The sequence below is a fragment of the Mycobacterium sp. SMC-4 genome, from assembly GCF_050205565.1.
Lineage (GTDB): Bacteria > Actinomycetota > Actinomycetes > Mycobacteriales > Mycobacteriaceae > Mycobacterium.
On sequence record NZ_JBNMQU010000004.1, the window covers coordinates 283,187 to 339,235 of the forward strand.

Annotated in this window: 55 protein-coding genes, 1 tRNA gene and 1 pseudogene (2 of these 57 only partly in view); 33 read left to right on the forward strand and 24 right to left on the reverse strand. The window is 67.7% G+C overall.

The window, feature by feature from the left end; all coding sequences use genetic code 11:
• The 4 genes in view from ACQI46_RS10090 to ACQI46_RS10105 are tightly spaced (at most 45 nt apart) and all read left to right on the forward strand, a layout consistent with a single transcriptional unit that may run on beyond the window.
• Positions 1-292: the 3' end of a GntR family transcriptional regulator gene (locus ACQI46_RS10090; RefSeq protein ID WP_427093841.1), read on the forward strand. It extends 491 nt beyond the left edge of the window; only the last 292 of its 783 coding nucleotides appear in the window; its start codon lies off the left edge, out of view; the stop codon is at positions 290-292.
• A complete protein-coding gene (locus tag ACQI46_RS10095) occupies positions 289-1,161 on the forward strand; it encodes an ABC transporter permease (protein WP_427093842.1) in 873 nt (290 codons plus the stop codon). Before ACQI46_RS10090 ends, ACQI46_RS10095 begins: the two co-directional genes overlap by 4 nt.
• 45 nt (positions 1,162-1,206) lie before the next feature.
• A complete protein-coding gene (locus tag ACQI46_RS10100) occupies positions 1,207-2,412 on the forward strand; it encodes an MFS transporter (protein ID WP_427093843.1) in 1,206 nt (401 codons plus the stop codon).
• A gap of 33 nt (positions 2,413-2,445) precedes the next feature.
• Positions 2,446-4,521, forward strand: a complete 2,076-nt coding sequence (locus ACQI46_RS10105; protein ID WP_427093844.1) for a RecQ family ATP-dependent DNA helicase — start codon at positions 2,446-2,448, stop codon at positions 4,519-4,521.
• A 15-nt stretch (positions 4,522-4,536) separates the two neighbouring features.
• Here ACQI46_RS10105 and ACQI46_RS10110 read toward each other — a convergent pair whose 3' ends face one another.
• A complete protein-coding gene (locus ACQI46_RS10110; protein WP_427093845.1) occupies positions 4,537-5,451 on the reverse strand; it encodes an IclR family transcriptional regulator in 915 nt (304 codons plus the stop codon).
• Between the two features lie 88 nt (positions 5,452-5,539).
• Here ACQI46_RS10110 and ACQI46_RS10115 point away from each other — a divergent pair, with 88 nt between their 5' ends.
• From ACQI46_RS10115 to ACQI46_RS10125, 3 genes are read left to right on the forward strand one after another with little or no spacing between them, the layout of a single operon-like run.
• Positions 5,540-6,667 carry a hypothetical protein gene (locus ACQI46_RS10115; protein WP_427093846.1) on the forward strand — a complete coding sequence of 376 codons (1,128 nt, stop codon included), beginning with the start codon at positions 5,540-5,542 and terminating at the stop codon, positions 6,665-6,667.
• A gap of 1 nt (position 6,668) precedes the next feature.
• Positions 6,669-7,469 (forward strand): SDR family oxidoreductase, encoded by an 801-nt coding sequence (locus ACQI46_RS10120; RefSeq protein WP_427093847.1) that lies wholly within the window; start codon positions 6,669-6,671, stop codon positions 7,467-7,469.
• Positions 7,469-8,611, forward strand: a complete 1,143-nt coding sequence (locus ACQI46_RS10125; RefSeq protein WP_427093848.1) for a sulfotransferase family protein — start codon at positions 7,469-7,471, stop codon at positions 8,609-8,611. Before ACQI46_RS10120 ends, ACQI46_RS10125 begins: the two co-directional genes overlap by 1 nt.
• Here ACQI46_RS10125 and ACQI46_RS10130 read toward each other — a convergent pair.
• The 3 genes from ACQI46_RS10130 to ACQI46_RS10140 all read right to left on the reverse strand — a co-directional run bounded on the left by ACQI46_RS10130 (position 8,598) and on the right by ACQI46_RS10140 (position 10,868).
• Complete coding sequence (locus ACQI46_RS10130) at positions 8,598-9,182, reverse strand: dihydrofolate reductase family protein (RefSeq protein WP_427093849.1); 585 nt, start codon at positions 9,180-9,182, stop codon at positions 8,598-8,600. The two genes, ACQI46_RS10125 and ACQI46_RS10130, sit on opposite strands and share 14 nt — an antisense overlap.
• Positions 9,183-9,258: 76 nt before the next feature.
• A complete protein-coding gene (locus tag ACQI46_RS10135) occupies positions 9,259-9,714 on the reverse strand; it encodes a hypothetical protein (RefSeq protein ID WP_427093850.1) in 456 nt (151 codons plus the stop codon).
• Between the two features lie 11 nt (positions 9,715-9,725).
• Complete coding sequence (locus ACQI46_RS10140) at positions 9,726-10,868, reverse strand: Rieske 2Fe-2S domain-containing protein (RefSeq protein ID WP_427093851.1); 1,143 nt, start codon at positions 10,866-10,868, stop codon at positions 9,726-9,728.
• Positions 10,869-11,104: 236 nt separating this feature from the next.
• Here ACQI46_RS10140 and ACQI46_RS10145 point away from each other — a divergent pair, with 236 nt between their 5' ends.
• Entirely contained in the window at positions 11,105-12,241 is a 1,137-nt protein-coding gene (locus ACQI46_RS10145; RefSeq protein ID WP_427093931.1) for an MFS transporter, read from the forward strand.
• A gap of 5 nt (positions 12,242-12,246) precedes the next feature.
• Positions 12,247-12,834 (forward strand): TetR/AcrR family transcriptional regulator C-terminal ligand-binding domain-containing protein, encoded by a 588-nt coding sequence (locus tag ACQI46_RS10150; protein ID WP_427093852.1) that lies wholly within the window; start codon positions 12,247-12,249, stop codon positions 12,832-12,834.
• A gap of 82 nt (positions 12,835-12,916) precedes the next feature.
• Here the strand turns inward: ACQI46_RS10150 and ACQI46_RS10155 are convergent, their stop codons facing one another.
• From ACQI46_RS10155 to ACQI46_RS10165, 3 genes are read right to left on the reverse strand one after another with little or no spacing between them, the layout of a single operon-like run.
• A complete protein-coding gene (locus tag ACQI46_RS10155; RefSeq protein WP_427093853.1) occupies positions 12,917-14,089 on the reverse strand; it encodes a thiolase domain-containing protein in 1,173 nt (390 codons plus the stop codon).
• A gap of 2 nt (positions 14,090-14,091) precedes the next feature.
• On the reverse strand, positions 14,092-15,147 hold the full coding sequence (locus tag ACQI46_RS10160) for a thiolase domain-containing protein (protein WP_427093854.1): 1,056 nt from the start codon (positions 15,145-15,147) through the stop codon (positions 14,092-14,094).
• Between the two features lie 15 nt (positions 15,148-15,162).
• Complete coding sequence (locus ACQI46_RS10165) at positions 15,163-16,155, reverse strand: Zn-ribbon domain-containing OB-fold protein (RefSeq protein WP_427093855.1); 993 nt, start codon at positions 16,153-16,155, stop codon at positions 15,163-15,165.
• A gap of 70 nt (positions 16,156-16,225) precedes the next feature.
• Between ACQI46_RS10165 and ACQI46_RS10170 the strand changes: the two genes are divergently transcribed.
• From ACQI46_RS10170 to ACQI46_RS10185, 4 genes and pseudogenes are all read left to right on the forward strand, one after another.
• The gene (locus ACQI46_RS10170) at positions 16,226-17,269 is read left to right on the forward strand and encodes an LLM class F420-dependent oxidoreductase (protein ID WP_427093856.1); all 1,044 of its coding nucleotides are present in this window, start codon (positions 16,226-16,228) and stop codon (positions 17,267-17,269) included.
• Positions 17,270-17,365: 96 nt separating this feature from the next.
• Positions 17,366-18,061, forward strand: coding sequence for an acetoacetate decarboxylase family protein (locus tag ACQI46_RS10175; protein WP_427093932.1), 696 nt, complete (start codon positions 17,366-17,368; stop codon positions 18,059-18,061).
• On the forward strand, positions 18,058-19,299 hold the full coding sequence (locus ACQI46_RS10180; RefSeq protein WP_427093857.1) for a cytochrome P450: 1,242 nt from the start codon (positions 18,058-18,060) through the stop codon (positions 19,297-19,299). The genes ACQI46_RS10175 and ACQI46_RS10180 overlap by 4 nt, the downstream gene beginning before the upstream one ends.
• A gap of 135 nt (positions 19,300-19,434) precedes the next feature.
• Positions 19,435-19,575, forward strand: a pseudogene (locus tag ACQI46_RS10185) (hypothetical protein); the annotation flags it as partial.
• A gap of 92 nt (positions 19,576-19,667) precedes the next feature.
• On the opposite strand, the gene ACQI46_RS10190 reads toward ACQI46_RS10185, so the two are convergent.
• The gene (locus ACQI46_RS10190; RefSeq protein WP_427093858.1) at positions 19,668-20,474 is read right to left on the reverse strand and encodes a crotonase/enoyl-CoA hydratase family protein; all 807 of its coding nucleotides are present in this window, start codon (positions 20,472-20,474) and stop codon (positions 19,668-19,670) included.
• Between the two features lie 70 nt (positions 20,475-20,544).
• Between ACQI46_RS10190 and ACQI46_RS10195 the strand changes: the two genes are divergently transcribed.
• Together ACQI46_RS10195 and ACQI46_RS10200 are read left to right on the forward strand one after the other, a co-directional pair.
• Positions 20,545-22,197 (forward strand): acyl-CoA synthetase, encoded by a 1,653-nt coding sequence (locus ACQI46_RS10195; RefSeq protein WP_427093859.1) that lies wholly within the window; start codon positions 20,545-20,547, stop codon positions 22,195-22,197.
• The gene (locus ACQI46_RS10200) at positions 22,197-23,318 is read left to right on the forward strand and encodes an NAD(P)H-dependent flavin oxidoreductase (protein ID WP_427093860.1); all 1,122 of its coding nucleotides are present in this window, start codon (positions 22,197-22,199) and stop codon (positions 23,316-23,318) included. The genes ACQI46_RS10195 and ACQI46_RS10200 overlap by 1 nt, the downstream gene beginning before the upstream one ends.
• A 79-nt stretch (positions 23,319-23,397) precedes the next feature.
• On the opposite strand, the gene fadD17 is transcribed toward ACQI46_RS10200, so the two are convergent.
• Genes fadD17 through ACQI46_RS10215 form a run of 3 tightly spaced genes read right to left on the reverse strand, consistent with a single transcriptional unit; the run spans position 23,398 to position 27,203 of the window.
• Complete coding sequence (gene fadD17 / locus ACQI46_RS10205; protein ID WP_427093861.1) at positions 23,398-24,900, reverse strand: long-chain-fatty-acid--CoA ligase FadD17; 1,503 nt, start codon at positions 24,898-24,900, stop codon at positions 23,398-23,400.
• 7 nt (positions 24,901-24,907) lie between these two features.
• Complete coding sequence (locus ACQI46_RS10210) at positions 24,908-26,008, reverse strand: acyl-CoA dehydrogenase family protein (RefSeq protein ID WP_427093862.1); 1,101 nt, start codon at positions 26,006-26,008, stop codon at positions 24,908-24,910.
• 16 nt (positions 26,009-26,024) lie between these two features.
• A complete protein-coding gene (locus tag ACQI46_RS10215) occupies positions 26,025-27,203 on the reverse strand; it encodes an acyl-CoA dehydrogenase family protein (protein WP_427093863.1) in 1,179 nt (392 codons plus the stop codon).
• A 168-nt stretch (positions 27,204-27,371) separates the two neighbouring features.
• Here ACQI46_RS10215 and ACQI46_RS10220 point away from each other — a divergent pair, with 168 nt between their 5' ends.
• From ACQI46_RS10220 to ACQI46_RS10275, 12 genes are all read left to right on the forward strand, one after another.
• The gene (locus ACQI46_RS10220) at positions 27,372-27,563 is read left to right on the forward strand and encodes a ferredoxin (RefSeq protein WP_427093864.1); all 192 of its coding nucleotides are present in this window, start codon (positions 27,372-27,374) and stop codon (positions 27,561-27,563) included.
• Positions 27,564-27,576: 13 nt separating this feature from the next.
• A complete protein-coding gene (locus tag ACQI46_RS10225) occupies positions 27,577-28,485 on the forward strand; it encodes a 3-oxoacyl-ACP reductase (RefSeq protein ID WP_427093865.1) in 909 nt (302 codons plus the stop codon).
• Between the two features lie 260 nt (positions 28,486-28,745).
• Positions 28,746-29,510: an MlaE family ABC transporter permease gene (locus ACQI46_RS10230; protein WP_427093866.1), complete on the forward strand. Its 765-nt coding sequence runs from the start codon at positions 28,746-28,748 to the stop codon at positions 29,508-29,510.
• Positions 29,507-30,349, forward strand: a complete 843-nt coding sequence (locus ACQI46_RS10235; RefSeq protein ID WP_427093867.1) for an MlaE family ABC transporter permease — start codon at positions 29,507-29,509, stop codon at positions 30,347-30,349. The genes ACQI46_RS10230 and ACQI46_RS10235 overlap by 4 nt, the downstream gene beginning before the upstream one ends.
• Before the next feature lie 24 nt (positions 30,350-30,373).
• On the forward strand, positions 30,374-31,576 hold the full coding sequence (locus tag ACQI46_RS10240; RefSeq protein ID WP_427093868.1) for an MCE family protein: 1,203 nt from the start codon (positions 30,374-30,376) through the stop codon (positions 31,574-31,576).
• Positions 31,576-32,613: an MCE family protein gene (locus ACQI46_RS10245; protein ID WP_427093869.1), complete on the forward strand. Its 1,038-nt coding sequence runs from the start codon at positions 31,576-31,578 to the stop codon at positions 32,611-32,613. Before ACQI46_RS10240 ends, ACQI46_RS10245 begins: the two co-directional genes overlap by 1 nt.
• Positions 32,606-33,664 (forward strand): virulence factor Mce family protein, encoded by a 1,059-nt coding sequence (locus tag ACQI46_RS10250; RefSeq protein WP_427093870.1) that lies wholly within the window; start codon positions 32,606-32,608, stop codon positions 33,662-33,664. Before ACQI46_RS10245 ends, ACQI46_RS10250 begins: the two co-directional genes overlap by 8 nt.
• Positions 33,661-35,040 carry an MCE family protein gene (locus ACQI46_RS10255; RefSeq protein WP_427093871.1) on the forward strand — a complete coding sequence of 460 codons (1,380 nt, stop codon included), beginning with the start codon at positions 33,661-33,663 and terminating at the stop codon, positions 35,038-35,040. The genes ACQI46_RS10250 and ACQI46_RS10255 overlap by 4 nt, the downstream gene beginning before the upstream one ends.
• Positions 35,037-36,218: an MCE family protein gene (locus tag ACQI46_RS10260; RefSeq protein ID WP_427093872.1), complete on the forward strand. Its 1,182-nt coding sequence runs from the start codon at positions 35,037-35,039 to the stop codon at positions 36,216-36,218. The genes ACQI46_RS10255 and ACQI46_RS10260 overlap by 4 nt, the downstream gene beginning before the upstream one ends.
• On the forward strand, positions 36,215-37,906 hold the full coding sequence (locus ACQI46_RS10265) for an MCE family protein (protein ID WP_427093873.1): 1,692 nt from the start codon (positions 36,215-36,217) through the stop codon (positions 37,904-37,906). Before ACQI46_RS10260 ends, ACQI46_RS10265 begins: the two co-directional genes overlap by 4 nt.
• Entirely contained in the window at positions 37,906-38,604 is a 699-nt protein-coding gene (locus ACQI46_RS10270) for a mammalian cell entry protein (protein ID WP_427093874.1), read from the forward strand. Before ACQI46_RS10265 ends, ACQI46_RS10270 begins: the two co-directional genes overlap by 1 nt.
• The gene (locus ACQI46_RS10275) at positions 38,604-39,098 is read left to right on the forward strand and encodes a mammalian cell entry protein (RefSeq protein ID WP_427093875.1); all 495 of its coding nucleotides are present in this window, start codon (positions 38,604-38,606) and stop codon (positions 39,096-39,098) included. Before ACQI46_RS10270 ends, ACQI46_RS10275 begins: the two co-directional genes overlap by 1 nt.
• A gap of 1 nt (position 39,099) precedes the next feature.
• On the opposite strand, the gene ACQI46_RS10280 is transcribed toward ACQI46_RS10275, so the two are convergent.
• The gene (locus ACQI46_RS10280) at positions 39,100-40,572 is read right to left on the reverse strand and encodes an alpha,alpha-trehalose-phosphate synthase (UDP-forming) (protein ID WP_427093876.1); all 1,473 of its coding nucleotides are present in this window, start codon (positions 40,570-40,572) and stop codon (positions 39,100-39,102) included.
• Complete coding sequence (locus ACQI46_RS10285) at positions 40,572-40,736, reverse strand: hypothetical protein (protein WP_098003178.1); 165 nt, start codon at positions 40,734-40,736, stop codon at positions 40,572-40,574. The genes ACQI46_RS10280 and ACQI46_RS10285 overlap by 1 nt, the downstream gene beginning before the upstream one ends.
• 78 nt (positions 40,737-40,814) lie before the next feature.
• Here ACQI46_RS10285 and ACQI46_RS10290 point away from each other — a divergent pair, with 78 nt between their 5' ends.
• Both ACQI46_RS10290 and ACQI46_RS10295 read left to right on the forward strand, forming a co-directional pair.
• The gene (locus tag ACQI46_RS10290; protein ID WP_427093877.1) at positions 40,815-41,711 is read left to right on the forward strand and encodes an enoyl-CoA hydratase; all 897 of its coding nucleotides are present in this window, start codon (positions 40,815-40,817) and stop codon (positions 41,709-41,711) included.
• Positions 41,712-41,757: 46 nt separating this feature from the next.
• Positions 41,758-42,600 carry an SDR family oxidoreductase gene (locus tag ACQI46_RS10295; RefSeq protein WP_427093878.1) on the forward strand — a complete coding sequence of 281 codons (843 nt, stop codon included), beginning with the start codon at positions 41,758-41,760 and terminating at the stop codon, positions 42,598-42,600.
• 73 nt (positions 42,601-42,673) lie between these two features.
• Here the strand turns inward: ACQI46_RS10295 and ACQI46_RS10300 are convergent, their stop codons facing one another.
• From ACQI46_RS10300 to ACQI46_RS10340, 9 genes are all read right to left on the reverse strand, one after another.
• Entirely contained in the window at positions 42,674-43,564 is an 891-nt protein-coding gene (locus tag ACQI46_RS10300) for an NAD(P)-dependent oxidoreductase (RefSeq protein WP_427093879.1), read from the reverse strand.
• Positions 43,561-44,043: a (2Fe-2S)-binding protein gene (locus ACQI46_RS10305; protein WP_427093880.1), complete on the reverse strand. Its 483-nt coding sequence runs from the start codon at positions 44,041-44,043 to the stop codon at positions 43,561-43,563. The genes ACQI46_RS10300 and ACQI46_RS10305 overlap by 4 nt, the downstream gene beginning before the upstream one ends.
• A gap of 2 nt (positions 44,044-44,045) precedes the next feature.
• Positions 44,046-44,957: an FAD binding domain-containing protein gene (locus ACQI46_RS10310; protein ID WP_427093881.1), complete on the reverse strand. Its 912-nt coding sequence runs from the start codon at positions 44,955-44,957 to the stop codon at positions 44,046-44,048.
• On the reverse strand, positions 44,954-45,646 hold the full coding sequence (locus ACQI46_RS10315; RefSeq protein WP_427093882.1) for an SRPBCC family protein: 693 nt from the start codon (positions 45,644-45,646) through the stop codon (positions 44,954-44,956). Before ACQI46_RS10315 ends, ACQI46_RS10310 begins: the two co-directional genes overlap by 4 nt.
• A 10-nt stretch (positions 45,647-45,656) precedes the next feature.
• Positions 45,657-47,954: a xanthine dehydrogenase family protein molybdopterin-binding subunit gene (locus ACQI46_RS10320; protein WP_427093933.1), complete on the reverse strand. Its 2,298-nt coding sequence runs from the start codon at positions 47,952-47,954 to the stop codon at positions 45,657-45,659.
• Between the two features lie 134 nt (positions 47,955-48,088).
• On the reverse strand, positions 48,089-49,210 hold the full coding sequence (locus ACQI46_RS10325; protein WP_427093883.1) for an XdhC family protein: 1,122 nt from the start codon (positions 49,208-49,210) through the stop codon (positions 48,089-48,091).
• 41 nt (positions 49,211-49,251) lie between these two features.
• Positions 49,252-51,291, reverse strand: a complete 2,040-nt coding sequence (locus tag ACQI46_RS10330; RefSeq protein ID WP_427093884.1) for a DUF4185 domain-containing protein — start codon at positions 51,289-51,291, stop codon at positions 49,252-49,254.
• A 177-nt stretch (positions 51,292-51,468) separates the two neighbouring features.
• Positions 51,469-51,825, reverse strand: a complete 357-nt coding sequence (locus tag ACQI46_RS10335; RefSeq protein WP_427093885.1) for a hypothetical protein — start codon at positions 51,823-51,825, stop codon at positions 51,469-51,471.
• 27 nt (positions 51,826-51,852) lie between these two features.
• Positions 51,853-51,927, reverse strand: a tRNA-Thr gene (locus ACQI46_RS10340).
• A 123-nt stretch (positions 51,928-52,050) separates the two neighbouring features.
• On the opposite strand from ACQI46_RS10340, the gene ACQI46_RS10345 reads away from it, so the two are divergent.
• Positions 52,051-52,458 (forward strand): HNH endonuclease, encoded by a 408-nt coding sequence (locus ACQI46_RS10345; protein ID WP_427093886.1) that lies wholly within the window; start codon positions 52,051-52,053, stop codon positions 52,456-52,458.
• A gap of 9 nt (positions 52,459-52,467) precedes the next feature.
• On the opposite strand, the gene ACQI46_RS10350 is transcribed toward ACQI46_RS10345, so the two are convergent.
• Positions 52,468-53,196: a hypothetical protein gene (locus tag ACQI46_RS10350; RefSeq protein WP_427093887.1), complete on the reverse strand. Its 729-nt coding sequence runs from the start codon at positions 53,194-53,196 to the stop codon at positions 52,468-52,470.
• Positions 53,197-53,289: 93 nt separating this feature from the next.
• Between ACQI46_RS10350 and ACQI46_RS10355 the strand changes: the two genes are divergently transcribed.
• Both ACQI46_RS10355 and ACQI46_RS10360 read left to right on the forward strand, forming a co-directional pair.
• On the forward strand, positions 53,290-54,003 hold the full coding sequence (locus ACQI46_RS10355; RefSeq protein WP_427093888.1) for a response regulator transcription factor: 714 nt from the start codon (positions 53,290-53,292) through the stop codon (positions 54,001-54,003).
• 14 nt (positions 54,004-54,017) lie between these two features.
• Positions 54,018-55,442 (forward strand): sensor histidine kinase, encoded by a 1,425-nt coding sequence (locus ACQI46_RS10360; RefSeq protein WP_427093934.1) that lies wholly within the window; start codon positions 54,018-54,020, stop codon positions 55,440-55,442.
• Here ACQI46_RS10360 and ACQI46_RS10365 read toward each other — a convergent pair.
• A complete protein-coding gene (locus tag ACQI46_RS10365) occupies positions 55,425-55,829 on the reverse strand; it encodes an HIT family protein (protein ID WP_427093889.1) in 405 nt (134 codons plus the stop codon). The genes ACQI46_RS10360 and ACQI46_RS10365 overlap by 18 nt on opposite strands.
• Before the next feature lie 77 nt (positions 55,830-55,906).
• On the opposite strand from ACQI46_RS10365, the gene ACQI46_RS10370 reads away from it, so the two are divergent.
• Positions 55,907-56,049, forward strand: the 5' portion of a protein-coding gene (locus ACQI46_RS10370) for a long-chain-fatty-acid--CoA ligase (protein ID WP_427093890.1). Its footprint extends 1,501 nt past the window's final position; only the first 143 of its 1,644 coding nucleotides appear in the window; its start codon is at positions 55,907-55,909; its stop codon lies beyond the right edge, outside the window.

Consider the following 56,049-nt stretch of genomic DNA (forward strand, 5'->3'; position numbering starts at 1 on the left):
CGTCGACTACTCCCTGGTAAGGCCCAACGGAGATCGCCTGGCCATCTTCTACGAGCGGTTCGGGGTGGAATTCGGTTGGGCCGAGGACAGTCTCGAGGCTGTGCCGTGTGAGCTGCGAACAAGCACGCTGCTGCAGATCGCCCCGGGCGCGCCGATTCTGCTCTTGGAGACCCGCATGTTCGACGTCGACGGTCGCGTGCGTGAGCTGCGATTCCGTTACACCCGCGGAGACCGGGTCGCCTACCGAATCGATCAACGGGAGACCGGCCAGGGAAGGAACACCGGCGAATGACGACCGCCAGGACCGCAGACACCGCAACCCCGTCGCACGATGCGGTGGTGGCGCAACTGGCCGAACTCGCCGGCCTCGAGCGTGATCGGACCCGGTGGGAGCAGCGGTCTCAGCGTCGGCTGCGTCGCGGTGCCGTGGTCGGGATCGGTGTGTGCTTTCTCGCGCTGTGGCAGTGGGCCACCGACACCAACGTCATCCACGACTTCATCGCACCGTCTCCGACGGAGATCGCCGCGTATCTCCCGGACCTGGTCATGAGCTCGTATTTCCTCGAGAACCTCTGGGTCACACTGCAGGAACTTCTTCTCGGGTTCGCAATCGGCGTCGTCTCAGGTTTTCTCCTCGGGGTGCTGGTCTCCGTCTCGCCGATGGCGCGGGCCGGCCTGGTGCCCTACATTCTGGCGTTGAACGCCCCGCCCGGGATCGTGTTCGCGCCGCTGTTCCTGATCTGGTTCGGTTTCGGGATGTCGTCGAAGATCGCGATGGCGGTCTCCGGTGCGTTCTTCCCGATCTTCATCAACACCGTTGCCGGCCTGGCGGAGTCGAGGAACATGGACGCGGACAAGTTGATGCGCTCGCTGACGGCCAACCGACGTCAGACCTTTTTCAAGGTGCAGCTGCCCAACGCCCTGCCGCTGATCTTCGCCGGCATCAAACTGTGCTGGATCTCTGCGGCCATCGGGGTCGTGGTGGCCGAGTTCATCGGTGCGCAGGCCGGTATCGGTTTCATGGTCCAATCATTCAATTTCCAGCTCGACATCACCGGCGTCTACTCCCTGATCATCCTGCTGTCGGTGTCGACCGCTGCGGTGTACTGGCTGCTCGAATTCGCCGAACGCAAGTGGTTCAACTGGGGACACCTGTCCTGAGCGCCGCAGCAGTTCACGCTTCGTCGAAGGGACGGACCGACACCGATGGCGGTCGATGACGGCAAGCAGGTGCGTCCTCTGGGGCGGCTGGCCATTCCGGTGTACGTGCCGGCCGGTATCTACTCCATCGGCGTCGGTGCGATCACCCCGATCGTCGCGGTCGCCGCGCACGAGATGGGCGCCAACCTCGCCGTCGCCGGACTGATCGCCGGTCTGCCGACGGTAGGAACACTGCTGGCCGACATTCCGGCGGGCGCGCTGGTCGCGCGCCTCGGTGAGCGGGCGTCGATGATCCTGGCGGCGGTGCTGACGGTGACGGCCGGCATCGTGGTCCTCGTGACGGGCAACCTCGTCGTGCTGGGGGTGGCGTGCTTCCTGCAGGGTGTGTCGTCCGCGACGTTCGAGCTGGCCCGACACGCGCTGCTCACCCACCTGGTGCCGCGGTCCCACCGCGGGCGTGCACTGGGCGCGTTGGCCGGCATGTCCCGGCTGGGCATCACCGTCGGACCGTTCCTGACGGTTGCGCTCATCGACCGTTTCGGGGTCCTCTCGGCGTACTGGGTACAGGTCGCCGCGTGCGTCGCGGTGATCGCCTTCCTGGCCGTCGTCGCCGACCCCGAACCGGACGGTGATGCCCCGGCCCCGGCGGCACACGGTGATTCGGCAGGCGTGTTGCGGGCACACCGCGGTGTGTTCCTCCGTCTCGGTACCGCGATCGGTGCGTTGATGATGCTTCGGATGAGCCGCCAGATCATTATCCCGCTGTGGGGAATCGAGGTGGGAATCGAGCCCTCGCACATCGTGCTCGCAGTAGGCCTGTCGGGTCTGCTCGAACTGTTGCTGTTCTACACCGGGGGCCAGATCGCCGACCGCTTCGGCCGGGCGTGGGTGGCCGTTCCGGTGGTCACCGCCCTGTCGTTGGGGCACATCGCCCTGATCGCCGCGCACGATCTGACGTCGTTCTACATCGTCACGATGCTGCTGGGTCTGGCCAACGCCTTCGGCGGCGGCATCATGATGATCCTCGGTTCGGACCTGGCGCCACCGGCCAGGACGTCGGAATTCCTCGGGGCGTGGCGGATGTTCGCCGACGCCGGGGGAGCGCTGGCGCCGGTGATGATCTCGGCGGGAGCCGCGGTCGGCACGCTGGCAGGGGTGACGGTGAGCGTGGGGTGTCTGGGGCTGCTCGGTTCGATCGCGCTCTACCGCTACCTGCCGGTCTACCTGGGTGCGCGAGAGCGGGGCCGGTAGGCCCGTGTCGGACCCGACCGGCACGATGGCCTGATGGCAACGAGGACCGAGGCGCAGGTGCTCCTCGAACAACTGGCCGGACCGGACGCACGACTGCGTGACGATCAGTGGACGGCCATCGAGGCCCTGGTCGTGCAGCGGCGCCGCGCCCTGGTCGTGCAACGGACCGGCTGGGGCAAGTCGGCGGTGTACTTCATCGCCGCGAAACTCCTGCGCGCCGGCGGGTTCGGGCCCACCGTGATCGTGTCCCCGCTGCTGGCGCTGATGCGCAACCAGGTCGGTGCCGCCCGTCGCGCCGGCGTGCACGCGGCAACCATCAACTCCGGCAACGTGACCGAATGGGATGCGATTCGGCAGCAGGTGGCCGACGGTCACGTCGATGTGCTGCTGGTCAGCCCGGAGCGGCTCAACAATCCCGACTTCCGGGACAACGTGCTGCCCTCGTTGGCCGCCGACGCGGGGCTGGTCGTCGTCGACGAAGCTCACTGCGTGTCGGACTGGGGCCACGACTTCCGGCCCGACTACCGCCGCATCCGGACGCTGGTCGCCGAGCTGGGTGCCGGGATCCCGGTGCTGGCCACCACGGCCACCGCCAACGACCGAGTGGTCCGCGACGTGGCGGCTCAGCTCGACGTCGGCGGGGGCGACACGCTGGTGCTTCGCGGCGGGCTGGACCGCGAATCGCTGCGGCTGTCGGTGGTCCACGCCGGCGGTCCGGCCCAGCGAGCCGCATGGATCGCCGCTGCCCTGAATACGCTGCCCGGCTCCGGCATCATCTACACGCTGACCGTGGCCCAGGCCCACGATGTGGCAGGGTTGCTCGCCGAACGCGGGCATGCGGTCGCGGCCTACACCGGCTCCACCGACACCGCCGAGCGGGAACAGTTGGAGGCCGACCTGCTCGACAACCAGGTCAAAGCGCTGGTCGCCACGTCGGCGCTCGGAATGGGTTTCGACAAACCGGATCTGGGCTTCGTCGTGCACCTCGGCGCGCCGTCGTCGCCGATCGCGTACTACCAGCAGGTCGGTCGTGCCGGCCGCGCCACCGACAGCGCCGAGGTGATCCTGCTGCCGGGCAGGGAGGACCAGGACGTCTGGCGGTACTTCGCCTCGGTGGCGTTTCCGCCAGAACCCTTGGTGCGCAACGTTCTTGCCGCGCTCGACGGCGAGCGTCCGCAGTCCACGCCGGCCTTGGAGACCCAGGTCGACCTGAACAGGTCGCGCCTGGAAATGGTCCTCAAGGTGCTCGACGTCGACGGAGCAGTGCGGCGCGTCAAAGGCGGCTGGGTGTCGACCGGCCAACCGTGGACCTACGACGAGGCGCGCTACCGCGCCCTCGACGACGCCCGCCGACGCGAGCAGCAGGCCATGCTCGACTACCAGAGCACCGACGGGTGCCGCATGGTGTTCCTGCGCCGCCAACTCGACGACCCCGAGCTCGCACCCGACGAACGGTGCGGGCGCTGCGACAACTGCACGGGCAACCACTATTCGGCGACGGTCGACGACGCGACGCTGGACGCCACCGCCGACCGCCTGAGCCGCCCCGGGGTGACGGTCGCGCCGCGGAAGCAGTGGCCCTCGGGCCTGGGCACGCTCGGGCTGGAGCTCTCCGGCCGCATCGGCGACGGGGCCGGCACGGGCCGCGCCATCGGTCGACTCACCGACCTCGGCTGGGGGGCGCGGCTGCGGCGCCTTCTCGACGAGCCCGACCAGGAGGTGCCCGACGAGATCGTCCGTGCCGCGATCGCCGTGCTCAAGGCCTGGGACTGGCAGCGCCGACCGGTCGCCGTCATGGGACTGGAGTCGCGCACCCGCCCGCAGCTGATCTCGTCGCTGGTGGCCCAACTCGCGCAGATCGGGCGGCTGGAAAACCTCGGAATCCTGCGGTACGCACCGACCCACCGCCCGGTCACCGCCGCGAACTCGGCCTACCGCGTCGCCGCGTTGCACGGCGCGTGGGAACAGCCGCGCATCGACTGCGACGGCCCGGTGTTGTTGGTCGACGACATGGCCGACACCGGTTGGACCATGACGATGGCCGCACGGGTGGTCCGGGCCGGCGGGGCTCCCGAGGTGCTCCCGTTCGTGGTGGCCAGCACCAGTTGAGCGCGACCCGACCTGTCACCACACAGGTTTGATGCCACCGAGCTGTTCGGTGACCGCGTCGGCGGTCGCCACCACCGCGCGCGCCCGCAAGGATATCTCGGTGTCGGTCAACGGCTTTCCGATCTGCATCGACGCGACCATCACGTGTCGTCGTTCGTGGTCGAACACCGGCGCGGAGATCACGCTGATGTCGAAACGGGCCGTGCGGCGTCGCCCTTCGGAACCGTTCTCGTCGCGCAGGTACACGCGTTCGCCGATGTCGGAGACCAATTCACCGAGCAGTGCACGCAGCTCGTCGGGCAGGTCGGTCGGCATCCCGGCGATCAGCGAATAGAGACGCCGGCCGCCGGGAGTCTGCCGCTCCACCAGATAGCCGTCCGCGCGACATGTGGCGATCACGCGCTGCAAGCGCTCGGTGTCGGTGCGCAGCGCGATGGTCGGCGGCTTTCGCAGCCACGCGCGTTCGGCTTCGTCGTCCCACAGCACGAACATCAGGCCCACCGGCGGGGCGAACGGATAGCTCTGACCGATTTCGACGCCGGGCCGCGCCCCCGCGGGAGCAGCCAGGTCCAGCAGCGTGATCCGGTCGTCCACGACCGCGGACAGCGCCGCGGTGGCACCGAACCGCGTCGACAGCAGGCGCAGTTCCTCGTGTGCGGCGGGGCTCACGCGCATCGACTGCTGGGCGCGCTGGCCGATCCGAATCAGGGCGGGCCCCAGCCGGTAGGTCTTGTCGGCGGGATCGCGGACCAGGTAGCCGGCGTCGGTCAGGGCGGTGACGATGCCCAGGCACGTCGGCTTGCTCAGCTCCACGCGGCGGGCCAACTCGGAGACGCCGAACCGTTCCTGCGGCCGTGCGGCGAGGAAGTCGAGGATGCGTACCACCCGATCGGTGGGCGGTGACGCCCGTTCCGGCATCGGCTGCGACATGGCGGACAGGCTACCGGGGCCGTTTCATATTTGGAACGCAGCGGTCGATATATTGACTCTTGGTAGAACGGGTTCTAGTTTCTCCACTGTGTTCACCCAGCCGCTGGCCGACGCCGTCGCCGAAGCCGAGAAGCTCGTCGCTGCCGCCCCGTTCATCGAATCTGAGGCCGACCTGCTCGAAGGCCTGCAGTACCTCGCCGGCTGCGTCGCCGCCTGCACCCACGTCGCATTCGACTACGACCGCGACCACCCGTTCCTGCACAGCGGCACCGGCCCGTTCACCAAGATGGGACTGGACAATCCCGACACCCTCTACTTCGGCACCCGGGTGCTGCCCGGCCACGAGTACGTCGTCACCGGACGGCGCGGCACCACCACCGACGTCAGCTTCCAGCTGATCGGGGGCGAATACACCGACGAGGTGGTCCCCGACAGCGAAACCGCGTTCGACGACCGCAAACTCGAGATCGCCGCCGACGGCACCTTCGAGTGGCGGTTCACCCCGGAAACGCCGTCGCAGCTGGTCATCCGCGAGGTCTACAACGACTGGTCGGCCCAGCGCGGCACCTTCGCGATCGCTCGCACCGACACCGCCGGCACCGCACCGCCGCCGCTGACGCGGGAACTCATCGAGAAGCGTTACGCCGTCGCGGGAAAGCAACTGGTGCAGCGGGTCAAAACCTGGCTGCAGTTCCCGCAGTGGTTCTACAACACGCTGCCGGTCAACACGATGGTGGCGCCCCGGCTGACGCCCGGTGGGTTGGCCACCCAGTACTCGTCAGTCGGCCACTTCGATCTCGGGCCGGAGCAGGCCATGGTGATCACCGTGCCGGTCTCCGACGCGCCCTACATGGGATTCCAGCTCGGCAGCCTCTGGTACATCTCGCTGGACTACATCAACCACCAGACGTCGCTCAACGGCACCCAGGCGCAGGCCGATCCCGACGGCATGATCCGCATCGTCGTCTCCGACGCCAACCCCGGCGTCACAAACTGGGTCGAAACGCTCGGGCACCGCAGGGGGTATCTGCAGTTCCGTTGGCAGCGTGTGTCCCGGGAGATGACCGAGGCTGACGGGCCGACGGTACAGGTGCTCGACGTCGACCGCGTCGCCGAGGCCCTGCCGTACCACGACGACAATCGGATCACCGCAGACGCCTGGCGCGAGCGGATCGCGCTGCGGCAGAAGCAAATCGGACACAGGATGGTGGGCTGACATGGCACCGACGGTGAACACTCTGCCGTTGCTCGCGGGCAAGGTCGTGGTGATCAGCGGGGTGGGGCCGGCTCTGGGCACCACCCTCGCGCGGCGGTGCGCCGAGGCCGGTGCCGACGTCGTGCTGGCCGCCCGCACCGTCGAGCGGCTCGCCGAGGTGGCCGCGATGGTCGAGAACCTGGGACGGCGCGCGCTGTCGGTCGGCACCGACATCACCGACGACGCGCAGGTCGCCAACCTGGTCGACAAGGCCACCGAAGAGTTCGGCCGGGTGGATGTGTTGATCAACAACGCATTTCGGGTGCCGTCAATGAAGCCGCTGGCCAACACGACGTTCGAGCACATGCGCGAGGCGATCGAGCTGACGGTGTTCGGCGCGCTGCGTCTGATCCAGGGCTTCACGCCGGCGCTGGCTCAGGCCAATGGATCGGTGGTGAACATCAACTCGATGGTGATTCGCCACTCGCAGGCCAAGTACGGTGCCTACAAGATGGCCAAGTCGGCGTTGCTGGCGATGTCGCAGTCGCTGGCCACCGAGCTGGGGGAGCAGGGCATCCGGGTCAACTCCGTGCTGCCCGGCTACATCTGGGGTGGCACGCTGGAAAGCTACTTCACCCATCAGGCCGGCAAGTACGGCACCACCGTCGATGAGATCTATAAGGCCACCGCAGCCGCGTCGGACCTCAAACGCCTGCCCACCGAGGACGAGGTGGCTTCTGCCATCCTGTTCCTGGCGAGCGATCTGTCCAGTGGTGTCACCGGTCAGGCACTCGACGTCAACTGCGGGGAGTACAAGGCCTGATGACACGCACCAATGTGGGGACGGTCGACGATCTGCACGCCTCTGCCGTAAAGGCCTGCGGTCTCGACGATTTCGGTACCGATGACGACAACTACCGGGAGGCGCTCGGCGTCCTGCTCGACGCCTACGCCCGCGATGCCGACCTGACCGAAATCGGCAGCAAGATGTCGCGGTTCTTCCTGCGCAACGCGCTGGTGGCCAGGCTGGTGTCCGAAGCGGCGTGGAAGCAGCACCCGCAGTACGCCGATGTCGAGATCCGCCGGCCGATCTTCGTGACGGGCTTGCCGCGCACCGGCACCACGGCACTGCACCGCTTGCTGGCCGCCGATCCCCGCCACCAGGGTCTGGAACTGTGGCTCGCGGAGTTCCCGCAGCCCCGACCGCCGCGCGACACCTGGGCCCAGAACCCGGTTTTCGCCCAGCTGGCCGCGCAGTTCGCCAAGGCGCACGACGAGAATCCGGACTACACCGGACTGCACTACATGACCGCCGATGAGGTCGAGGAATGCTGGCAGCTGTTGCGACAGTCGCTGCACTCGGTGTCCTACGAGACCCTCGCGCATGTGCCGACCTACTCACAGTGGCTGGCCCGCCAGGACTGGACGCCGTCGTATCGGCGGCACCGTCGCAACCTGCAGCTGATCGGACTCAACGACGCCGACAAACGCTGGGTGCTCAAGAACCCCAGCCACCTGTTCGCGCTCGATGCGCTGTTCGCGACCTACCCCGACGCACTGGTGATCCAGTGCCACCGTCCGGCCGAGACCATCATGGCGTCGATGTGCTCGCTGGCTCAGCACACCACCGCGGGCTGGTCGAACACCTTTGTCGGCGACGTCATCGGCGCCGACTCGCTGGAAACGTGGTCGCGTGGGCTGGAGCGGTTCAATGCAGTGCGCGCGCAACACAATCCGGCGCAGTTCTTCGACATGGACTACTTCGAGTTCGTCGCCGACCCGGTGGGCGCGGTGGCCGGGATCTACCGACACTTCGGTATCGAGATGACCGAGGCGGCGCACGCGGCGATGCAGGCCAGCCACGAGCAGAGCAAGCAGGGTCCGCGAGCGCCGAAACACACCTACTCGCTGGCCGACTACGGCTTGACCGCCGAGCAGGTTCAGGAACGGTTCAAGAATCTGTGACGTCGTTCTTTCGATAGCGGTGCAGCACCACGCCCGATGCCGGGAACGGAACGGTCTCGACCAACTGCAAGTCGCGGCGGCGATCGTCCGCGGCGAACAGATGCTGCCCGCCTCCCAGCAGCACGGGAAAAACGAGAAGCCGATACTCGTCGACCAGATCGAGACGCATGAACTCGCGTGCCGTGGTGGCGCCCCCGAACAGGACCAGCGGTCGGCCTGATTGAGCCTTCAGGGCGTTGACTTCGCCGGGGAGGTCGTCGCCGATACGCGTGGCCGGCATCCACGTGAGATTGCGATCACTGTGGGAGACAACAATTTTGGACAAGCCGTTGACCTTGGGGGCGAGCATCTTGTCGCCGGGGGTGACGGGGTGGTGATCCGCGTCCGGCCAGTACTGCCCAAGTAGTTCGTAGGTTGACCTCCCGAAGATCTGGGCGTCGACACTGTCCAGCAGTTCGGCGAGGCTGTCGTCCAGATCGGGGTCGACGACCTCGATCCAGTCCAGGTTCTTGCCGGGACCTTCCGTCCTGCCGTCCACCGACACCATCATCTGCAGAATGAGCTCACCCATCCGGCCGCCCTCCGTCCCCGATCAGTCCGAGTCTTGCGGGGTATGACCGGACTATCCGGGAAAAGTCATCGGCGGCTCACCCGTCACCCGGCGACGGGGCACTCGAGTGCTCCTCGAGGCAGCCCTCGGCGACGGCGTGCTTGATGCTGTCGGTCATCCGGGGGCAGGCGCGTTCCCGCGCGGGATCGCCGCCTGCCTGCCGGATCTCCTCGAAGTGAGCGCAGCGCGCGGTGGCATCGCTGGTCCACTGCACCGACGTGTGCGTGGGCCCGAGCTTTTTGACCTGCACCGCGACATGACAGTAGCGGCAATCGATGCTGACCAGCCCGGCGGTCAGATACCGTTCCCGGTCACGCAGCGAGGCCTCCCGCACCGCGGCGGCCCTGTCCGGGTCCGAGGCGAAATCCGGTGCCTTGCTCCAGGTTCCGCGCCCCTGGCCACCCGGACCATGGTGGTCGTGCTCGTCGTCGTGGCCGCCGTGCAGCAGCAGCATCGACTTCGCGACCTGGTCGACATCGGGGCGGGAGTCCATCAGCGCAATCCTCAGGTCGACTGCTTCTCGGCCTGCCGTGCCTTCAGGTTCTCTTCGACCTCGACGTTCCACTTCTCGACCGCGGCCGTGGTGTCGACCTCCATCTCGAACCGGTCCGTCATCTCCGGGGTGACATCAGCGACATCGACGTAGAACTGCTGATACCAACGCCGCATCTGATACACGGCGCCGTCTTCCTCGACCAGCAGCGGATTGTCGATGCGCGTCTTGTGCTTCCAGATCTCGACGTCCTGCAGGAAGCCCTTGCTGACGCCGTCGGTGAACGCATCGGCCAGCTTCTCCGAGGTCTTGTCGTCCAGACCCTTGGGCTTCTCGACGATCACGCCCCACTGCAGCACGAACGAGTCCTGGGTGACCGGGTAGTGGCAGTTGATCAGGATCGACTCGGCCTTGAAGTCGCCGTAGGTGTTGTGCAGCCAGTTGATCATGAACGACGGACCGAAGTAGCTGGCCTCGGAGTCCAATGAGGCGTCACCGTAGGCGGTGCCCATGTCGTTGACGTCGGGGCGGCCGACGTTGTGCAGGTACTGGCTGGCGATGTGGCCTTCGAAGACGTTCTTGAAGTACGTCGGCAGTCCGTAGTGGATGTAGAAGAAGTGCGCCATGTCGGTGACGTTGTCGATGATCTCGCGGCAGTTGCTGCCCTCGATCAGCATCGAGTTCCATTTCCAGTCCGTCCACTCACCGCTGGAGTGCTGCGGGATCTCCGGGATTCGGACCTCCGGCTGCGGCGGGTTGCCCTCGTGGTCGTGCCAGACGAACAGCAGTCCGCCGCGGACGTCGGTGTGCCATGCCCGGGTGCGGGCCAGACGCGGGGTGCGCTTGGCGTACGGGACCAGCTTGCACTTGCCGTCACCGCCCCAGCGCCAGTCGTGGAACGGGCACGCGACCTCGTCACCCTTGATGGTGCCCTGGGCGAGGTTGCCGCCCATGTGCCGGCAGTACCCGTCGAGGACGTTGAGCTCGCCCTTGGAGTCGGCGAAGACCACCAGCATGGTGCCGAAGATCTCGATGCCGTGCGGCTTGCCGTCGGTGAAGTTCTTCACCGGCCCCAGGCAGTGCCAGCCCCGCGCGTACCGGTCGGGCAGCGTGCCGGTGTCGATCTCGCGAATCCCCGCAGTTTCCGTGCTCACCTAGGGCCTCCCAGCTTCTCGGCTTCTAACTAGAACACGTTACAGTTTTTGCTCTCATCCGCGCAATCGAACGCCGTTCACCTGCGCAGAAATGTTGCGCTTGCCACTCTTCGCCGGTGGATACCCATTTGTCGCCGGTCTATATAGTGGACAAAGTGTCCAGTATTCCTGCGGCTGTCCGCACACCACCGAGCGCCGACATCGAGCAGCGGCGTTGGCTGGCTGTCGCGGCCGCGATGTTCGCGATCGCGTGGGGAGGCAACGAGTTCACGCCGCTGCTGGTCATGTATCGGACCGAGGGCGGCTACTCCGGCCTGACCGTCGACCTGCTGCTGTTCGCGTACGTCCTCGGCATCGTGCCTGCGTTACTGATCGGCGGACCGCTGTCGGACCGCCTCGGTCGTCGGCCGTTGATGCTGCCCGCACCGGTCCTGGCCGCTGCCGGTTCAGCGGTGCTGGCGCTGGGCGAGCAGTCAGCGGCGGTCCTCGGCATCGGCCGGGTATTGAGCGGACTGGCCCTCGGGCTGGCGATGGCCGTCGGCGGCAGCTGGCTCAAAGAACTGTCCGGCCCGCCCTGGGGAGATCCAGACGCCGGCGCGCGCCGCGCCGCAATGAGCTTGACCAGTGGGTTCGGTCTGGGTGCAGGTGTGGCCGGAGCGCTCGCCGAGTGGGGCCCGGCCCCGACGGTGATGCCCTACGTCGTCAACGTCACCATGGCGGTCGTCGCGGCTGCGTTCCTGGCCACCGCGCCCGAGACCCGCACGCCGTCGGCCCCCGGCCGCCCCGGCTTCGCGGTGCCCAGCGCGTTGCGCCGCCGGTTCCTCCTCGTCGTGGTGCCGGTGGCGCCGTGGGTGTTCGGCGCGGCCGCATCGGCCTATGCGATCCTGCCGGCGTTGATGGCCGAGCGGGTGGCCGCCGCGCCGATCGCATTCTCGGCGCTGATGTGCGTGGTGACCCTCGGCGTCGGTTTCACCGTGCAGCAGCTCGGCCGACGGTTGGGCGCCGGCGGCTCCCGGGCGATCGTCGTCGCGCTGGGGCTGCTGATCGTCGGCATGGCGGCCGCTGCGGTGGCCGCATCCGTGCTGACCGTGTGGGCCGCGCTCGGCGCGGCCGCGGTGCTGGGCGCGGGCTACGGATTGGCGTTGCTGGCCGGCCTGCAGGAGATCCAGCGCATCGCCGGCCCGGATGACCTGGCCGGGCTGACCGCCGTGTTCTACAGCCTGAGCTACCTGGGCTTCGCGGTGCCGGCAGTCCTGGCCGTAGTCGGCCGGTCGGTGAGTTATCCGGCCATGTTCGGCTTCGGGACCCTGGCCGCGGCACTGTGCATGGCCGTCGCCGCACTGGGAGTCAGGCGCGGCGCCGCCCTAAGGTGATATCCGTGGCCGGAACCGGCGCCCGGCGCGGTCGCCCGCGCAGCGAGGCGGTGCGCAGCGCCGTGTTGACGGCTGCCGCAGAACTCGCATTGGCCGGCGGACCCGCGGCCGCAACCGTCGACGCGATCGCCCGGCGCGCCGAAGTGAGCCGCACGACCATCTACAAGTGGTGGCCTTCGGCGGCCGCGATCGTGCTCGAGGGTCTGCTCGACGCCGTGCGTGAGTCCATCACCCGACCGTCGGGCAGCACGTCGGTCGAGGCTGTGGTGCACCACGTCGTCGCGCTCAACGCGTTGCTCTCCGACCCCGAGGTCGGACCGTTGTTGCGCAACGTGATCGCCGCGTCCCCGTCCGACCCGGCCATCGAGCTCGCGGTACTGCAGCAGTGGATCGGACCGCGCCGTGCGGCGGTCGCCGAGACCGTGCACGAGGCCGTCGAGCGGGGCGAACTCGCCGACGGCACCGACGTCGAGGTGACGGTCGATGCGCTGGTGTCGGCGCCGTATTACCGGTTGGTGCTGGGCATGCCGCCGCTGGACGACGATGCGATCACCCGGTTGGTGCACACCGTGTGGCGCGGCTGCCTGCCGTAGCGCTCACACCTGCCGCCGAAATTGCATTCCACGCGCGTCAAGTTGGCGTTTGACGCGCGTGGAATGCAAGTTCGGCGGGAAACTAGGCCGGCTTGTCGGAACTGACGACCCACATCGAGAAGTACTGCGCGCCACCGCCGTACGCGTGGCCGAGCGCCTTGCGCGCGTTCGGCACCTGATGCTCGCCGGCCTTGCCCATCACCTGGATCGCCGACTCGGCGAACCGGATCATGCCCGATGCGCCGATCGGGTTCGACGACAGCACGCCACCGGACGGGTTGAACGGAATGCGTCCCCCGATCGCGGTCTCGCCGGCCTCGGTGAGTTTCCATCCGTCACCCTCGGCGGCGAATCCGAGGCTCTCCAGCCACATCGGCTCATACCAGGAGAACGGCACGTACACCTCGCCGACATCGATCTCGTCGATCGGGCTGGTGATGCCGGCGGCCTTCCACAGCGCGGCCGCAGCATCGCGGCTGGCCTGCGGGTTGACCTGGTCGCGGCCCGCGTAGGCCAACGGCTCGGTACGCAGCGCGGTGGCGTGGATCCACGCCACCGGATGACCGTCGGCGACCCGAGCGTCCGCGCTGGCCTCGTCACCGATCACCATGGCCGCCGCACCGTCGGACGACGGGCAGGTCTCGTCGTAACGGATCGGGTCCCACAGCATCGGCGAGGACATCACCTTCTCCAGCGTGATGTCGGGCTGATGCAGATGCGCCAGCGGATTCTTCGCGCCGTTGAGCCGGTCTTTGACCGCCACCATCGCCCCGATGTGCGTCGGCGCACCGGAGCGGCGGATGTACGCGCGCACGTGCGGCGCGAAATAGCCGCCCGCACCCGCGCCGACAGGCTTGGTGAACGGCACCGGAATGCTCAACGCCCACATGGCATTCGACTCGGACTGCTTCTCCCACGCCATCGTCAGCACCCGGCGGTACTTGCCGGACTGCACCAGGCTGGCCGCCACGATCGCCGTCGACCCACCCACCGAACCCGCGGTGTGCACACGGATCAGCGGCTTGCCGGTGGCGCCGGTGGCGTCGGCCATGAACAGCTCGGGCATCATGACGCCTTCGAAGAAGTCGGGCGCCTTGCCGACCACCACCGCGTCGATGTCGGCGAGCGTGACACCGGCGTCGGTCAATGCCCGGTCGATGGCCTCGCGCACCAGGCCGTTCATCGAGACGTCCTTGCGCTTGGCGACGTACTTCGTCTGCCCGGTGCCCAGCACCGCAGCGAGTTTCTTGGCCATGGCTATTTGCCCTCCAACACGGCGACCAGATTCTGTTGCAGCGCAGGGCCGCTCGTGGCATGAGCCAGCACGCGCGAAGCGTTGCCCTCGAAAATGTGGCGCGCGGCGAAGCCGATGCGCTCCAAGCCGGCCGAGAACATCGGGTTGGCGGCCAGCGCACCACCGGACGGGTTGATTTTCGTGCTCTCCGGCAGGCCGATGGCCTCGGTCAGGATGAGCTGCTGATGGGAGAACGGTGCGTAGAGTTCGGCGATCTCGATCGAGGCGGTGTCCCCGCCGGTCGCGGCCTGCGCCGACGCGGCCGTCGACGGCGACGTCGTCAGGTCACGGGCGCCGAGCACCGGGGTTTCGATCCGGTGCTCGAAACCGGTGATCCAGGCCGGGTTCTCGCGCAGCTCACGGGCGCGGTCGCCGGCCGCCAGCACGATCGCCGACGCGCCGTCGGTGATCGGCGCGATGTCGTGGCGGCGCAACGGTTCTGCGAAATACGGCTGTGCCAGCAGGTCCTCGACACTGTCGCCGGGCTCGAGCCGGTCCACCCGCGGTGCGGCGGCCCGCGCGTCGAGCGCGACCCGCGCCATCTGCTCGGCGGTCCACTTGCCGGAATCCAGACCGAAGCGCGCCTGCAATCCGGCCATGCTGACCGAGTCCGGCCACAGCGGTGCGACGGTGTACGGGTCGGTCTGCAGCGCCAGCACCCGGCGCAGCGTGCCCGCCGAGGACTTGCCGAAGCCGTAGACGAGTGCCGTCTCGACCTCGCCGGTCAGGATCTTGATGTAGGCCTCATACAACGCCCAGGCCGCGTCCATCTCCACATGCGACTCGTTGATCGGCGGCACCGCGCCGATCGAGTCGATCGCCGAGATGAACGAGAACGCTCGCCCGGCAAGGTAATCCGACGACCCCGAGCACCAGAAGCCGATGTCGGCCTTGGTGATGCCGAGGTCTTCGTAGATTTCGGCGAAACAGGGCATCAGCATTTCGACGCCGTTGGTGGTGCCGTCGGTGCGGCGCACGTGCGGTGCGTGCGCGAACCCGACTACTGCTACATCGGTCATGTGTGTGAGCGCCCTTTACAGGTGATGCTTGTAGGTGTCGTAGTCGGCGTCGGGCTCGCCCGTCGGCCGGAAGTACTCGATGTTGTCGATGCCCAGACCCCACTGGTCCTCGGGTTTCCATACGGCCTGCACCCGCATGCCCATGCGGACCTTGTCGGCCTCGATGTCGGACACCAGGTGCAGCACCGGGATGTCGGCGCCGTCGAGCAGCACGTAGGCCGCCACGTACGGCGGCTTGATGCGCTGCCCCGCGAACGGGATGTTGATGATCGCGAACGTGGTGACCGTGCCCTTGTCGGACAACTCGATGAACTGGTCGAGTGGCTTACCCGTGGCCGGATCCGCCTCGCGCGCAGGGAAATACACCTTGCCGTCGGCGCCGCTGCGGGCGCCGACGAGCTTGCCCTGTTGCAGAGCCCGCAGGAACGTGCTCTCCGGCTTCGATGCGGTGTGCTGGATCTCGATGCTGCTCGGGACCACCAGCATGCTGACCGGGTCCAGTCCCTCCGGCGCCGGCGGAACGTCTTCGGCTTCCTCGCCGAGCACGAAGTACGCGATGTCGGTGATGGCGCCCTGTGGCTCGTCGACCCAATGGGCGTGCACGCGGGCCCCGGTGCTCAAAGCGTCCGGCCCGTCGGCTGCCACCGCATGCAGCAGCGGAGTGTCGGCGCCGTCGAGTTTGATCAGCGCCCACGCGAACGGGCGCTCCAGCGGCTGGCCCTGGAGCGGTTCGGGCTGCCACGTCCACGACACCACGGTCCCGACGCTGGACACCGGTACGATCTCGCTCAACTGCTCCCAGGAGACGGGGTCGTACTCGGCGGGCGGGACGTGCACGCGACCGTCGGTTCCGCGGACCCCGACGATGCGCCGCTCCCGCAGCGCGGTGAAGAACTCCGTCAGCAGGGGGCCGACCGAACGGGTGTAGTCGAAGGCAAGCTTCAGCGGCGCGGAAAGAGGCGGTTCATGGGGATCGATCTGCACCGGGCTGCTTTGGCTGGTGGTCACGGCAACGAGTAGAACAGGTTCTAAGAATGGTTTCAAGGCACGGTTGTGGCTTCCAGGGAAGGCGGATCGGATGAAGTTGGGCTTGCAGCTGGGTTACTGGGGCGCACAGCCGCCCAGTAACCACGCCGAACTGGTCGCCACCGCCGAGGAGGTCGGCTTCGACACGGTGTTCACCGCCGAGGCCTGGGGCTCCGACGCGTTCACCCCGTTGGCGTGGTGGGGCCGCGAGACCAGCCGGATGCGGTTGGGCACGTCGGTGGTTCAGCTGTCGGCGCGCACCCCGACCGCCTGCGCGATGGCCGCGCTGACGTTGGATCACCTCTCCGGCGGACGGCACATCCTCGGGCTCGGGGTGTCGGGGCCACAGGTCGTCGAGGGGTGGTACGGCGCGAAGTTCCCGAAGCCGCTGGCCCGCACGCGCGAGTACATCGACATCCTGCGTCAGGTGTGGGCGCGCGAGGCTCCTGTGCGCAGCGACGGCCCCCACTACCCACTGCCGCTGACGGGTGACGGCACCACCGGACTGGGGAAGAATCTCAAGCCGATCACGCATCCGCTGCGTGCCGACATTCCGGTGATGTTGGGCGCCGAGGGACCCAAGAACGTGGCACTGGCCGCCGAGATCTGCGACGGTTGGCTGCCGATCTTCTACTCGCCGCGCATCGCGACGATGTACAACGAGTGGCTCGACGAGGGCTTCGCGCGACCCGGCGCCCGGCACACCCGCGAGACGTTCGAGATCTGCGCGACCGCGCAGGTCGTCGTCACCGACGACCGCGCCGAGATCATTGAGCTGATGAAGCCGCACCTGGCGCTGTACATGGGCGGCATGGGTGCTGAGGACACCAACTTCCACGCCGACGTCTACCGCCGGATGGGTTACGCGGAGGTGGTCGACGACGTCACCCGGCTGTTCCGCAGTGACCGGAAAGATGAGGCGGCGAAGGTGATTCCCGACGAGCTGGTCGACGACTCCGCGATCGTGGGCGACCTCGCTTACGTCCAGGACCAGATCAAGGCGTGGGAGGCGTCCGGAGTGACCATGATGGTCGTCGGCGCCCGCTCGACGGAGCAGATCCGCGACCTCGCCGGACTGGTCTCGACGTCGGTGTAGACACTTCCTTGCCCTGAATCTAGAACAGGTTCTAGATTCAGGGGTGTGACGGACGTAACGCCTTCCCAGCACACCATCGCCGGCACGGTCCTGACGATGCCGATCCGGGTGCGCACCGCCCACCAGCACACCGCGATGTTCGTCGTCGACGCCGACGCCGCCCAGCGGATGATCGACTACAGCGGCCTGCGGGTGTGCCGGTTCGGACCCGGCAACCGCCGCGCGCTGGTGGTGCTGATGCTGATGCGCTACGAGGACACCGACCTGGGGCAGTACTACGAGTACGGCACCAACGTGATGGTCAACCCGCCGGACGACCCGAACGCCAGCGGGATGAAGGCACTGCAGTCGGCCGGGGCGTTCGTCCACCACCTGCCGGTCGACCAGTCCTTCACGTTGGAGGCCGGTCGGACCATCTGGGGCTACCCGAAGGTGATGGCCGACTTCACCGTCCGCAACGGCCGGCACTTCGGCTTCGACGTGACGATCGACGGAAAGTTCGTCATCGCCATGGATTTCGCGCCCGGGCTACCGACGCCGGCGGCGCTGACGTCGCGGCCGCAGGTGCACTCGACCTATTCGTGCCTCGACGGCGTCGTCCGCGAGACACCGGGACAGATGGTGCTCTCCGGCGTCCGGTACCGGCCGGGCGGAGTTTCGGTCCGGCTTGGCGAACATCCCTACGCGGCCGAGCTGGCTTCCCTAGGCTTTCCGAAACGCGCGCTGGTATCGAGTTCGGCGGCCAACGTCGACATGACCTTCAGCGACGCCCGAATCGTAGGAGAGCGATGACGACCACCACCCCTGCCGCGCTCGACGTCGACCTCGCCGACGGCCGGTTCTACGCCGACGGCCGCGCTGCCCGCGAGGCCTACAAGTGGATGCGGGCCAACCAGCCGGTGTTCCGGGACCGCAACGGACAGGCCGCCGCCACCACCTACCAGGCCGTGCTCGACGCCGAGCGCAACCCCGAGCTGTTCTCCAGCACCGGAGGCATCCGCCCGGACCAGCCCGGCATGCCGTACATGATCGACATGGACGATCCGGCACATCTGTTGCGGCGCAAGCTCGTCAACGCCGGCTTCACCCGCAAGCGCGTGATGGATCGGCTGCCGTCCATCGAGGCGTTGTGCGACACGCTGATCGACGCGGTGTGCGAACGCGGGGAAGCCGACTTCGTCCGCGACATCGCCGCGCCGCTGCCGATGGCCGTGATCGGCGACATGCTCGGGGTGCTGCCCGAGGAACGCGAAAAACTGCTGACGTGGTCCGACGACCTGGTGTGCGGGCTCAGCTCACACCTCGACGAGGCCGCCATCCAGAAGCTGATGGACACCTTCGCGGCGTACACCGCGTTCACCATGGAGGTCATCGCGGACCGGCGGGCCAACCCGCGCGACGACCTGTTCACGGTGCTGTGCAACTCCGAGGTCGAGGGCCAGCGGATGTCCGACGACGAGATCGTCTTCGAGACACTGCTGATCCTCATCGGCGGCGACGAGACCACCCGGCACACGCTCTCCGGCGGCACCGAACAGCTGCTGCGCCACCAGGATCAGTGGCAGCAACTGGTGGCGGATGAGCGCTCGCGCGAAGACCACGGGCAGCGCGTCGAATTGCTGCCGGGCGCCATCGAGGAGATGCTGCGCTGGACCTCGCCGGTGAAGAACATGTGCCGCACGCTGACCGCCGACACCGAGTTCCACGGCACCTCGCTGACGGCGGGGGAGAAGATCATGCTGATGTTCGAGTCGGCGAACTTCGACGAGGCCGTGTTCGAGAATCCTGAAGAGTTCGACATCCACCGCAACCCGAACAGCCACTTGGCTTTTGGGTTCGGTACACACTTCTGCCTCGGTAACCAACTGGCCCGGCTCGAGTTGAAGATCATGCTGACCAAGGTGCTCGAGCGCCTGCCCGACCTGCGGCTGGCCGACGACTCCATGCTTCCGCTGCGGCCGGCGAACTTCGTGTCCGGTCTGGAGTCGATGCCGGTGGTGTTCACGCCGTCGGCGAAGGTGCTGGGCTAGCGGCAGTCCCACGGGCACCACGTATCGGACTTTTGCAGAGAAAGTGCGAGTAACCGTCTGCAGAAAGCGGATAGGTGGGGCTGTTGGGGCCAGCATGTCTGGGCGAGCCGCGACGGCTGCGACGGGGCTGTCGGGACCGTGCTTTCGCTGCGGCCGGCGAACTTCGTCAGCGGTCTGGAGTCGATGCCCGTGGTGTTCACGCCGTCTCGTCCGGTGCGGGTAGCGCGAGTCGCACGGGCCTCACATATCGGACTTTTGCAGAGAAAGTGCGAGTGACCCTCTGCAGAAAGCGGATAGGTGGGGCTATTGGGGCCAGCGCGACCGGGCCAGCGCGACCGAGCGAGCGACCGCCGGCCCGAACCGGGCGCCTACTTCAGCTTCCAGACCGGCTTGCGCTTCTCGAGGAACGCCTTCGGACCCTCCTTCGAGTCCTCGGAGAGGAACACCGGGATGCCGTTGGCCGTATCGGGACCGAAGGCCTCCTCCTCGTGCATGCCTTCGGTCTCGCGGATGGTCTTCAGTATCGCCTGCACCGCGAGGGGGCCGTTGCCGTTGATGATCTCGGCGATCTCGAGCGCCTTCGTCAGCGCCTGGCCGTCGGGAACCACGTGGCCGATCAGCCCGAACTCCTTGGCCTCGGCCGCGGTGATGTGGCGTCCGGTGAGCAGGATGTCGCAGGCGATGGTGTAGGGGATCTGCCGGACCAACCGGACCGCCGACCCGCCCATCGGGTAGAGGCTCCACTTGGCCTCGGACACGCCGAACTTCGCGCTCTCGCCTGCGACACGGATGTCGGTGCCCTGCAGGATCTCCGTGCCGCCGGCGATGGCGGCACCTTCGACCGCCGCGATCAGCGGCTTCTTCAACCGGCGGCCCTTCAGCAGCGCGGGGATCTTCGACGGGTCGTAGCCGGACTTGAACGAGTCACCGGGCGACTGGCTGTCAGCCTTCTTGAGGTCCATGCCCGCGCAGAAAGCCCCGCCGGCGCCGGTCAGGACGCAGCTGCGGATGTCCGGGTCGGAGTCGACGCGATCCCAGGCCTCGACCATGATCCGCATCATCTCGGCGGACAGCGCATTGCGCTTCTCCGGCCGATTCATCGTGACGATGAGCGTGTGTCCCCGCTGTTCAACGAGGGCGTCGGGAGCCTTTTCCGAGTTCTGTGCGTCGCTCACGAATTGATCCGCCTTCCAGCGTCGATGCCACGGACTTGTCTCGAAATGTAACACGTTCTAATTTAGAGCCGTGGCTCTGAACATCGCCGATCTCGCCGAGCACGCCATCGACGCCGTGCCTGACCGCGTCGCCCTGATTTCGGGCGACGAGACGCTGACCTACGCGGAGTTGGAGGAGAAGGCCAACCGCCTGGCGCACTACCTGCTCGACCAGGGCATCAAGAAGGACGACAAGGTCGGGCTGTACTGCCGGAACCGCATCGAGATCGTCGTCGGGATGCTGGGCATCATCAAGGCCGGCGCGATCCTGGTCAACGTCAACTTCCGCTATGTCGAAGGGGAGCTCAAGTACCTTTTCGACAACTCCGACATGGTCGCGCTGATCCACGAGCGCCGCTACGCCGACCGGGTCGCCAATGTGCTGCCCGAGACGCCGGCTGTGAAGACCGTGCTGGTCATCGAAGACGGGACCGACGAGGACTACCAGCGGTACGGCGGGGTCGAGTTCGACGAAGCGCTGGCGCAGGGTTCGCCGGAGCGCGATTTCGGTCCGCGCAGCGAGGACGACATCTACCTGCTCTACACCGGCGGCACCACCGGTTTCCCCAAGGGCGTGATGTGGCGTCATGAGGACATCTACCGAGTCCTGTTCGGCGGCACCGACTTTGCCACCGGCGAGCCGATCGCCGACGAGTACGGGCTGGCCAAGCAGGCGGTGGAAAACGGTCCGATGGTGCGTTACCCGATCCCGCCGATGATCCACGGTGCGACGCAGTCGGCCACCTGGATGGCGTTGTTCGCCGGGCAGACCACCTTGCTGGTGCCGGAGTTCGACCCCGAAGAGGTCTGGCGGACAATCGAGAAGCACAAGGTGAACCTGCTGTTCTTCACCGGCGACGCGATGGCCCGCCCCCTGCTCGACGTCCTGCTCGCGCACCAGGAGGAGGGCAAGCAGTACGACCTGTCGAGCCTGTTCCTGTTGGCCAGCACCGCGGCGCTGTTCTCCACCAGCCTCAAGGAGAAGTTCCTCGAGCTGCTGCCCAACCGCATCATCACCGACTCGATCGGTTCGTCGGAGACCGGCTTCGGCGGCAGCAGCGTGGTCGCCAAGGGCCAGTCGCACACCGGTGGCCCGCGCGTGACCATCGACAAGAACGTCGTCGTGATCGACGACGACGGCAACGAGGTCAAGCCGGGCAGCGGGGTGCGCGGCGTGATCGCCAAGCGCGGTCACATCCCGGTGGGCTACTACAAGGACGAGAAGAAGACCGCCGAGACCTTCCGGACCATCAAAGGGGTTCGCTACGCGATCCCGGGCGACTACGCCACGGTCGAGGAAGACGGCAGCGTCACGATGCTCGGCCGCGGATCGGTCTCGATCAACAGCGGCGGCGAGAAGATCTACCCCGAAGAGGTCGAGGCTGCGCTCAAGGGGCACCCCGACGTGTTCGATGCGCTGGTTGTCGGCGTTCCCGACCCGCGCTTCGGTCAGCATGTGGCCGCGGTCGTGCAGCCCCGTGAGGGCACCCGTCCGACGTTGGCCGAGCTCGACGCCCATGTCCGCAAGGAGATCGCCGGATACAAGGTGCCGCGCAGCCTCTGGTACGTCGACGAGGTCAAGCGTTCGCCTGCGGGCAAGCCCGACTACCGCTGGGCCAAGGACACCACCGAAGAACGTCCGGCCGACGAGGTCCACGCCAACCACGTAGGAGCAAAATCCTGATGCGCACCGAACTCTGTGATCGCTTCGGCATCGAGTACCCGATCTTCGTCTTCACCCCCTCGGAGAAGGTCGCGGCGGCCGTGTCGAAGGCCGGTGGGCTCGGGGTGCTCGGCTGCGTGCGGTTCAACGACGCCGACGACCTCGAGAACGTCCTGCAGTGGATGGATGCCAACACCGACGGCAAGCCCTACGGCGTCGACGTCGTCATGCCGGCCAAGGTGCCCACCGAAGGAACCTCGGTCGACATCAACAAGCTGATCCCGGCCGAGCACCGCGAGTTCGTCGACAAGACCCTCGCCGACCTCGGCGTGCCGCCGCTGCCCGAGGACGAGGACCGCTCCGAAGGCGTTCTGGGATGGCTGCATTCGGTCGCCCGCAGCCACGTCGAGGTCGCGCTCAAGCACCCGATCAAGCTGATCGCCAATGCGCTGGGCTCGCCGCCCAAGGACGTCATCGACCAGGTGCATGCCGCCGGAGTACCGGTCGCGGCGCTGGCCGGTTCGCCGAAACACGCGCTGCGCCATGTGGAGAACGGCGTGGACATCGTCGTCGCGCAGGGGCACGAAGCCGGTGGCCACACCGGTGAGATCGGCTCGATGGTGCTGTGGCCGGAGATCGTCGACGCGCTCGACGGCAAGGCGCCGGTGCTCGCTGCGGGCGGTATCGGCACCGGTCGCCAGGTAGCTGCCGCGTTGGCCCTTGGCGCACAAGGGGTCTGGATGGGATCGGCGTTCCTGACGTCGGCCGAATACGACCTGGGGGTGCGTCTGGAATCGGGCCGCTCGGTGATCCAGGAGGCCATGCTCAACGCCACCTCGGCCGACACCGTGCGACGCCGGATCTACACCGGCAAGCCGGCCCGGCTACTCAAGAGCCGCTGGACCGACGCATGGGACGCCGAGGGCGCTCCGGATCCGCTGCCGATGCCGTTGCAGAACATCCTGGTCAGCGAGGCCCATCAGCGGATGAGCCAGTCGGCCGATCCGACCACGGTCGCCATGCCGGTGGGGCAGATCGTCGGCCGCATGAACGAGATCCGTCCGGTCGCCGACATCATCGCCGAACTGGTCAGTGGATTCGAGGAAGCCACCAAGCGTCTCGACGGCATCCGCGGGAGCTGATCAGCGCTTCTGCGCATCCGGTCGCGCGGGCGGCCGCGCCCGGTCGAGCAGCATGCCGGCGATGTCCTCGCGCGCGTGGTCACGGTCGCCGGATCTCGAACACGGGGTCCGCGCACTGTGTGGCCTCGGCGCTGAGTTGGCGCTTGATCACCTTGAACGTCTCGGTGCGCGGTAGCGTCGTGCCGACCCGGATGTAAGACGGCCACTGCTTCGGCCCGAGATCCGCCTGTGCGGAGAGGAATTCGACGAAGTGCTCGACGTCGAACCCGACGCCGTCGCGCAGCACGACCGCCGCCATCACCTGATCGCCCACCGCGGGATCGGGGATCGGGTACACGGCAACCTCGTTGATGTCGGGATGACGCAGCAGGATCCGCTCGATCGGCGCGGTGCCGAGGTTCTCGCCGTCGACCCGCATCCAGTCACCCAACCGTCCCGCGAAGTACGCGAAGCCGTCCTCGTCCCGGTAGGCCAGATCGCCGCTGTGGTACACCCCGCCGCGCATCCGCTCGGCTTCGGCCTCGGGATCGCGGTAATACCCGCGGAACTGACCCCGCCCGGCGGCGTTCACCAGTTCGCCGACGACGCCGGGTGGGCACTCGGCGCCGGTGTCCACGTCGACGATGGTGACCCCGTTCGCCAGCGGGCCCAGCGCCGCTTCGGGGGTATCGGGGGTGCGGGCGATCGACACCCCGCCCTCGCTGGAACCGAATCCGTCGACGACGCGGACATCGAATCGCTGCGCGAAGCGCGTCAGATCGCGCGGTGCGCCCTCGTTGCCGTACGCGATCCGCAAGGGATTGTCGGCATCGTCGGGACGCTCCGGGGTGGCGAGGATGTAGGACAGCGGCTTGCCGACATAGTTGGCATACGTCGCGCCGAACCGGCGGACATCCGGAAAGAACTGCGACGCAGAGAACTTGCGCCGCAGAGCAATCGATGCCCCGGCGGCCACCGCCGGCGCCCACCCGGCCATGATCGCGTTGGAGTGGAACAACGGCATCGACAGATAGCAGGTGTCCGACGGGCCCAGACCGAACCGCTCGGCCAGCATGGTCCCGGGGAACGCCACCTTCTCGTGCGTGCAGCGCACCGCCTTCGGATCGCCACTGGTACCCGAGGTGAAGATCAACATGAACAGGTCGTCGGGATCGGCGTTGCGGAAGTCCACCGGCGCACCGCGGTGCGCGTCGAGTTCGGTGGCGAAATCGGGGGATTCGACGTCGAGCGCACCGGCGAACTCCGCACTGTCGGCGAGCACCAGTTGGCAGTCGGCGTGGTCGACGTCGCGGGCCAGCGCCGCGCCCCGCCGGGTCGGATTCAGTCCGACCGGCACGATGCCCGACAGTGCCGCCGCGACCAGCACCGTGCCGAAGAACGGCGTGTTGCCCAGCAGCACGCCGACGTGCGGCGGACGGTCCGGGTCGAGCCGTGAGCGCAGCAGCGCCGCCAGTGCGGCCGCATCACCGATGTGGTCCCGCCACGACGACCACGTCGCCGAGTCACCGTCGACGAAGCTGACACCTCGGTCGTCGACGTCGACCAGCGGCGTCAGCAGCGACGCCACCGTAGGTTGCGTCACGCGTCCGTCAGACCGGGGTGTCGGCCAGCTCGGCACCGATGCGCAGCAGTGCACCGGTGGCGCTGCCGAGCGCGAACTCGGTTTGCTTGGCGGCCAGGAAGTACCGGTGGATCGGGTGATCCATGTCGATGCCGACACCGCCGTGCACATGGACGGCGGTGTGGGCGACGCGGTGTCCGGCCTCCGCGGCCCAGAACGCCGCGGTGTCGATGTCGAGGTCGGCGGACAGGCCCTCCGACAGCCGGTATGCGGCCTGCGTCAGTGTCATCCGCAGCGCCTTGGTGTCGATGTAGCCGTCGGCCAGCCGTGACGACACCGCCTGGAAGCTGCCGATCGGGCGGTCGAATTGCTCCCGTTCCCGTGCATAGGCCGCGGTGAGCTCGAGCGCGCGCTCCACGACACCGAGCTGAAACGCGCTGCGCCCCAAGGAGAGGCGTCCGGTGATCCAGGGCAGGATCGACTGGCCGCCGGTCAGCACACGATCGGCGCCGAGTGAGACATCGGACAGTGTCAGATAGCCCATGCTGGAGCGGCCGGTGACCGACAGCGGCTCCACACTCACCCCGGGGTCAGCAGCCGAGACGACGAAAACCTCCAGACCGCCGTCGGTTTCGGCCGGAACCAGGAATGCGTCGGCGACCGGCCCGAACGGCACCTGGGTGCGGGTCCCGGTGAGCCGGAAGCCGCCGTCAGCGGCCCGCACGCGGACCGGACCCTCGCCGGGGTCGCCGTCGAGGGCGACGGTCAGGATCGTCTCGCCTTTGACCGCGGGCGCCGCCCACTGCTGGGCGAGCGCGTCGGGGCCGAACTGCGCCAGCGCCCCTGCACTGACCACCGCCGACTCCAGGTACGGCACCGCGGCCATTTGGCGGCCCAACGCCACCAGCACCGCGACCTGCTCGAGCACCCCGAAACCACCGCCGCCCACCGACTCCGGCGCGGCGGCCGACAGAATGTCGGCGTCGACCAGCTTGGACCACAGCGTTCGGTCGAAGCGCTGGTCGAGGCCGTCGAGTTCGCGCTGGTGCTCGGGTGTGCACACCGATTCGGTGATGGTGCGCGCCAGCCCGCCGAGATCCTCGCTGGCCTCAGTCGTCGAAAAATCCATCAGAAGTCTCCGTCTCTCAGCGGTTCACCCGGGGCAGGCCGAGGGCCACCATGCCGATGATGTCGCGTTGGATCTCGTTGGTGCCGCCGCCGAAGGTCAAGATCAGGCACGACCGGTGCATCCGCTCGACCCGGCCACGCAGCAGCGCGCCCTTGGAATCCGGGCGCAGTGTCGCGGCCGTGCCCAGTACCTCCATCAACAGGCGGTAGGCCTCGGTGGCCAGCTCGGTGCCGAACACCTTGGCCGCCGACGCGTCGGCCGGCGACGGCGCGGCTTCGGTGGAAGCCAGCTCCCAGTTGATCAGCTTGAGCACCTCGGCCTTGGCGTGCACGCGTGCCAGGTTCAGCTGCACCCACTGCGAGTCGATCAGGCGCTTGCCGTGCACATCTTTGGTGTTCTGCGCCCACTCACGCACGCCGTCGAGGGCGACGAAGATCGGCTGCGCCGAGACCAGCGCGACGCGTTCGTGATTGAGCTGGTTGGTGACCAGCTTCCAGCCGGCGTTCTCCTCGCCGACCAGGTTGCTCACCGGCACCCGCACGTCCTGGTAGTAGGTGGCGCTGGTGTCCACACCGGACATCGTGTGCACCGGGGTCCACGAGAAGCCCTCGGCGGTGGTCGGCACGATCAGCATCGAAATGCCGCGGTGCTTCTTGGCTTCGGGATTGGTGCGCACGGCCAGCCAGACGTAGTCGGCGTAGGCGATCAGCGACGTCCACATCTTCTGTCCGTTGATGACGTACTCGTCACCGTCGCGGACCGCGGTGGTCCGCAGCGCTGCCAGGTCGGTGCCCGCGCCGGGCTCGGAGTAGCCGATCGAGAAGTGCAGATCGCCCGAGGCGATGCGGGGCAGGTAGAAGTTCTTCTGCTCCTCGGTGCCGAACGCCATGATCGTCGGTGCGACGCTGTTGATGGTCAGAAACGGCACCGGCACGTTGGCGATCGCGGCCTCGTCGTTGAAGATCAGTCCGTCCATCGGCGGGCGTGCCTGGCCGCCGAACTCCTTGGGCCACGACAGCGTGAGCCAGCCGTCCTTGCCCATCTGTGCGACGGTCTCGCGGTAGACGTTGCCGCGCCCGACCTCGCCGTCGTTGCTCGCCAGCGCCTCGGCGCGCTCGGGCGTCATGAGCTTGGCGAAGTACGCGCGCAGCTCGCGACGAAGCTCCTCCTGCTCAGGGGTATAGCCGATTCGCATCGCGCGTCCTCACTCGTCTGCAAGTCTTGCTCTGAAAAGGTGCCGCGGAATACGAAGGCATACCTCAGCGGCTCCCCGGTTTGTAACACGTTCTAGTCTTGGGGTCCAGGGTGGTGTCAGACTGAACGCCCGGCAAGCTCGGACCGCCAGGCCGGACAGGAGGAAGTCATGCGAGTGGAAGTCGATCGCGACCGTTGCGAAGGCAACGCGGTGTGCGTCGGAATTGCGCCCGACCTGTTCGACCTCGATGACGACGACTACGCCGTCGTCAAGGCCGACCCGGTGCCGGCCGACCAGGAGGAGCTGGCCGTGCAGTCGGTCAACGAGTGCCCCCGAGCTGCCCTGATCCGCCACGACTAGAGGTATTCATAAATTGAGCCAGATTGATCTGTCCGGCCGCGTCGCGGTCGTCACCGGAGCCGCCGCCGGACTCGGCCGCGCCGAGGCCGTGGGCCTGGCCCGCGCCGGCGCCACCGTCGTCGTCAACGACATCGCCGCCGCCCTCGAAAAGTCCGACGTCCTCGACGAGATCGCCGCCGCCGGCGCCAAGGGCGTCGCGGTCGCCGGTGACATCAGCGCGCGCAGCACCGCCGACGAACTCGTCGCGACCGCCGACGGTCTGGGCGGTCTGAGCATCGTCGTCAACAACGCCGGCATCACGCGCGACCGGATCCTGTTCAACATGTCCGACGAGGAGTGGGACGCCGTCATCGCGGTGCACCTGCGCGGGCATTTCCTGCTGACCCGCAACGCCGCGACCTACTGGCGCAACAAGGCCAAGGAGGGTGACGGTCAGATCTACGGCCGGATCATCAACACCTCGTCCGAAGCCGGCTTGTCCGGTCCGGTGGGCCAGCCCAACTACGGCGCCGCCAAGGCCGGCATCACCGCCCTGACGCTGTCGGCCGCGCGCGCGCTGCACCGCTTCGGGGTCCGTGCGAACGCGATCGCGCCGCGCGCCCGCACCGCGATGACCGCCGGCGTCTTCGGTGACGCGCCCGACCTGCCCGAAGGTGCGGTCGATCCGCTGTCGCCCGAGCACGTGGTCAACCTGGTCCGGTTCTTGGCCTCGCCGGCCAGCGAAGCGGTCAACGGCCAGCTGTTCATCGTCTATGGTCCGACGGTGACGCTTCTTGCGGCACCGACGGCGGAGCATCAGTTCAGCGCCGACGGCGACAGCTGGGAGCCGACAGCGCTGTCGGACACCCTGGCCAATTACTTTGCTGATCGCGATCCCGGGCGGAGTTTCTCTGCTGCTATGGGCCTGGGTGACCCTGCCTGACCACCGCAACGCGGAGGGGTTGTCGTCCACTAGAACACGTTCTAGAATGACCTAGGTCACAGTGTCACTGACGTGCAAGAATGTAACGAAGTGCGTCATATTACCCAGCTTTGACACCGCGAACACGTTCTAGTTAGTATGATCCGGCTCACGGAGAGCAGCGCATCTGACCAGGGCGGGGAGGCAGCACAGGCGGGCAGTTTGCGGTTGTTCGCCACGGCTGAGCCCCCGACACCCTGTCCCGAAGGAACGGAGCCGACTTGATCGAACAGCTTGCGGCGCCGGCACGGGCTGTGGGCGGGTTCGTCGAAATGTCTCTGGACACCTTCGTCAAGACTTTCCGGCGTCCATTCCAGTTCCGCGAATTCCTCGATCAGACGTGGATGATTGCCAGAGTCTCCCTGGTTCCCACGCTGCTGGTCGCGATCCCGTTCACGGTGCTCGTCTCGTTCACCCTGAACATCCTGTTGCGCGAGATCGGCGCGGCCGACCTCTCGGGCGCCGGCACGGCGTTCGGGACCATCACCCAGCTCGGTCCCGTGGTGACCGTGCTCGTCGTCGCCGGCGCCGGAGCCACCGCGATCTGCGCCGACCTCGGCGCGCGCACCATCCGCGAGGAGATCGACGCGATGCGGGTGCTGGGCATCGACCCCATCCAGCGTCTGGTGGTGCCGCGCGTGCTGGCCTCGACGTTCGTGGCGCTGCTGCTCAACGGCCTGGTCTGCCTGATCGGGTTGTCGGGCGGCTACGTGTTCTCGGTGTTCCTGCAGGGCGTCAACCCCGGCGCCTTCATCAACGGGCTGACCGTGCTGACCGGGCTGCCCGAGCTCATCCTCGCCGAGATCAAAGCCCTGCTGTTCGGTGTCGTGGCCGGTCTTGTCGGCTGCTACCGGGGGCTCACCGTCCAGGGTGGCCCGAAAGGCGTGGGCAACGCCGTGAACGAAACCGTGGTGTACGCGTTCATCTGTCTGTTCGTCATCAACGTGATCATGACCGCGGTCGGCGTGCGGGTGTTGGACGCATGAGTTACGACGCCACCCTCCGTTTCCGCCGGCTCATGCGCGGCGTGCCGAAACTCGTCGACACCATCGGTGAGCAGGCGCTGTTCTACGGCGAGACGTTCCGCTACGTGCCGAACGCGCTCACCCGGTACCGCAAGGAGACGATCCGGCTGATCGCCGAGATGTCCATGGGCACCGGCGCTCTGATCATGATCGGCGGCACCGTCGGGGTCGCGGCGTTCATGACCCTGGCCTCCGGTGGCGTCCTGGCCGTGCAGGGCTACTCGTCGCTGGGCAACATTGGCATCGAGGCGCTGACCGGCTTCCTGTCAGCCTTCCTCAACGTGCGCATCGTGGCACCGGTGATCGCGGGCATCGCGCTCGCGGCCACCATCGGCGCCGGAGCCACGGCACAGCTGGGTGCCATGCGCGTCGCCGAGGAGATCGACGCCGTGGAATCCATGGCAGTGCATGCGGTTTCGTATCTGGTGTCGACACGCATCGTCGCCGGACTGATCGCGATCGTGCCGTTGTACGCGTTGTCGGTCCTGTCCGCGTTCTTCGCGGCCCGCTTCACCACCGTCTACATCAACGGTCAGTCCTCGGGCCTCTATGACCACTACTTCAACACCTTCCTGATCCCGAGCGACCTGCTGTGGTCGTTCCTGCAGGCCGTCGTGATGGCGGTCGCGGTCATGCTGGTGCACACCTACTACGGCTACAACGCCTCCGGCGGCCCGGTGGGCGTCGGCATCGCCGTCGGTCAGGCGGTGCGCACCTCGCTGATCGTGGTCGTGACCATCGTGCTGTTCATCTCGCTCGCCGTGTACGGCGCGTCCGGCAACTTCAACCTCTCCGGCTAAGGAAAAGGGCAAGGAACAACGACTATGTCCGACGGTGACGCCAAGCGCAGCCATGTGAGGATCGCTGCGGCGATCCTGGCTGCCGTGGTGGTGACGGCGGTGGTCTTCAGCTACCTGTCCTACACCGCGGCGTTCACCCCGACCGACAAGGTCACCGTGCTGTCGCCGCGCGCCGGCCTGGTGATGGAGCGCGACGCGAAGGTCAAATACCGCGGCATCCAGGTCGGCAAGGTCGAATCCATCGAGTACGCGGGACGCGACGCCAAGCTGACGCTGGCCATCAACCGGTCCGACATGCGCTACATCCCCGACAACGCCGGCGTCCGGATCGGCGGCACCACGATCTTCGGTGCCAAGTCGGTGGAGTTCCTGCCGCCCGAGGAAACCAGCGGACGCGGGCTGCGCCCCGGCACCGAGGTCGCCGCCCAGCACGTGCAGCTGGAGGTCAACACCCTCTTCCAGGACCTGACCGACTTGCTGGACAAGATCGACCCGATCAACCTCAACGCGACGATCTCGGCGCTCGGTGAGGGCTTGCGCGGTAACGGTGACGACCTGGGCGCGCTGCTGGCTGGTCTGAATTACTATCTGTCACAGCTGAATCCGAAGCTTCCGACGCTGCGCGAAGACATCCGCCAGACCGCCGTGGTCGCCGACATCTACGGTGACGCCGGACCCGATCTGGCCCGCATTTTGGACAACGCGCCCGCGATCAGCAAGACGGTGATCGAGGAGCAGGACAACCTGAACACCACGCTGCTGGCGGCCACCGGCCTGGCCAACAACGGCACCGCGACGCTGGAACCCGGCGCCGACGACTACATCGCCGCCATCCAGCGGCTGCGCGCCCCACTGAAGGTGCTCGGCGACTACTCGCCGGAGTACGGGTGCCTCCTGCAGGCCATCGACCTGGCGATCGACCGGTTCGGACCGATCATCGGCGGCACCCGCCCGGGTCTGTTCACGTCGTCGAACTTCATTCCGGGCTCGCCGGCCTACACCTATCCGGAGAGCCTGCCGATCGTCAACGCCACCGGCGGCCCCAACTGCCGCGGCCTGCCGAACATGCCGTCCAAGCAGTACGGCGGATCCTGGTACCGGGCGCCGTTCCTGGTCACCGACAACGCCTACGTGCCGTACCAGCCGAACACCGAGTTGCAGTTCGATGCGCCGTCGACGCTGCAGTTCCTGTTCAACGGGGCGTTCGCGGAACGGGATGATTTCTAGTGGACAATCACCGTCGCAATCTGATCAGCGTCTCGGTCTTCACCGTCGTGATGGCGCTCGTGGGGGCCGGACTGATCGTCGTGTTCGGCGAGTTCCGTTTCGCGTCGAACAACTCCTTCCGTGCCACGTTCAGCGAGGCGTCGCGGCTCAAGGCCGGCCAGGACGTCCGCATCGCCGGCGTGCCGGTCGGCTCGGTCACCGAGGTCGCGCTCAACCCCGACAACACCGTCAACGTCGGCTTCAACATCGACAAGCGCTATCAGCTCTACACCTCGACCCGCGCGGTCATCCGCTACGAGAACCTCGTCGGCGACCGCTACCTCGAGATCACGTCGGGCCCAGGCGAACTGCGCAAGCTGCCGTCCGGCGCCACGATCCCCGAGACCAACACACAACCGGCGCTGGACCTCGACGCGCTGCTGGGCGGGCTACGTCCGGTGGTCCAAGGACTCGACGGGTCCAAGGTCAACGAGCTGTCCGGGGCGATCATCGAGCTGCTGCAGGGCCAGGGCGGCGCGCTGTCGAGCATGCTGGCCAGCACCAGCGCGTTCAGTCAGAACCTGGCCGCGCGCGACCAGCTCATCGGCGAGGTGGTCACCAACCTCAACACGGTGCTGTCCACCGTCGACGCGAAGAGCGCCGAGTTCGACGCCAGCGTCGACCGGTTGCAGCAGCTGATCACCGGCCTGAGCGAGGGGCGCGACCCGATCGCCGGCGCGATCGGACCCCTTGCCACGGCGGAGAACGACCTGACCGAGATGCTGACCGAATCACGTCGGCCGCTGCAGGGCGTCATCGAGCAGCTGCGGCCGCTGGCCACCGAGCTCGACGAACGCAAGGCCGAGGTCAACGAGGTCATCGAACCCTTGGCCGAGAACTACCTACGGCTCAACGCGCTCGGAGCCTATGGTTCGTTCTTCAACATCTTCTACTGCTCGACCCGCATCAAGATCAACGGTCCCGCGGGCAGCGACATCCTGATCCCGTTCGGTGGCCCACCGGACCCGTCGAAGGGGAGGTGCTCAGAGAATGGCTAAGACCGAAGGCTCGAATCCGTTGCGCACCGGCGTCTTCGGCATCGTGCTGGTGACCTGCCTGGTGCTCGTGTCGTTCGGCTACAGCAGCCTGCCGTTCTTCCCGCAGGGCAAGACCTACGAGGGCTACTTCGCCGACGCCGGAGGCATCACGCCCGGCAACGACGTCAACGTCTCGGGTATCACCGTGGGCAGCGTCAAGGACGTCGCGCTGGCCGGCGACGCCGCCAAGATCACGTTCACGGTCAAACGCGACATCGCCGTCGGCGACCAGTCGCTGGTCGCCATCAAGACCGACACCGTGCTGGGCGAGAAGTCGCTCGCGGTGACGCCCAAAGGTGGCGGCGAGTCCACGGTGATCCCGTTGGGCCGCACCACAACTCCGTACACCCTGAACACCGCGCTGCAGGACCTCGGCGGCAACACCGCCGAACTGGACAAGCCGCAGCTCGAGCAGGCTCTGCAGACGCTGACCGACTCGCTGCGCGACGCCACCCCGCAGGTGCGCGGCGCCCTCGACGGCATCGCCGACCTGTCGCGCACCCTGAACAAGCGCGACGAGGCGCTGGCGCAGTTGCTCGGCCACGCCAAGCGGGTGTCGGACACGCTGGCGGCCCGCTCCGGGCAGGTCAACCAACTGATCACCGACGGCAACCAGCTCTTCGCCGCGCTCGACGAGCGACGCCAGGCGCTGTCTCAGCTGATCGCCGGCATCGACGATGTCTCCGAACAGCTTTCCGGTTTCGTCGCCGACAACCGCCGCGAGTTCGGCCCGGCTCTGGAGAGACTCAACGCGGTGATGGACAACCTGCTCGAACGTCGTGAGCACATCGGCGAGGCGCTGCGCCGGTTGCCGCCGTATGCCACCGCGCTCGGCGAGGTCGTCGGCTCGGCGCCGGGCTTCCAGATCAACCTGTACGGCTTGCCGCCTGCTCCGATCGCCGAGGTGCTGCTGGACACCTACTTCCAGCCGGGCAAACTGCCCGACAGCCTTTCGGACATGCTGCGCGGATACATCTCCGAGCGGCTCATCATCAGGCCGAAGTCACCATGACCATCACCGAGAAGATCACTCCGCGCAGCCGCGGGGCCCGCGTCATGCTGGCCCTGCTGCTGGTGGCCGTGCTCGCCGTGGCGGTCTTCCTCGTCTGGCCCACGCGCACAGGCACCAAGATCGTCGCCCACTTCACCACCGCGGTCGGGCTGTATCCCGGCGACGACGTCCGCATCGTCGGCGTACCGGTCGGCAAGATCGATTCCATCGACCCGCGGGCCTCCGACGTCCGCGTCACGATGACCCTCGACCACGGCGTCCAGGTGCCCGCGGACGCCAAGGCGCTCCTCGTCGCTCCGAACCTGGTGTCGGCCAGGTTCATTCAGCTGACCCCGGCCTACACGGGCGGGGAGGCGCTGGCCGACGGGGCCACCATCGGGCTGGACCGCACCGCCGTCCCTGTCGAATGGGACGAGGTCAAAGAACAGCTGACGGCGCTGGCCGAGGAACTCGGACCGCAGCAGGGCGAGGTGCAGGGACCGATCTCGCAGTTCGTCAACCAGGCCGCCGACACGTTCGACGGCAACGGCGACTCGTTCCGGCAGGCGCTGCGCGAACTGTCGCAGACCGCAGGCCGGCTCGGTGATTCCCGCACCGACATCTTCGGCACCATCAGGAACCTTCAGGTGCTCGTCGACGCGCTGTCCAACAGCAACGAACAGATCGTGCAGTTCTCCAACCACGTCGCGTCGGTGTCGCAGGTGCTCGCCGACAGCGCCGCCGGCCTCGACCAGACCCTGGGCACGCTGAATCAAGCGCTCAGCGATGTCCGCGGGTTCCTCGGCGAACACAACGAGGCGCTGATCGGTCAGGTCAACAAACTCACCGACTTCACCAACCTGCTCACCGAGCACAGCGACGACATCGAGCAGATCCTGCACATCGCGCCCAACGGGCTGGCCAACTTCTACAACATCTACAACCCGGCCCAGGGCACCGTCGGTGGCGTGCTGTCGCTGCCGAACTTCGCCAACCCCGTGCAGTTCATCTGCGGTGGCACCTTCGACGCGGCGCTGTCGACCGACAACTACAAGCGCGCGGAGATCTGCCGGCAGCGCATGGGGCCGGTGCTCAAACGCATCACGATGAACTATCCGCCGGTGATGTTCCACCCGATCAACAGCATCACCGCCTACAAGGGGCAGATCATCTACGACACCCCGGAGACCGAGGCCAAGGCCAAGACCCCGGTGCCGTATCTGCAGTGGCAGAACGCGCCCGGTGTGACGCCGCCTCAGGTGCCGGTCGACGCCGACCTGGCCACGTTCTTCCTGCCCCAGAACGACGGCGCTGCCGCGCCGGAAGACGGTGCGGCACATGGTCAACCGGGTGCCGCCCCCGGGCCGGTGCCGCCCGCCGAGGAGGGGCCGCGATGACACCCCGCACTCCCGCCCGCTGGGCCCTGCGCACCGTCGCGATCGGCAGCGGTGCCGCCCTGCTGGCCGGCTGCCAGTTCGGTGGTCTGAACTCGTTGAACATGCCCGGTACGGCCGGACACGGCGCGGGCTCGTTCGTGATCACGGTGGAGCTTCCCGACGTCGCGACACTGCCGCAGAACTCACCGGTGATGGTCGACGACGTCACGGTCGGCAGCGTCTCGGGCATCGACGCCGTGCAGCGCGCCGACGGCACCTTCTACGCGGCGGTGCAACTGTCCATCGAGGGGGACGTCAACCTGCCCGAGAACGCCGCGGTGCGGGTCGCGCAGACGTCGCTGCTGGGTTCGCAGCACGTCGAATTGGCCGCCCCGGTCGACGAGCAGCCGACCGGCCGGCTGCGCGACGGGTCGCACATCCCGGTGGGCCGCGCCGGACGCTATCCCACCACCGAGGAGGTGCTGTCCTCCCTGGGCGTGGTGGTCAACAAGGGCAATCTCGGTGCGCTGCAAGACATCACCGACGAGGCGTACGCCGCGGTCGCGGGACGGCGCGACAGCTTCACCGATCTGGTGCCGAGGCTGGCCGAGCTGACCGCGTCACTGCAGGAGCAGACCGACGACATCATCGCCGCCGTCGAAGGACTCAACCGCTTCGCCGGAATCCTGGCCCGCAGCAAGGACAGTCTGGGTCGGACACTGGACACGCTGCCGGGCGCGCTGGAGGTGCTCAACAACAACCGCGCCAACATCGTCGACACGTTCACGGCGCTGCGCAGCTTCGCCGAGGTCGCCTCCCGGATGCTGTCGCAGACCAAAGACGATTTCACCGCGGATCTGGTCAGCTTGTATCCGGTGGTCAAGGCGCTCGCCGACAATCGGTCGGCGTTGGTCAAGGATCTGCAGTTGTTGCCGACGTTCCCGTTCGTCAGCAAGAACATCAAGCGCGCGGTGCGCGGCGACTACCTGAACGTGTTCACCACGTTCGACCTGACGCTGCGGCGCGTCGGTGAGTCGATCTTCACCACGTCGCTGGGACTCGACCCCAACATGAAGCGGATGCACGAGATCATCAACCCGCCCGACTTCCTGATCGGCTCGATGGCCAACCTCTCCGGCCAGGCCGCCGACCCGTTCAAGATCCCGCCGGGACCCGCCGGAGGGGAGCCGCCGCGATGATCGATCGTCTGACGCGCATCCAGCTGAGCATCTTCGCGCTCGTCACCGTCATCACCGTCGGTGTGACCGCGCTGTTCTACCTGCAGGTCCCGGCCGCGCTGGGAATCGGCGTCTACAACGTCAGCGCGAAGTTCTCCGCCGGCGGCGGCATCTACCAGAACGCCAACGTCACCTATCGGGGCGTGACGATCGGGCGGGTGGAGTCGGTCGGCCTGTCCGACGACGCCGTGGTGGCGCAGATGCGCCTCAACAGCGGCACCCCGGTTCCGGCGAACGTGACCGCAACCGTCAAGAGCGTGTCGGCCATCGGCGAGCAGTACATCGATCTGGTGCCGCCGGAGGACGTCACCGCGCAGGAGATGCTGTCCGACGGGGCCCAGATCGGTCTGGACCGCACGGCGATCGGCCAGGACATCGCCGGCCTGCTCGACGAGGCCGACGCGCTGGTCAACAACATCAGCAACACCCGGCTGCAGGACCTGCTGCGCGAGGGGTTCGACGCGTTCAACGGGTCCGGGCCCGAGCTGGCCCGGATGATCGAGTCGGCACGACTGCTCGTCGACGAGGCCAACGCGAACTACGAGCCGGTCGAGCAGCTCATCGACCAGGCCGGTCCGCTGCTGAGCGCGCAGATCCGCAGCGGCGACGACATCCGGTCGCTGGCCGACGGTCTGGCACGGCTGACCACCGAGGTCGCCAATGCCGACCCGCAGCTGCGCACCACGTTGCAGACCGCGCCCGGCACGGTCGACGTCGCGAACCAGACGTTCACCGGCATCCGGCCCTCGTTCCCGATGCTGGCGGCCAATCTCGCCAACGCCGGCCGCATCGGCGTCATCTACCGCAAGTCGATCGAGCAGTCGTTGGTGATCTTCCCGGCGCTGTTCGCTGCGCTGCTGACCGTCGGCGGCGGTGTGCCCGGTGACGAGGGCGGCAAGCTGGACTTCAAGATCGACCTCGGGGACCCGCCGCCGTGCTCGGTGGGCTTCATCCCGCCGACGGAGATCCGGTCGCCGGCCGACACCACCCTGCGCGAACTGCCGACCGACATGTACTGCAAGGTCCCGCACAACGATCCCAGCGTGGTCCGCGGTGCCCGCAACTACCCGTGCCAGGAATTCCCCGGCAAGCGGGCACCGACCGTCCAGCTGTGCCGCGACCCGAAGGGTTACGTGCCCATCGGGTCCAACCCGTGGCGCGGGCCCCCGGTCCCGGTCGGCACCCCGATCGAGGACGGCCGGAACATCCTGCCGCCCAACAAGTTCCCGATGATCCCGCCGCAGGTGGACCCCGACCCGGGTCCGCCGGTGGTGCAGCTGCCCCCGGGCGTGGCACCCGGCCCCGGCCCGGCGCCGCACGCGCCGTTCCCGCTGCCGACGCCGCCGGTCGAGGAGGGTGTGCCGCCGCCGTGGCCGTACTTCTCGCCGCCCGACCATGTGGTGCCGCCGTACGGCCGGACCCCACCGGCGCCGCCGGCGCCGGCTCCAGCACCCGCGCCGGCACCCGCCCCGGGCCCCTTGCCGGCCGAGGCGGCGCTGGCCAGCGGCACCTCGGTGGCCACCTATGATCAGAACACCGGCGTCTTCGTCGATCCGCAAGGCGGTGCCGGCGTGTTCGCGCCGGGCCTGGCCAAGCAGGCGCCGGCCGAGAACTGGGTGGATTTGATGTTGTCTCCGGAGCGGGCGTAGTGGCCAACTCGACGACAGAACAAGCAGCGACAACCCTGACGACGAAGCCGCCCGCGCGGCAACGTCGTCGGGCCTCGCGCGCCGCGGGACCGGCCGAAGGCACCACGGCCGCCGTCAGCATCCCGGTCGCCGCCGTCCCGGTGCGCCCGGTCACCCCGGCCGGACCGCCACCGCGCCGGGCCCCGCACCGCAGGGCGGTGCTCTGGACCTCGTTGGGCGCGGCGGTCGTGCTGCTGGCGGTGCTGTCGTGGGGTGTGATCGCACTGGTGCTGGCGCAGCGCGCCGACGACCGGGTCGCCGAGCGTCAACAACGGTTCGTTGACACCGCGTCCCAGGTCGTGGTCAACATGTTCAGCTACAACCAGGACAACATCGACGAGAGCGTGAACCGGTTCGTCGACAGCACCAGCGGCCCGCTGCGCGACATGCTCAGCCAGAACAACAACGTCGACAACCTCAAGGCGATCTTCCGCAGCACCATGGCGAACTCCGAGGCCGTCATCAACGGCGCGGCTCTGGAGAGCGTCGACGACATCGCCGGCAACGCCGAGGTCCTCGTATCGGTCCGGGTCACGGTCACCGACCTCGACGGCACCAACGCGCCGTCGCAGCCGTACCGGCTGCGGATCACCGTCCACGAGGACGACAACGGTCACATGACCGGATACGACGTCAAGTACCCCGACGGGGGCAACTGATGGGCAAGTGGACGGCCAGACTGCTCGGGTCGGTCGCGGTGCTGGTCGCCACCGCTGTCGTGGCGCTGGCCGCGGTCGGCGGCTCGCTGTGGTGGGGCTGGATCGAGCGGCAGGGGGAGAAGGCCGCCCGCGCGGAGGTCACCCCCCTGGCCCGCGAGCAGATTCCGCGGGTGTTCGGGTTCGACTACCAGACCGTCGAGGCCAACTTCACCGAGGTCTACCAGTTCCTCACACCCGACTACCGTCGTGAGTTCGCCGACCGGACCGCCAAGGACGTCATCCCGCAGGCGCGGGAACGCCAACTGGTCAGTCAGGCCAACGTCGTCGGCGCCGGTGTGCTCGACGCGCAGCGCACCGCCGCATCGGTGATGGTGTACATGAACCGCACCGTCACCGAGAAGGCCGGCAAGCCGGTGTACGACGGCAGCCGACTGCGGGTGGACTACCAGAAGATCGACGGCAAGTGGCTGATCGACTACATCACGCCGATCTGAGTCACTCCTGCTGAGCCAGCGCGTCGAGGAACGACCGCGCCCAGCGGTCCACGTCGTGCGCCAGCACCTGCCGACGCAGCGCGCGCATCCGCCGCCGCCCATCCTCGGGTGACTGGTTCAGCGCCGCATCGATCGCGTTCTTGACGCCCTCGAGGTCATGCGGGTTGGTCAGATAGGCCTGACGGAGTTCGGCGGCCGCGCCGGTGAACTCGCTGAGCACCAGGGCTCCGCCGAGGTCGCTGCGGCACGCGACGTACTCCTTGGCCACCAGGTTCATGCCGTCGCGCAGCGGCGTCACCAGCATCACGTCGGCCGCCACGAAGAACGCCACCAGGTCCTCGCGGGGAATCGGCCGGTGCAGGTAGTGCACGACCGCGTGGCCCACCTCGCCGTACTCGCCGTTGACGTGGCCGACCTGGCGTTCGATGTCCTCACGCATGGCGACGTAGCTCTCGACGCGTTCCCGGCTGGGCGTGGCCAGCTGCACCAGCACGGTGTCTTCCCGGTTGATGCGCCCTTCCTCGAGCAGTTCGGAGAACGCCCGCAGGCGGACGTCGATGCCTTTGGTGTAGTCGAGGCGGTCCACACCGAGCAGGATCTTGCGCGGGTTGCCCAGTTCGGCGCGCAGCGCGCGGGCCCGCTGGCGGATGGCGCGGCTGCGGGCCTGCTGGTCGAGTTCGGCCGAGTCGATCGAGATGGGGAACGCGCCCACCTTGACCGTGCGGAAGCCGTGCTGCACCTCGCCGAATCGGGACCGGACCCCGACGTTGCCGCGCGAGGTGTTGGCGCCGAGTAGCCGACGGGCCAGGATCAGGAAGTTCTGCGCACCGCCGGGCAGATGGAAGCCGACCAGGTCGGCGCCCAGGAGGCCTTCGATGATCTCTCGGCGCCACGGCATCTGCATGAACAGCTCGACCGGCGGAAACGGGATGTGCAGGAAGAACCCGATGACCAGATCGGGGCGCAGCATCCGCAGCATCTTCGGGACCAGCTGCAGCTGGTAGTCCTGCACCCACACGGTGGCGCCCTGGGCGGCGGTCGCCGCCGCGGCCTCGGCGAAGCGGCGGTTGACGTCGACGTAGCGGTCCCACCATTGCCGGTGGTAGGTCGGCTTGACGATGACGTCGTGATACAGCGGCCACAGCGTGGCGTTGGAGAAGCCTTCGTAGTACTGGGCGACGTCGTCGGCGGACAGCCGAACCGGGACGAGGTACATGTCGTCCTGCTCGATTGGGTGCTCGGCGTTCGGGTCGTCCGGGTCGTGCGGCACCCCGGCCCAGCCGATCCACGCCCCGCGGCGTCGGCGCAGCAGCGGCTCCAGCGCCGTGACCAGCCCGCCCGGGCTGCGCTTGGCCTCGACGGTGCCGTCGGGCTGACGCACCATGTCGATCGGCAGCCGGTTGGCCACCACGACGAAGTCAGCGCTACCAGAGACGGCTTCCGAGCGGTCCTCGGCACCGCCCTGGGAGGTCATTAGGCGTCGAGCTTGGCTGGGCCGATGCCGAGCATCGAGAGGAACACTCGGCACTCGTCGGCGTCGGTGGCGTACGCGGCGACCACACGTCGGGCCTGACGCTCGGTGCTGTCGGCGATCGGTTCGACGTCGCCGAGATCGGCAGGATCAGATTTCGCGGGCATGACCACAACTTTAGACAACTCCGGGAGTGGTCTCGGCCAGTGTGTGCCCGGATACACCAGGGCCGTAATGTGCTCGATGTGACAACCGCTGATCAGGTGACATACGAGACCCTCGACGACGGCCGCATCGCCCGGATCTGGCTGAACCGCCCGGACGCCCAGAATGCGCAGTCGCGAACTTTGCTGGTCCAGCTCGATGACGCGTTCAAGCGTGCCGAAGCCGACGACGAGGTCCGCGTCGTCATCCTCGCCGCGCGCGGCAAGAACTTCTCGGCCGGGCACGATCTCGGTTCGGAGGCCGCGCTGGCCGAACGCGCGCCCGGGCCTGACCAGCACCCCACCTTCCTGTCCCATGGCGCCACCCGGCCGGCGATCGCGGAGAAGACGTATCTGCAGGAGTGGCACTACTTCTTCGAGAACACCTGCCGGTGGCGCGACCTCCGCAAGATCACGATCGCGCAGGTGCAGGGCAACGCGATCTCGGCGGCGCTGATGCTGATCTGGGCGTGCGACCTGATCGTCGCCGCCGACGACGCGCGGTTCAGCGACGTCGTCGCGGTCCGGATGGGCATGCCCGGCGTCGAGTACTACGCCCACCCGTGGGAGTTCGGTCCGCGCAAGGCCAAGGAACTGCTGTTGACCGGCGACTGCATCGACGCCGACGAAGCCCACCGGCTCGGCATGGTCTCGAAGATCTTCGCGCGCGACGAACTCGAGGACAGGACGCTGGAGTTCGCGCGCCGCATCGCCGAGCGGCCCACCATGGCCGCGCTGCTGGTGAAGGATTCGGTCAACGCCGCCAGCGATGCGATGGGTTTCACCGAAGCGCTGCGGCACGCATTCCACATCCACGAGCTGGGTCACGCACATTGGGCCGCGCACAACGAGAACCGGTTCCCGGTGGGTCTGCCGCCCAACGTTCCGGACTGGCGCACCCTGGGTGCGCCGAAGCTGGCCCGCCACGACGAACCGTGACGTATAACTAGAGCCGTCGTTGGTTAGACCGTCAAAGGAGCGTGGCGTGCAGATTTCGTTGTCGGACAAGACCATCCTGGTCACTGGCGGTGGCAGCGGAATCGGCAAGGGCGTGGCAGCGGCGGTGGTCGCCGCAGGCGGCAACGCCATGCTGATGGGCCGCACCGCCGAAAAGCTCGCCGCTGCCGCCGACGAGATCACCACGGCAGCAGGCGAAACCGGTGGATCGGTGCGGTTCGAGGCCGGCGACGTCACCAACGAGGACGACGTCATCCGGGCGGTGGCGGCCGCGACGTCCTGGACCGGCCGGCTGCACGGCGTGGTCAACTGTGCCGGCGGCAGCGACACGATCGGGCCACTGCCGCAGATGGACTCGGCGGCCTGGCGCAAGCTGATGGACCTGAACGTCAACGGAACGTTCTATGTACTCAAGCATTCCGCGCGCGAGATGGTGCGCGGCGGCGGCGGCTCGTTCATCGGCATCTCGTCGATCGCGGCGAGCAACACCCACCGCTGGTTCGGTGCCTACGGCGTGTCCAAGGCCGCGGTCGATCACCTGATGCAGTTGGCCGCCGACGAACTCGGCCCGTCCTGGGTGCGGGTGAATTGTCTGCGGCCCGGGCTCATTCGCACGGATCTGGTGGCGCCGATCTTCATGTCGCCGGAGGTCAGCGGCGACTACGCCGAGGCCACTCCGCTGCCGCGCCCCGGCGAGGTCGAGGACGTCGCCGACGCGGCAGTGTTCCTGCTCTCGGATGCGTCGAGCTACATCACCGGACAGGTGATCAACGTCGACGGCGGCATGATGCTGCGCCGCGGACCGGACTTCTCGTCGATGCTCGAGCCGGTGTTCGGTGCCGACGGTCTGCGCGGCGTCGTCGCCGAGTAACCACTGCCCCCGCCGAAATTGCATTCCACGCGCGTCAAACGACGATTTCGCCGCGCTGGAGGCAATCTCGGCGTCAGGTGGGGATGGTGCGTCCCTGCGACTCCCATTCTGCGATCGCGCCCATGGCCGACCAGTCCAACTCGGCGCCGCCGCCGGCCAGCAGCGTCAGATAGCGGTCGCGCACCACGCTGGCCACCGGCAGTGGCACCTGGAGGTCCTCACCGGCCGCCAGCAACAGCCGCACGTCCTTGAGCCCCAGACGCGCCGCGAAACCGGCAGGCTCGAACTCCTGGCGGGCCAACAGCCCGCCGTAGGTGCGGTAGGCGGGCGCGTCGAACAGCGTGGAGGTCAGCAGGTCGAGGAACTCGACCTTGTCGACGCCCGCCTTGGCGACCAGAGCCATGGCTTCGCCGAGCGATTCGATCACCGAGGCGATGAGGAAATTGCCCGAGAGTTTCACGAGGTGGGCGATGTGCTGCTGTTCGGCGATCACGAACGTGCGCTGTCCGACCGCGGAGAACAGCGGCTCGAGCGCGCCCAGCGCCGCGGCGGGACCGGCCGCCACGACGAAGAGTTTGGCCGCGGCCGCCGCCTCGGGCCGACCGAAGACCGGTGCGGCCACGAACGTCTGACGCGCCGCGGCATGCGCCTCGGTCAACCGCTGGGACAGGGCGACGCTGATGGTGGAACACGAGACGTGAATCGCGCCGGGACGCAGCGCCGACACGATGCCCGAGTCGCCGAAGGTCACCGCCTCGGTTGCGACGTCGTCGGCGAGCATCGAGACGACGACGTCCGCGTCGCACGCCTGCGCCACGGTCGAGGCCGCTGCGGCACCATGCTCGACCAGCGGCCGGGTCTTGTCCGGGGACCGGTTGTAGACCGTCAGTTCATGGCCGGCGGCCAGTAGATTCGCGGCCATGGCCGCACCCATGTTGCCCAGGCCGACGAACCCGATCCTCATGCCGTCGAATTATTCACCTCGGCTGCGCGCTTGACCGCATTGACGATGCCCTGGTAACCGGTGCACCGGCAGAAGTTGCCGGAAAGACCCTCGCGGATCTCCTCGTCGGTGGGTGACGGGTTGTCACGCAGCAGTGCGGTGATGCTGGTGACGAATCCCGGTGTGCAGAAGCCGCATTGCAGCCCGTGGCACTCCTTCATCGCCGCCTGCACGGGGGACAGCTGACCGTCCTCGCCGCCGACGCCTTCAACCGTGGTCACCTCTTGACCTTCGGCCTGCACGGCGAAGACCAGGCAGGAACGCACGGCCTGACCGTCCAGCAGCACCGTGCAGGCACCGCACGCTCCGTGCTCGCAACCCAGGTGGGTGCCGGTCAGTCCGCACTTCTCGCGCAGGAAATCGGCCAGGGTCAGCCGGGTTTCCACGATGTGCCGCGCCGGTTGGCCGTTCACCGTGATCTCGACAGGGGTCTCGCGCATGCTCACGTTCCTTGTGTCTCGGTGCTCGCCGTCTGGGTGTTAGCTGACGCCAGCGCATTGCCCAGCGCCCGCGCCACCATGGTCGAACCCACCCGGGCCCGGTAGGCCGCCGAACCCTGCAGATCGGCAGGAATGTCATCGAGGGCGTCCATGGCGACTCGGCCGACCTCGTCGAGAGCGGCCTCGTCGAACTCGCCGGCCGCCCGCCCCACGATTGCCGCTTCGGCGGCGCTGCCACGCAACGGTGTCGAGCCCAGACCGAGCAGCCCGATGCCGCAACGCTTCACCCGATCGGTGTCGTCGAGCTCGACGGCGACGACCGCGCCGGCGATCGCGAAATCACCGTGCCGGCGCGCGAATTCCTCCACGGCGAAGCCACACCTGCCCTGCCACACCGGGAACCGCACCGCGCTGAGGATTTCGTCATCCTCCAGCGAGTTCTCCCACAGCCCCGTGAAGAAGTCCTCCGCAGCCACGACGCGAGTCCCGCGGGTCGACGCGGCTTCCATCTCGGCATCGAGAGCCAGTGCCACCGCGGCGTATTCGGCCGCCGGGTCGGCGTGGGCGATGGCGCCACCGAGGGTGCCGCGGGTACGGATCTGGAAGTGGCCGATGTGCGGGGTGGCCAGCGTCAGCAGCGGTACCGACTCGGCGACCTCGTCGTCCAGCCCGACCAGTGCGTGCGACGTGGTGGCCCCGACGCGGACCGCGCCGTCGACGAGGTCGATGCCGCACAGCTCGTCGACCCGCGAGATGTCGACGAGGTTTTCGAAATGGGTGAGCCGCATGTTCAGCATCGGCACCAAGCTCTGCCCGCCGGCGAGCACCTTCGCGTCTTCGCCGAGCCGCCCGAGGATCTCGGTGGCTTCGGCGAGGCTGTCGGGCCGGTGATAGTCGAACGCAGCGGGTTTCATGACACCAGCCGCGACAGCGCAGCGACCAGATCGTCGAGGGCCGGGGGCGTCGCCGTATTGCGGCGGCGCCGGCCCACCAGCAGGCCCACCGCAAGGCCGGCGGCCACGCCGGCGGCCACCGGCGCGTAGCGCTTGGCGATCGGCAGCGCGACGACCTTGAGCAGGTCGACCGAGTTGTCGGCAGCGGCGGCGGCGGGAGCGGCGGTCTGCGCTTCGGCCGACGGGGCGGACTGCGGCTTGGCGGTGCCGCCCAGCACGTCGGCCTCCAGCCGCTGGGCGAACTGCGCGATCAGATTGCCTGCCACATCGGACAACACGCCGCGACCGAACTGTGCGGCCTTGCCGGAGATGGTCAAGTCCGTGGTGATGACCACGGACGTGGCGTCGCCCTCGTCCTTGAGCTGCGCGGTCACCAGCGCCGAGGCGTTGCCGCTGCCGCGGGTCTCCTTGCCGCTGGCCTTGATCACCACGCGTTGGGCGGCTTCGTCCTTCTCGGTGAACGAAGCCTCGCCCTGGTAGGACACCGTGATCGGCCCGACCTTCACCTTCACCGCGCCGGTGAAGTCGTCACCGTCGACGGACAGCAGCTGCGCACCCGGGATGCACGGCGCGACGCGCTGCACATCGGTCAGCACCTCCCACGCCGTCGCTGCCGGCACGGGAACGCGGAACTCGTTGACCAACTCCACTGTTCGTCCTCTACTTCGTCGCTTGTTCGTGGCTCTTCTGGATGGCCTCGACGATCGAGGCCGGGGTGGCGGGCAGCCGGGTGATGGTGACGCCCAGCGGGGCCAGGGCGTCGTTGATGGCGTTGATGACCGCCGGCGTGGACCCGATCGCGCCGCCCTCGCCGCAGCCCTTGTATCCGCCCACGCCGGGGCCGGGTATCTCGACGTGGCCGTACTCGATGGTCGGGACCTCGGTGGCGGTGGGCAGCAGATAGTCGACGAACGTCGAGGACAGTGGGTTGCCGTCGTCGTCGTAGTTCATCTCCTCGAGCAGCGCGCCGCCGATGCCCTGGGCGGTGCCGCCGGCGATCTGGCCCTCCACCACGTTGGGGTTGATCATCGGGCCGACGTCCTCGCTGACGATGTAGCGGGTCAGCGTCACCTGTCCGGTTTTGACGTCGACCTCGCAGGTGCAGGCGTGAGTGGCGTTGGCCCAGTGGATCATCGCTTCGGAGTTGAAGCGTGCGGTGGCCTCCAGAGTGGGGGAGGTGCCGGCCAGTTGCCCCGGGTCGTAGTAGGAGCGGTACGCGATGTCGGAGAAGCTGACGCTCTTGTCCAGATCGGTGCGCACGGTCGCCCGGGATCCCGCGAGCTCGATGTCCTCGGCGGGAACGCCGAGAATGTTCGCGGCGATGGCCAGGATCTGCTTGCGCAGGATCGCGCCCGCCTCGCTGACCGCGCCGGCGGTCATGGGTCCGCTGCGGCTGCCCTGGGTGCCCGCGCCGTACGGGGTCACCGCGGTGTCGCCCTGGATGGTGGAGACGTCGTCGATGTCGGCGCCGAGCGCATCGGCGGTCAGCTGGACGACGGTGGTCTCCAGGCTGTTTCCGGTCGACCCGCCGTTGACGTAGACGTTGATCTTGCCCGTGGACTCCATCCGGATGGTGGCGCCCTCGGTGGCCAGGTGCCCGGTGGCCGCGCCGGTGGGCTCGATGTAGGCGGAGTAGCCCAGCCCGATGTAGCGGCCTTCGGCCAGGGCGTCGGCCTGCTCCCTGCGGAAGCCCTCGTGGTCGAGGATCTTGACCGCCTGGTCGAGGGTGTCCGCCGGTGCGACGTGGTCGTACGGCATGCCGTTGGGGTTGAAGTACGGCATCTCGTCGCGGCGCAGGATGTTGCGTTGCCGCAGCTCCAGCGGATCGATGTCCATCTCTCGGGCGGCGATGTCGAGAAGTATTTCGCGCGTGAGGGTTTCGTACTGCCACGGACCGCGGTAGGCGGCCAGGCCGGCGGTGTTGGAGAAGATCGTCTGGTAGTTGAAGCTCGACTTCGGCACGCGGTAGGGGCCGGGGAAGAACATCCCGATCGCCGCGGTCGTGAGCACCGGATACGGCGTGGGGTAGGCGCCGACGTCCTGGATGAAGTCGATGTCGGCGGCCAGGATGTTGCCCTCGGAGTCGAAGGCCATGCGCACGTCACCGTCGACGTGGCGCGCCTGACCCGCCGACATCAGGTTCTCCCGGCGGTCCTCGATCCACTTCAGCGGCGCGGACACCTTGCGGGCGGCCAGCAGGATGCACATGTCCTCGCGCATCGGCACGACCTTCTGGCCGAAACCGCCGCCGGTGTCGCGCATGATCACGCGGACCTTTTGCGCCGGGATGCCCAGCAGCCGCGCGGCGAACGCGCGCAGCTCGTGCGGTGTCTGCGTGGACGCCCACACCGTCAGCTCGCCCGGAGCGGCCTGCCATTCGACCACCAGGCCGCGGGTCTCGATCGGCACGGGTGCGTGGATCTGCTGGTACACGTGCGCTTTGGCGACGTAGGCGGCGTTGGCGAAGGTCTCCTCGTCCGGCGGCGCGCCGCCCATGCCGCCGGCGCGGTTGTCCGGGTAGGCCTCGTGCACCACTGCGCCGTTCTCGGCCAACTCCACCGCGCGGGTGAAGTCGGCGACCGCGGGCAGCGGTTCGTAGTCGATGTCGATCAGTTCGATGGCGTCCTCGGCGACGTACCGGTTCTCGGCGATCACGATCGCGATCGGGTCGCCGACGAACCGCACCTCGTCTTCGGCCAGGGGCGGGCGGGGGGTGTCGGGCACGTCTTTGCCCGCGACGGCGTGCCAGGCTTCCTGCACTTCGGGGTTGATGTCGGCCGCGGTGAGCACCGCGTGCACACCGGGGTGGGCCAGCGCCGCGGTCGCGTCGAACTTCAGGACCTTCGCCCGCGCGTAGGGGCTGCGCACGAAGCACGCGTGCAGCATCCCGGGACGGTTGATGTCGTCGACAAATGAGCCGTGACCTGTGAGAAGGCGGCTGTCCTCGACGCGTTCCATGCGTCGGCCGGCGTAGCGCGCGGTGACGGACTCGACGGTGGTGTCGGTCACTTCGATCACTCTCCCTCAGAACTTGAAGAGTGACGTTATCGCATCCGAGAGCGACATTTCCACCACTTGTGTCTCACGAGGTTTCATGCTTCGTGGTGGATGCGGCCTGCCGTCTCGGACAGCGGTCGTCCGCCGCCGCCCCATTGCCGCGCGATGATCTCCGCAGCGATCGACACCGCGGTCTCCTCCGGGGTGCGCGCACCCAGGTCCAGGCCGATCGGGCTGGCCAGCCGTGCCAGCTCGACGTCGGTCACCCCCGCCTCTCTGAGTCGACGGGTCCGGTCGTCGTGGGTGCGCCGTGACCCCATCACGCCGATGTAACCGACCTCGGGCAGCCGCAACGCGACCTCGAGGACCGGCACGTCGAATTTGGGATCGTGGGTGAGCACGCAGATCGCGGTGCGGGCGTCGATGTGGCCCTGTTCGGCCTGCGCGGCCAGGTAGCGGTGCGGCCAGTCGACGACGACCTCCTCGGCCGCCGGGAAGCGCGCTTCGGTCGCGAACACCGGACGTGCGTCGCACACCGTGACCCGGTAGCCGAGGAACGCGCCCTGTTGCGCCAGCGCAGCGGCGAAGTCGATGGCACCGAAGACCAGCATCCGCGGGCGCGGCGCGTGGCTCGCGACGAACACCTCCATGCCCGATTCCTGCCGTTGGCCCTCGGGTCCGTAGGTCAACACAGCCGAGCGGCCGGCCGCGAGCAGCCCGCGCGCGTCGTCGGCCACTGCCGCGTCCGCGCGCACCGAACCCACCGACCCGTCGGCTGCGTCTGGCGTGACGATCAGCCGCCGGCCCAGCCGGTCGGGCTCCGGGTGCGCGATCACGGTGGCCACCGCAACGGCGCGATGGGCGGCGATGTCGTCGGCAACCGACTGAAGTTGAGGAAAAGTGTTGCGCGACACCGCTTCTGTGAAGATATCGATGGTGCCGCCGCACGTCAGTCCGACCGCGAACGCGTCGTCGTCGCTGACGCCGTAGCGTTGCAACTCGGGGATCCCGCTGGCCACGACGTCGTTGGCGAGCTCGTACACCGCCCCTTCGACGCAGCCGCCCGACACGGATCCGGCGACGCTGCCGTCGGGTGCCACCACCATCGCCGCGCCGGGCGGCCGGGGTGCGGATTGCATGGTGCGCACGACGGTCGCCAGCCCGGCGGTGCCGCCGGACTGCCACACGGCCAGGAGCTCATCGAGGACGTCGCGCACGACGCGAGTGTAGGCCGTGCTGTCTCAGTGCATTTCGCGCGCTAGAGCTTCGACAGGTCGGTGCGCATCAGCATCACGTTGTATTCCGACCACAGCGACAGGTTCCAATACAGGTCCGAACCGGTACCCGCGGTCGACGGCGACCACGGGTGCAGCATCGGCGCGTAGATGCCGCCGCTCTGCTGACCCATCAGCACCGTGGCCTCCGACCATTCCCCTTCAGGGGTGTCGGAAGTGCGCATCACGATGTTGTTGAACTGATCGCCGTAGAGCGTCACGTACTTGCCGAGGTATTCGTTGTACTGGACCGACAGCTCGCTGACTCGGTAGCCGGGCTTGGTGGCCCCGCATGCCCCGCCGGTCTTGCCGATCACCGCCGAGGCCGACGACGGGCTGCCCTGCACCCAGCGGGCGGCCGTCGTGCCGAGCCAGCCCGACGACGCCTTCTTGTAGTACTCGTACTTGGATGCGTCGAGGATGTCCTCGGGTGCCACCCGGGAGATGTAGGCCGCACCTTGGCGTCCGTTGGGTGTGCCGTACATGTAGACGTATCCGTCGTCGCCCTGCACGAAGGCGGACTGCTGAAAATTGCGGTGACCGCTGAAGATCGAGTTGTAGCGCACGCTCTGCGGCGCGATCGTGAAGTTCTCGCCGTTGTCGGTCGAGTACGCAATCGCCGAGTAGTTCGTCGTCCAGCGGCCGGCCTGGCCCCAATTCGACACCGACATGAAGCTGACGTACTGCGTGACGCCGAACTGCGTGTCCGGAGTGGGCACCGCGATGCCGGCAGTCGGGATCAGCGTGACCGAGTTGGGCAGCCACGACGGGCGGTTGATGATCGGCCGCGCATACGTCGGGCTGGACAGCGGCGCACCGCCGAACATGTTGCCGTTGAACCACTCTCCGTTCGGGATGCTGATGCCGTCGGAGAGGTCACGGTCGGAACTGCGGAACAACGTGTTGTAGCGCCAGCCGCCCTGCATGTTGGGACCGCTGAACGTGTCGCCGACGGCGATCAGCACCTGGTTTTCATTCCACGGTGTGCTGGGATCGTCGACCATGCCGTTGTCCCACATGACGCCGACATCGGTGCCGTACACGCCGAAACGCGCCAGGGTGTTGGCCTTGCGCGGCTGGCTGTAGGTGTAGCGGCCGGTGACCCAGCTGACGAAGTTCGTCGACTCGCTGACCTGCGGGTTCAACCACGGCGAGTGCGGCGTGATCGCGGCTGCGGCCACGTCGTCGGTGAGGGCCAGGCTGGTGGTCCGCGCGGCCCGGTCGACGGGCGTGGTGGAGCGGGTGGTGAACAGGGTGTCCAGCTCGCGGCGCGCGAAGGACATCAGCGCCCACAGGAACGGCGGCTGCGGTGAGCTGGCCGGGTCGGTGGTGTCGGCGCGCTGCCGGGCCCAGTCCAGCATGCTGTGTACGACGTTGACGACGGCGGTGACCAGGTTGGGTCGGCGCTCCTCGGACTCGACGTCGGCCGTCGACAGATCAAGCTCGGCCAGCTCGGGCGTGGTGCGTGTGCTGCTGGCCTCGGCGAGTGCGGTCGCCGAGGCGAAGACCGCGACCTTGGTCGGCTCCTTGGGTGCGACGGCCGGGTCATCTGCGGGAACCGATGCCTCGGCGGCGGTGGCAGCGGACTCGGCGGCGGCACGCGCTTGGGGGTCGGCACTTCGGCGGGCGCGGGGCGGGGCCGCCTCGGTGGACGCGTCCGGCTTTGCGGACTCGGTCGGTTCGGCCGTGGGTGCCGCCGTGCGGCGGCGGTCGGGGCGGGAGGAACGCTCGGGCTTGGTGGCCGCGGCTTCCTCTTCGGCTTCGGGTTCGTCGACCTCCGGTTCCTCGACCACAGGTTCTTCGGCACGGCCGTCGGTCTTGCGTGCGGAACCGCGGTCGGTGGCCTGCTCGGTGCGACGCGTGCGCTCGCTTTTGGTATCCGTGGTTGCTGAGGTCGATGACCGCGACCCCGACGAATCCGTGTCGTTAGCAGCCGCGACGCCGTGGCCCGCAAATACAGCTGATCCGACACCAAGTGCAACGGCGAGCCCGCCGACGCGGCCGACGTAGGCTGCAGAACTCATGAAACCCCTTTGATCCAACTGTGTTCAGGTCCCGAACACAGTGGACATTCAATCGCACACGCCGAGACAGGCCGAGCAAGAAGTTAAATCGTCACAGATTCGATTTCGTTACGATGACTCGGCTTTTGGCCCGACGGCCTCGGTCGGGCCGGTACTCAGCAAATGAGTTGAGGGTGGTTACTCGAGCGTTTCCAACGCCTTTTCGTAGAGTCCGACCGCTTCGGCTATGCCGTCGCCGACCCACGCGTCGACCACGCCGACCTGGTCGGCGACCAGTTGGACCCGGGTCAGCCAGAGCCCGAACGACTCGTCGCGGCGAAGCTCGTCGATCTGCTCGTTGGAGCCCTGGATGAAGATGAAGCCGCCCAGCTCGGTGCTTTGCGGCTTGAGGACCACTCGATCGAAGCGTTCGATGCGGCCCTGCTCGGCGAGGCCGGACAGATAACCCTCGGTTTCGATGAGCAACTCGAGTGCCTGGCGTTCACGCCCGGCCGTCGGCACACCCCACGCGATCCACAGTCCAGCTTCAGCCATGGACCCGACGCTACTAGCGCTTCAGTTTGGAGCCCCCTGTCGGGATCGAACCGACGGCCTACATATTACAAGTATGTCGCTCTACCACTGAGCTAAGGAGGCGTGTCCTTGTGGGACGTGCCGATCTTATCGGCTGACTCGCCTGGGTCGACAAGCCGCTGTGACCAACTCTGCGGGCAGGTGTTCACCGGCCAGGATGTCGGTGCTGCTGGCTAGCTTCAAATCATGATCACGACGTGTCTCGGCTGCGGAATGGAATTCGAACGTCGCCGCCGAGGAGTGTTCTGTAACAACGCATGCCAGCAGTCGTACCAGAGGCGGATGCGTCTCGAAATCTGGTTGAAGACTGGGGTCTGCGGCCGCATGTCCTACCAGGGGCATTTCGTCCGTGACTACATCCACGAGCAGCAAGCCGGATGTTGCGCCATCTGCGCAACAAAAAGCAGCTGGAACGGAAGTGTCCTGACGTTGATCCTCGACCACATCGACGGCGATGCGACCAACAATCGTCGCGAGAATCTGCGCCTCATCTGTCCCAATTGCGACAGCCAACTACCGACGTACAAGGCGAGAAATCGCGGGAACGGCCGCCACTGTCGACGGCAGCGGTACGCCGACGGTCTGTCCTATTGAACCGTCCGCTCACTCTCCGCTGTCGATAACCCGCTGCGATGGCACCGGTCGGGGAGTCGCGCGGCTACGCAGGCGGCGTCCCGGCAGCGGGATCCGGTCGGCGATGTTGCTCAGCGGATTGACCACCTGGCTCAGCACGATGACGGCTTCGCGCAGCGCCTCGATCGTCGGCTCGAGGGCCTCCAGGCCGGGAGCCAAGCGGTTCAGCGTGTCGGCCACGTCGGCCAGCTGTTCCAGCGGGCCGTTGCGCGCGGTCAGCTTTTCGATCAGCCCACCCTCGGCGAACAGCCGGTCGGCCAGGCCGTCCTCGGCCAGTAGCCGGTCGACGAGGCCTTCCTCTTCGAGCAGCTGATCGACCAGGCCACCGGGCTCGATGGCGCGCATCAGTCCGCCGTCCTCCTGAGTCAGGCGATCGAGCACGCCGCCGGGAGCGGTGATGCGGTCCACCACGCCGCCAGGCTTGAGAAGCCGGTCCAGCGGGCCGTCCGGCGCCAGCGCGCGCCCCAGCGGCTGGTCCTCGTCCATCAGCCGGGCCAGCCGATTCGCGCGCTCGACGGCATCCTGCATACCCAGCATCTGCGCCAGTGACGTCGGACGCTGCTGCACTCCGGTCTCGCCGACAGCCCGGTGTGCCACGTCCATTGCGCTGGTCGCCATGCCGATTCCGGCGTCCGCGACGGCCAGGCCCACGCGCACCGGCGCAAATGCGAGGTCGGTGAGCGATTTGGCGAGGTTCATGCGGTCAAGTCTATGGACACCGCAAGCGTGACTCACAGGAACTGCACAGCAGACTTCCAGGGTTCGCCCGTCAGAACCGACGACACTGGAGGAATGGCCATGCCACTGCAGGACAACGTCCCAGAGGCCCGCGTCCTGGTCGTGGACGACGAGGCGAACATCGTCGAGTTGCTGTCGGTGAGCCTGAAGTTCCAGGGGTTCGAGGTGCACACCGCCTCGAACGGGCAGAGCGCCCTGTCCACGGCGCGCGAGGTGCGGCCGGACGCGATCATCCTCGACGTGATGATGCCGGGCATGGACGGATTCGCGCTGCTTCGTGCACTGCGCGGCGACGGCATCGACGCCCCCGCGTTGTTCCTGACCGCCCGCGACTCGCTGCAGGACAAGATCGCCGGGCTGACGCTGGGCGGCGACGATTACGTGACCAAACCGTTCAGTCTCGAAGAAGTGGTAGCCCGGCTGCGCGTCATCCTGCGCCGCGCCGGCCGCGGCCCGGAGCTGCGGACTTCGCGGCTGAGCTTCGCCGATATCGAACTCGACGAAGAGACCCACGAGGTGTGGAAAGCCGGCGAACCGGTGTCGTTGTCGCCGACGGAGTTCACATTGCTCCGCTACTTCATGGTCAACGCCGGCACGGTGCTGTCCAAACCGAAGATCCTCGACCACGTCTGGCGCTACGACTTCGGTGGCGACGTCAACGTCGTCGAGTCCTATGTGTCGTATCTGCGGCGCAAGATCGACACGGGCGACAGGCGCTTGCTGCACACGTTGCGCGGAGTCGGATACGTCCTGCGCGAACCGCGGTGAGCTCCGGTCGGGGTGTGCCGCTGCGGGTCGCGCTGGTCGCGGCCACCCTGTTGTTGGTCGCGTGCGGTCTGCTCGCGTCCGGGGTCGCGGTCACCACGATCCTGCAGCACGGGCTGATGAACCGCGTCGACGCGACCTTGCTCGACGCGTCGCAGGGGTGGGCGCAGGTGCCGCGGCAGACGCCGATCGTCGAGCTCGAGGATCCCAACCCGGCCCGACCACCCAGTGACTTCTACGTGCGCGCGGTCGATCGCTACGGCAAGGAGTGGATCGCGATCAACGACCGCGTCGCCGAGCCCGACCTGCCGGTGGGCAACGACGTCGGTCCGGAGCCGGTCACGGTGGGTTCGGTCGACCATCCCGAGGTGCTGTGGCGTGCGATGACGGTGCGCGGCGCGCACGGTGGACTGACCACCGTGGCGGTCGACCTGTCCGAGGTGAACTCCACGATGCGCACCCTGGTGTACACGCAGATGGGCATCGGCGCGGCCGTGCTGCTGGTGCTCGGCATCGTCGGCTATGCAGTGGTGCACCGCAGCTTGCGCCCACTCGTCGAGGTCGAGCAGACCGCGGCAGCCATCGCGTCTGGCCAGTTCGATCGTCGTGTGCCCGAACGTGACCCACGCACCGAGGTCGGCCGACTCTCGTTGGCGCTCAACGGAATGTTGGCTCAGATCCAACGTGCGATGGCTTCGTCGGAGGCGTCGGCCGATCAGGCCCGCACGTCGGAGGAACGGATGCGCCGCTTCATCACCGACGCCTCCCACGAACTGCGCACACCGCTGACCACGATCCGTGGATTCGCCGAGCTGTACCGCCAGGGCGCGGCCCGCGACGTCGAGATGCTGATGAGCCGCATCGAAAGCGAGTCGCGCCGAATGGGTCTGCTCGTCGAGGACCTGCTGCTCCTGGCGCGGCTGGATGCGCAGCGTCCCCTCGAGCAACACCGCGTGGATCTGCTGACGTTGGCCACCGACGCGGTGCACGACGCGCAGTCGATCGCTCCTCAGCGCGCCATCGGCATGGAGGTCTTCGACGGTCCGGGCACGCCGGAGGTCCTCGGCGACGAGGCCCGATTGCGGCAGGTGCTGTCCAACCTGGTGGCCAACGCGTTGCAGCACACCCCGGAAGATGCCGCGGTGACTGTGCGGGTGGGCACCGAAGGCGACCAGGCGATCCTGGAGGTCTGCGACGAAGGTCCCGGCATGAGCACCGAGGATGCGCAGCGGGTGTTCGAGCGGTTCTACCGGGCGGACTCGTCACGCACGCGCGCCAGCGGCGGCACGGGATTGGGACTCTCGATCGTCGATTCGCTGGTCTGGGCACACGGCGGGCACGTGCGCGTGACCACCGCTCCAGGTCAGGGCAGCCGGTTCCGCGTCGAGCTGCCCAGGATCACCGACGCCGGTGCGCCGGTGTCCTCAGGTCAAATCGGCTAGCGCAGCCTTGATTCTGGCCTGGGCCTCGTCGAGGGATTCCGGCGACGGATTCTGGTCGACGTTGGCGAAACCGAAGTCCGACAGGTTGCGGGCGGGGAAGACGTGCACGTGCAGGTGCGGTACCTCCAACCCGGCGATGATGACGCCCGAGCGTTCGGTGTCGAACGCCTTGCAGACGGCCTTGCCGATGAGCTGTGAGACCTCCATGACACGCGCGAACTTCGCCGGTTCGATGTCCTGCCAGTTGTCGATCTCCTCGCGCGGCACCACCAGCGTGTGGCCTTGCGTCATCGGCTGGATCGTCAGAAAGGCCACGATGTCGTCGTCCTCGTAGACGAAGCGGCCCGGCAGCTCGCGGTTGATGATCTTGGTGAAGACGGTCGCCATGTGGTCGAGCATTCCAGTCCGCGAATCCGCCGCGCAACAGCCCCCGCGGCGGCACCGGTTCGCTCTAGCCTGGCCAGATGTTGGGTTTGATGCAGGACCGGCCGTTGTTGATCTCCTCGCTGATCGAGCACGCGGCGACCTTCCACGGAGACACCGAGATCGTGTCGCGCCTTCCCGAGGGCCCGGTGCGGCGCACCACGTGGGCCGCGGTCCGCGAGCA

What these genes read in the sequence shown, in the direction of transcription:
- ACQI46_RS10095 (WP_427093842.1), top strand. Translation starts at nt 289, where the DNA reads ATGACGACCGCCAGGACCGCAGACACCGCAACCCCGTCGCACGATGCG.
- ACQI46_RS10100 (WP_427093843.1), top strand. Translation starts at nt 1,207, where the DNA reads ATGGCGGTCGATGACGGCAAGCAGGTGCGTCCTCTGGGGCGGCTGGCC.
- ACQI46_RS10105 (WP_427093844.1), top strand. Translation starts at nt 2,446, where the DNA reads ATGGCAACGAGGACCGAGGCGCAGGTGCTCCTCGAACAACTGGCCGGA.
- ACQI46_RS10110 (WP_427093845.1), bottom strand. Translation starts at nt 5,451, where the DNA reads ATGTCGCAGCCGATGCCGGAACGGGCGTCACCGCCCACCGATCGGGTG.
- ACQI46_RS10120 (WP_427093847.1), top strand. Translation starts at nt 6,669, where the DNA reads ATGGCACCGACGGTGAACACTCTGCCGTTGCTCGCGGGCAAGGTCGTG.
- ACQI46_RS10125 (WP_427093848.1), top strand. Translation starts at nt 7,469, where the DNA reads ATGACACGCACCAATGTGGGGACGGTCGACGATCTGCACGCCTCTGCC.
- ACQI46_RS10130 (WP_427093849.1), bottom strand. Translation starts at nt 9,182, where the DNA reads ATGGGTGAGCTCATTCTGCAGATGATGGTGTCGGTGGACGGCAGGACG.
- ACQI46_RS10135 (WP_427093850.1), bottom strand. Translation starts at nt 9,714, where the DNA reads ATGGACTCCCGCCCCGATGTCGACCAGGTCGCGAAGTCGATGCTGCTG.
- ACQI46_RS10145 (WP_427093931.1), top strand. Translation starts at nt 11,105, where the DNA reads ATGTTCGCGATCGCGTGGGGAGGCAACGAGTTCACGCCGCTGCTGGTC.
- ACQI46_RS10155 (WP_427093853.1), bottom strand. Translation starts at nt 14,089, where the DNA reads ATGGCCAAGAAACTCGCTGCGGTGCTGGGCACCGGGCAGACGAAGTAC.
- ACQI46_RS10160 (WP_427093854.1), bottom strand. Translation starts at nt 15,147, where the DNA reads ATGACCGATGTAGCAGTAGTCGGGTTCGCGCACGCACCGCACGTGCGC.
- ACQI46_RS10170 (WP_427093856.1), top strand. Translation starts at nt 16,226, where the DNA reads ATGAAGTTGGGCTTGCAGCTGGGTTACTGGGGCGCACAGCCGCCCAGT.
- ACQI46_RS10175 (WP_427093932.1), top strand. Translation starts at nt 17,366, where the DNA reads ATGCCGATCCGGGTGCGCACCGCCCACCAGCACACCGCGATGTTCGTC.
- ACQI46_RS10180 (WP_427093857.1), top strand. Translation starts at nt 18,058, where the DNA reads ATGACGACCACCACCCCTGCCGCGCTCGACGTCGACCTCGCCGACGGC.
- ACQI46_RS10200 (WP_427093860.1), top strand. Translation starts at nt 22,197, where the DNA reads ATGCGCACCGAACTCTGTGATCGCTTCGGCATCGAGTACCCGATCTTC.
- ACQI46_RS10210 (WP_427093862.1), bottom strand. Translation starts at nt 26,008, where the DNA reads ATGGATTTTTCGACGACTGAGGCCAGCGAGGATCTCGGCGGGCTGGCG.
- ACQI46_RS10215 (WP_427093863.1), bottom strand. Translation starts at nt 27,203, where the DNA reads ATGCGAATCGGCTATACCCCTGAGCAGGAGGAGCTTCGTCGCGAGCTG.
- ACQI46_RS10220 (WP_427093864.1), top strand. Translation starts at nt 27,372, where the DNA reads ATGCGAGTGGAAGTCGATCGCGACCGTTGCGAAGGCAACGCGGTGTGC.
- ACQI46_RS10235 (WP_427093867.1), top strand. Translation starts at nt 29,507, where the DNA reads ATGAGTTACGACGCCACCCTCCGTTTCCGCCGGCTCATGCGCGGCGTG.
- ACQI46_RS10240 (WP_427093868.1), top strand. Translation starts at nt 30,374, where the DNA reads ATGTCCGACGGTGACGCCAAGCGCAGCCATGTGAGGATCGCTGCGGCG.
- ACQI46_RS10250 (WP_427093870.1), top strand. Translation starts at nt 32,606, where the DNA reads ATGGCTAAGACCGAAGGCTCGAATCCGTTGCGCACCGGCGTCTTCGGC.
- ACQI46_RS10255 (WP_427093871.1), top strand. Translation starts at nt 33,661, where the DNA reads ATGACCATCACCGAGAAGATCACTCCGCGCAGCCGCGGGGCCCGCGTC.
- ACQI46_RS10260 (WP_427093872.1), top strand. Translation starts at nt 35,037, where the DNA reads ATGACACCCCGCACTCCCGCCCGCTGGGCCCTGCGCACCGTCGCGATC.
- ACQI46_RS10265 (WP_427093873.1), top strand. Translation starts at nt 36,215, where the DNA reads ATGATCGATCGTCTGACGCGCATCCAGCTGAGCATCTTCGCGCTCGTC.
- ACQI46_RS10275 (WP_427093875.1), top strand. Translation starts at nt 38,604, where the DNA reads ATGGGCAAGTGGACGGCCAGACTGCTCGGGTCGGTCGCGGTGCTGGTC.
- ACQI46_RS10280 (WP_427093876.1), bottom strand. Translation starts at nt 40,572, where the DNA reads ATGACCTCCCAGGGCGGTGCCGAGGACCGCTCGGAAGCCGTCTCTGGT.
- ACQI46_RS10285 (WP_098003178.1), bottom strand. Translation starts at nt 40,736, where the DNA reads ATGCCCGCGAAATCTGATCCTGCCGATCTCGGCGACGTCGAACCGATC.
- ACQI46_RS10300 (WP_427093879.1), bottom strand. Translation starts at nt 43,564, where the DNA reads ATGAGGATCGGGTTCGTCGGCCTGGGCAACATGGGTGCGGCCATGGCC.
- ACQI46_RS10305 (WP_427093880.1), bottom strand. Translation starts at nt 44,043, where the DNA reads ATGCGCGAGACCCCTGTCGAGATCACGGTGAACGGCCAACCGGCGCGG.
- ACQI46_RS10310 (WP_427093881.1), bottom strand. Translation starts at nt 44,957, where the DNA reads ATGAAACCCGCTGCGTTCGACTATCACCGGCCCGACAGCCTCGCCGAA.
- ACQI46_RS10320 (WP_427093933.1), bottom strand. Translation starts at nt 47,954, where the DNA reads ATGGAACGCGTCGAGGACAGCCGCCTTCTCACAGGTCACGGCTCATTT.
- ACQI46_RS10330 (WP_427093884.1), bottom strand. Translation starts at nt 51,291, where the DNA reads ATGAGTTCTGCAGCCTACGTCGGCCGCGTCGGCGGGCTCGCCGTTGCA.
- ACQI46_RS10335 (WP_427093885.1), bottom strand. Translation starts at nt 51,825, where the DNA reads ATGGCTGAAGCTGGACTGTGGATCGCGTGGGGTGTGCCGACGGCCGGG.
- ACQI46_RS10345 (WP_427093886.1), top strand. Translation starts at nt 52,051, where the DNA reads ATGATCACGACGTGTCTCGGCTGCGGAATGGAATTCGAACGTCGCCGC.
- ACQI46_RS10350 (WP_427093887.1), bottom strand. Translation starts at nt 53,196, where the DNA reads ATGAACCTCGCCAAATCGCTCACCGACCTCGCATTTGCGCCGGTGCGC.
- ACQI46_RS10355 (WP_427093888.1), top strand. Translation starts at nt 53,290, where the DNA reads ATGGCCATGCCACTGCAGGACAACGTCCCAGAGGCCCGCGTCCTGGTC.
- ACQI46_RS10365 (WP_427093889.1), bottom strand. Translation starts at nt 55,829, where the DNA reads ATGGCGACCGTCTTCACCAAGATCATCAACCGCGAGCTGCCGGGCCGC.